The 57,671-nt window shown below is 33.1% G+C and carries 47 protein-coding genes and 2 tRNA genes (2 of these 49 cut by a window edge); 20 read left to right on the plus strand and 29 right to left on the minus strand.

Annotated features, from left to right (window positions below; all coding sequences use genetic code 11):
- The 3 genes from Q4Q35_RS20325 to Q4Q35_RS20335 form a co-directional block, all read right to left on the minus strand.
- Positions 1-146, minus strand: partial view of a DUF389 domain-containing protein gene (locus tag Q4Q35_RS20325; protein ID WP_303279882.1) — the 5' end (the start) only. 1,318 nt of this gene lie to the left of the window's left edge; only the first 146 of its 1,464 coding nucleotides appear in the window; its start codon is at positions 144-146; its stop codon lies beyond the left edge, outside the window.
- Positions 147-155: 9 nt separating this feature from the next.
- Positions 156-1,238 (minus strand): mannose-1-phosphate guanylyltransferase, encoded by a 1,083-nt coding sequence (locus tag Q4Q35_RS20330; protein ID WP_303279884.1) that lies wholly within the window; start codon positions 1,236-1,238, stop codon positions 156-158.
- Positions 1,239-1,520: 282 nt separating this feature from the next.
- Positions 1,521-2,117: a SprT-like domain-containing protein gene (locus Q4Q35_RS20335; protein WP_303280297.1), complete on the minus strand. Its 597-nt coding sequence runs from the start codon at positions 2,115-2,117 to the stop codon at positions 1,521-1,523.
- 725 nt (positions 2,118-2,842) lie between these two features.
- Between Q4Q35_RS20335 and Q4Q35_RS20340 the strand changes: the two genes are divergently transcribed.
- Entirely contained in the window at positions 2,843-3,691 is an 849-nt protein-coding gene (locus tag Q4Q35_RS20340; RefSeq protein ID WP_303279886.1) for an O-methyltransferase, read from the plus strand.
- 8 nt (positions 3,692-3,699) lie between these two features.
- On the opposite strand, the gene Q4Q35_RS20345 is transcribed toward Q4Q35_RS20340, so the two are convergent.
- The 12 genes from Q4Q35_RS20345 to porU all read right to left on the minus strand — a co-directional run bounded on the left by Q4Q35_RS20345 (position 3,700) and on the right by porU (position 23,587).
- Complete coding sequence (locus Q4Q35_RS20345) at positions 3,700-4,335, minus strand: HAD family hydrolase (RefSeq protein WP_303279887.1); 636 nt, start codon at positions 4,333-4,335, stop codon at positions 3,700-3,702.
- Positions 4,336-4,346: 11 nt separating this feature from the next.
- Complete coding sequence (locus Q4Q35_RS20350; RefSeq protein WP_303279888.1) at positions 4,347-6,374, minus strand: OmpA family protein; 2,028 nt, start codon at positions 6,372-6,374, stop codon at positions 4,347-4,349.
- Position 6,375: 1 nt separating this feature from the next.
- On the minus strand, positions 6,376-7,287 hold the full coding sequence (locus Q4Q35_RS20355) for a PorP/SprF family type IX secretion system membrane protein (protein ID WP_303279889.1): 912 nt from the start codon (positions 7,285-7,287) through the stop codon (positions 6,376-6,378).
- Between the two features lie 8 nt (positions 7,288-7,295).
- Positions 7,296-9,995 (minus strand): T9SS type B sorting domain-containing protein, encoded by a 2,700-nt coding sequence (locus Q4Q35_RS20360; RefSeq protein ID WP_303279891.1) that lies wholly within the window; start codon positions 9,993-9,995, stop codon positions 7,296-7,298.
- 284 nt (positions 9,996-10,279) lie between these two features.
- On the minus strand, positions 10,280-10,963 hold the full coding sequence (locus Q4Q35_RS20365; RefSeq protein WP_303279892.1) for an SDR family NAD(P)-dependent oxidoreductase: 684 nt from the start codon (positions 10,961-10,963) through the stop codon (positions 10,280-10,282).
- A complete protein-coding gene (locus tag Q4Q35_RS20370; protein ID WP_303279893.1) occupies positions 10,956-11,969 on the minus strand; it encodes a M20/M25/M40 family metallo-hydrolase in 1,014 nt (337 codons plus the stop codon). The genes Q4Q35_RS20365 and Q4Q35_RS20370 overlap by 8 nt, the downstream gene beginning before the upstream one ends.
- Before the next feature lie 149 nt (positions 11,970-12,118).
- The gene (locus tag Q4Q35_RS20375; RefSeq protein ID WP_303279894.1) at positions 12,119-14,668 is read right to left on the minus strand and encodes a BspA family leucine-rich repeat surface protein; all 2,550 of its coding nucleotides are present in this window, start codon (positions 14,666-14,668) and stop codon (positions 12,119-12,121) included.
- Between the two features lie 214 nt (positions 14,669-14,882).
- Positions 14,883-16,514, minus strand: a complete 1,632-nt coding sequence (locus Q4Q35_RS20380; protein ID WP_303279895.1) for a pyruvate dehydrogenase complex dihydrolipoamide acetyltransferase — start codon at positions 16,512-16,514, stop codon at positions 14,883-14,885.
- Between the two features lie 3 nt (positions 16,515-16,517).
- On the minus strand, positions 16,518-17,516 hold the full coding sequence (pdhA, locus tag Q4Q35_RS20385) for a pyruvate dehydrogenase (acetyl-transferring) E1 component subunit alpha (protein WP_303279897.1): 999 nt from the start codon (positions 17,514-17,516) through the stop codon (positions 16,518-16,520).
- A gap of 209 nt (positions 17,517-17,725) precedes the next feature.
- Positions 17,726-18,208, minus strand: coding sequence for a cytidine deaminase (gene cdd / locus Q4Q35_RS20390; RefSeq protein ID WP_303279898.1), 483 nt, complete (start codon positions 18,206-18,208; stop codon positions 17,726-17,728).
- Positions 18,209-18,358: 150 nt separating this feature from the next.
- On the minus strand, positions 18,359-19,597 hold the full coding sequence (gene porV, locus Q4Q35_RS20395) for a type IX secretion system outer membrane channel protein PorV (protein ID WP_303279899.1): 1,239 nt from the start codon (positions 19,595-19,597) through the stop codon (positions 18,359-18,361).
- A gap of 99 nt (positions 19,598-19,696) precedes the next feature.
- A complete protein-coding gene (gene porU / locus Q4Q35_RS20400) occupies positions 19,697-23,587 on the minus strand; it encodes a type IX secretion system sortase PorU (protein WP_303279900.1) in 3,891 nt (1,296 codons plus the stop codon).
- Positions 23,588-23,851: 264 nt separating this feature from the next.
- Here porU and gldJ point away from each other — a divergent pair, with 264 nt between their 5' ends.
- Both gldJ and Q4Q35_RS20410 read left to right on the plus strand, forming a co-directional pair.
- Positions 23,852-25,552, plus strand: a complete 1,701-nt coding sequence (gene gldJ / locus Q4Q35_RS20405) for a gliding motility lipoprotein GldJ (RefSeq protein ID WP_303279902.1) — start codon at positions 23,852-23,854, stop codon at positions 25,550-25,552.
- Between the two features lie 103 nt (positions 25,553-25,655).
- Positions 25,656-26,939 carry a UDP-N-acetylmuramoyl-tripeptide--D-alanyl-D-alanine ligase gene (locus tag Q4Q35_RS20410; protein WP_303279904.1) on the plus strand — a complete coding sequence of 428 codons (1,284 nt, stop codon included), beginning with the start codon at positions 25,656-25,658 and terminating at the stop codon, positions 26,937-26,939.
- A gap of 67 nt (positions 26,940-27,006) precedes the next feature.
- On the opposite strand, the gene Q4Q35_RS20415 is transcribed toward Q4Q35_RS20410, so the two are convergent.
- A complete protein-coding gene (locus Q4Q35_RS20415; RefSeq protein ID WP_303279905.1) occupies positions 27,007-27,318 on the minus strand; it encodes a helix-turn-helix domain-containing protein in 312 nt (103 codons plus the stop codon).
- 112 nt (positions 27,319-27,430) lie between these two features.
- Here Q4Q35_RS20415 and Q4Q35_RS20420 point away from each other — a divergent pair, with 112 nt between their 5' ends.
- From Q4Q35_RS20420 to Q4Q35_RS20430, 3 genes are all read left to right on the plus strand, one after another.
- Entirely contained in the window at positions 27,431-27,712 is a 282-nt protein-coding gene (locus tag Q4Q35_RS20420; protein WP_303279906.1) for a hypothetical protein, read from the plus strand.
- Positions 27,713-27,824: 112 nt separating this feature from the next.
- A complete protein-coding gene (locus Q4Q35_RS20425) occupies positions 27,825-28,043 on the plus strand; it encodes a hypothetical protein (protein WP_303279907.1) in 219 nt (72 codons plus the stop codon).
- 243 nt (positions 28,044-28,286) lie between these two features.
- Entirely contained in the window at positions 28,287-28,799 is a 513-nt protein-coding gene (locus Q4Q35_RS20430; protein WP_303279908.1) for a hypothetical protein, read from the plus strand.
- Positions 28,800-28,975: 176 nt separating this feature from the next.
- Here the strand turns inward: Q4Q35_RS20430 and Q4Q35_RS20435 are convergent.
- The 3 genes from Q4Q35_RS20435 to mutS form a co-directional block, all read right to left on the minus strand.
- Positions 28,976-29,059, minus strand: a tRNA-Leu gene (locus Q4Q35_RS20435).
- A 111-nt stretch (positions 29,060-29,170) separates the two neighbouring features.
- Positions 29,171-29,242 (minus strand) — tRNA-Gly (locus Q4Q35_RS20440).
- 116 nt (positions 29,243-29,358) lie between these two features.
- Positions 29,359-31,971 (minus strand): DNA mismatch repair protein MutS, encoded by a 2,613-nt coding sequence (mutS, locus tag Q4Q35_RS20445; protein WP_303279909.1) that lies wholly within the window; start codon positions 31,969-31,971, stop codon positions 29,359-29,361.
- Between the two features lie 325 nt (positions 31,972-32,296).
- On the opposite strand from mutS, the gene Q4Q35_RS20450 reads away from it, so the two are divergent.
- Positions 32,297-32,836: an RNA methyltransferase gene (locus tag Q4Q35_RS20450; protein WP_303279910.1), complete on the plus strand. Its 540-nt coding sequence runs from the start codon at positions 32,297-32,299 to the stop codon at positions 32,834-32,836.
- The gene (locus Q4Q35_RS20455) at positions 32,837-33,496 is read left to right on the plus strand and encodes a class I SAM-dependent methyltransferase (protein WP_303279911.1); all 660 of its coding nucleotides are present in this window, start codon (positions 32,837-32,839) and stop codon (positions 33,494-33,496) included.
- A 187-nt stretch (positions 33,497-33,683) separates the two neighbouring features.
- Here Q4Q35_RS20455 and leuS read toward each other — a convergent pair whose 3' ends face one another.
- Positions 33,684-36,986 carry a leucine--tRNA ligase gene (gene leuS, locus Q4Q35_RS20460; RefSeq protein ID WP_303279912.1) on the minus strand — a complete coding sequence of 1,101 codons (3,303 nt, stop codon included), beginning with the start codon at positions 36,984-36,986 and terminating at the stop codon, positions 33,684-33,686.
- Between the two features lie 364 nt (positions 36,987-37,350).
- Here leuS and Q4Q35_RS20465 point away from each other — a divergent pair, with 364 nt between their 5' ends.
- From Q4Q35_RS20465 to Q4Q35_RS20500, 8 genes are all read left to right on the plus strand, one after another.
- Entirely contained in the window at positions 37,351-38,226 is an 876-nt protein-coding gene (locus Q4Q35_RS20465; RefSeq protein ID WP_303279913.1) for a cell division protein FtsX, read from the plus strand.
- 130 nt (positions 38,227-38,356) lie between these two features.
- On the plus strand, positions 38,357-38,614 hold the full coding sequence (locus Q4Q35_RS20470; protein ID WP_303279914.1) for a DUF3098 domain-containing protein: 258 nt from the start codon (positions 38,357-38,359) through the stop codon (positions 38,612-38,614).
- Between the two features lie 287 nt (positions 38,615-38,901).
- Positions 38,902-40,032, plus strand: coding sequence for an efflux RND transporter periplasmic adaptor subunit (locus Q4Q35_RS20475; RefSeq protein WP_303279916.1), 1,131 nt, complete (start codon positions 38,902-38,904; stop codon positions 40,030-40,032).
- 1 nt (position 40,033) lies between these two features.
- Positions 40,034-43,231 carry an efflux RND transporter permease subunit gene (locus Q4Q35_RS20480; protein WP_303279918.1) on the plus strand — a complete coding sequence of 1,066 codons (3,198 nt, stop codon included), beginning with the start codon at positions 40,034-40,036 and terminating at the stop codon, positions 43,229-43,231.
- On the plus strand, positions 43,221-44,537 hold the full coding sequence (locus Q4Q35_RS20485) for a TolC family protein (protein WP_303279919.1): 1,317 nt from the start codon (positions 43,221-43,223) through the stop codon (positions 44,535-44,537). Before Q4Q35_RS20480 ends, Q4Q35_RS20485 begins: the two co-directional genes overlap by 11 nt.
- 229 nt (positions 44,538-44,766) lie before the next feature.
- Complete coding sequence (uppP, locus tag Q4Q35_RS20490; protein WP_303279920.1) at positions 44,767-45,564, plus strand: undecaprenyl-diphosphatase UppP; 798 nt, start codon at positions 44,767-44,769, stop codon at positions 45,562-45,564.
- 1 nt (position 45,565) lies between these two features.
- Complete coding sequence (gene truB / locus Q4Q35_RS20495; protein ID WP_303279921.1) at positions 45,566-46,285, plus strand: tRNA pseudouridine(55) synthase TruB; 720 nt, start codon at positions 45,566-45,568, stop codon at positions 46,283-46,285.
- Between the two features lie 50 nt (positions 46,286-46,335).
- A complete protein-coding gene (locus Q4Q35_RS20500; RefSeq protein WP_303279923.1) occupies positions 46,336-47,055 on the plus strand; it encodes a hypothetical protein in 720 nt (239 codons plus the stop codon).
- Here Q4Q35_RS20500 and Q4Q35_RS20505 read toward each other — a convergent pair.
- Positions 47,039-47,656, minus strand: coding sequence for a thioredoxin family protein (locus tag Q4Q35_RS20505; RefSeq protein ID WP_303279924.1), 618 nt, complete (start codon positions 47,654-47,656; stop codon positions 47,039-47,041). The two genes, Q4Q35_RS20500 and Q4Q35_RS20505, sit on opposite strands and share 17 nt — an antisense overlap.
- A gap of 97 nt (positions 47,657-47,753) precedes the next feature.
- Between Q4Q35_RS20505 and Q4Q35_RS20510 the strand changes: the two genes are divergently transcribed.
- Complete coding sequence (locus Q4Q35_RS20510; RefSeq protein ID WP_303279925.1) at positions 47,754-48,320, plus strand: DNA-3-methyladenine glycosylase I; 567 nt, start codon at positions 47,754-47,756, stop codon at positions 48,318-48,320.
- A gap of 271 nt (positions 48,321-48,591) precedes the next feature.
- On the opposite strand, the gene Q4Q35_RS20515 is transcribed toward Q4Q35_RS20510, so the two are convergent.
- The 5 genes from Q4Q35_RS20515 to Q4Q35_RS20535 form a co-directional block, all read right to left on the minus strand.
- Positions 48,592-49,506 (minus strand): C1 family peptidase, encoded by a 915-nt coding sequence (locus tag Q4Q35_RS20515; protein WP_303279926.1) that lies wholly within the window; start codon positions 49,504-49,506, stop codon positions 48,592-48,594.
- A 229-nt stretch (positions 49,507-49,735) separates the two neighbouring features.
- Positions 49,736-50,359, minus strand: a complete 624-nt coding sequence (gene aat, locus Q4Q35_RS20520; protein WP_303279927.1) for a leucyl/phenylalanyl-tRNA--protein transferase — start codon at positions 50,357-50,359, stop codon at positions 49,736-49,738.
- Positions 50,359-51,735 carry a short-chain fatty acid transporter gene (locus Q4Q35_RS20525; RefSeq protein ID WP_303279928.1) on the minus strand — a complete coding sequence of 459 codons (1,377 nt, stop codon included), beginning with the start codon at positions 51,733-51,735 and terminating at the stop codon, positions 50,359-50,361. The genes aat and Q4Q35_RS20525 overlap by 1 nt, the downstream gene beginning before the upstream one ends.
- 180 nt (positions 51,736-51,915) lie before the next feature.
- Positions 51,916-52,293 carry a DUF3127 domain-containing protein gene (locus Q4Q35_RS20530; RefSeq protein ID WP_303279929.1) on the minus strand — a complete coding sequence of 126 codons (378 nt, stop codon included), beginning with the start codon at positions 52,291-52,293 and terminating at the stop codon, positions 51,916-51,918.
- Positions 52,294-52,323: 30 nt separating this feature from the next.
- On the minus strand, positions 52,324-53,193 hold the full coding sequence (locus Q4Q35_RS20535; RefSeq protein WP_303279930.1) for a flavin reductase family protein: 870 nt from the start codon (positions 53,191-53,193) through the stop codon (positions 52,324-52,326).
- A 121-nt stretch (positions 53,194-53,314) separates the two neighbouring features.
- Here Q4Q35_RS20535 and Q4Q35_RS20540 point away from each other — a divergent pair, with 121 nt between their 5' ends.
- The gene (locus Q4Q35_RS20540) at positions 53,315-54,478 is read left to right on the plus strand and encodes a sensor histidine kinase (RefSeq protein ID WP_303279931.1); all 1,164 of its coding nucleotides are present in this window, start codon (positions 53,315-53,317) and stop codon (positions 54,476-54,478) included.
- Positions 54,471-54,818, plus strand: coding sequence for a hypothetical protein (locus tag Q4Q35_RS20545; RefSeq protein ID WP_303279932.1), 348 nt, complete (start codon positions 54,471-54,473; stop codon positions 54,816-54,818). The genes Q4Q35_RS20540 and Q4Q35_RS20545 overlap by 8 nt, the downstream gene beginning before the upstream one ends.
- Here the strand turns inward: Q4Q35_RS20545 and Q4Q35_RS20550 are convergent.
- Both Q4Q35_RS20550 and greA read right to left on the minus strand, forming a co-directional pair.
- Positions 54,813-55,202 carry an HIT family protein gene (locus Q4Q35_RS20550; RefSeq protein WP_303279933.1) on the minus strand — a complete coding sequence of 130 codons (390 nt, stop codon included), beginning with the start codon at positions 55,200-55,202 and terminating at the stop codon, positions 54,813-54,815. The two genes, Q4Q35_RS20545 and Q4Q35_RS20550, sit on opposite strands and share 6 nt — an antisense overlap.
- An 87-nt stretch (positions 55,203-55,289) precedes the next feature.
- Positions 55,290-55,763 (minus strand): transcription elongation factor GreA, encoded by a 474-nt coding sequence (gene greA, locus Q4Q35_RS20555; RefSeq protein WP_303279934.1) that lies wholly within the window; start codon positions 55,761-55,763, stop codon positions 55,290-55,292.
- Positions 55,764-55,932: 169 nt separating this feature from the next.
- On the opposite strand from greA, the gene Q4Q35_RS20560 reads away from it, so the two are divergent.
- Positions 55,933-56,361 carry a Rieske (2Fe-2S) protein gene (locus Q4Q35_RS20560; RefSeq protein WP_303279935.1) on the plus strand — a complete coding sequence of 143 codons (429 nt, stop codon included), beginning with the start codon at positions 55,933-55,935 and terminating at the stop codon, positions 56,359-56,361.
- A gap of 122 nt (positions 56,362-56,483) precedes the next feature.
- On the opposite strand, the gene Q4Q35_RS20565 is transcribed toward Q4Q35_RS20560, so the two are convergent.
- Positions 56,484-57,671, minus strand: the 3' portion of a protein-coding gene (locus Q4Q35_RS20565; RefSeq protein ID WP_303279937.1) for a TonB-dependent receptor. It continues 1,068 nt past the right edge of the window; 1,188 of the gene's 2,256 nt are visible here — the last part of the coding sequence; its start codon lies beyond the right edge, outside the window; it ends in the stop codon at positions 56,484-56,486.

The following is a 57,671-nucleotide window of genomic DNA, read 5'->3' on the forward strand; positions in this document are numbered from 1 at the left end:
CTAAAATCAAGTAATTCACTAAAAAAGGTTTTTATACTTTGAAACAACCCTTTAGCGTCTTTTTTTACTGCTTCTTTTGATTGTTCAACGGCACTTTCCTGATTGGTTTCTTCTTCCGAAAAATTGAATTTACTTTCTTCACTCATAATTATATTTTACCCATAATGTGCTCCAAACTTGTCTTTCACTTTTTGGAGTACTTTTTTAATATCCTGTTCTTTTTTCTTAGGAAAGATAAGCAAAACTTCGTCTTTATCTACAATGATGTAATCTTGTAAGCCATCAACAACTACTATTTTGTCATTTTTAGTACGAATCATATTACCAGAAGCATCCTCTGTTAAGGTTCTGGCATTTACTATAGCGTTCTTGGTGTCGTCTTTATCTAACTTATCGTATAAACTTCCCCAGGTACCAAGATCGTTCCAATCGAAATCGGCAGCAATTACATAAACGTTGTTCGATTTTTCCATAATAGCATAGTCTACCGAGATATTTTCTGCTTTTGGATAATTTTCTCGAATAAAACTATCTTCTAAATCGGTATTATAAACTTCCATTCCTTTTTCAAACAGATTAAACAGTTCTGGTTGATTATTTAGAAACGCTTTTACTACAGAAGTCACACTCCACATAAAAATACCTGCATTCCATAAAAAGTTACCTTGTTCTATGTACTGCTTGGCCACCTCGTAAACAGGTTTTTCTTTAAATTGATTGACTGATTTTATTGCTTCTGCAGAAGATTTATCAAACTCAATATAACCATATCCTGTATTTGGGAATGTAGGCTGAATACCTAAGGTCATTAAAGCATCATTCTTAGAACAAAAGTCGAAAGCCTGTTGCACATTTCCGGAGAAAGCGTCTTCGTCTTCAATCCAGTGATCGCTAGGTGCTACAATCATAACGGCATCCGGATTTTCTTTTTGAATTTTTAATGACGCATACAATATACAGGGCGCTGTATTTCGCATAGCAGGTTCTAAAACAACTTGTCGTTTTGTAACGCTTGGTAATTGTTCAAAAACCAAATCGTTATAACGTTCGTTGGTTAAAATAAAAATATTCTCTTCTGGTATTAATTTTGCTAAACGGTAAAAGGTTTTTTGAATTAATGTATCACCTGTTCCCAACATATCGTGAAATTGCTTAGGAAAGTCTTGAGTACTTACTGGCCAAAATCTGGAACCAACACCGCCAGCCATTAAAATGGCATAATAGTTTTTATTTTTCATATTTTTTATTCCCACAAAAAGTAGGTCTTTGTTAGTTTATAATTTAAAAAAGCTCTTTTGTAAACTCTGTGTAACATTTGGTTTCAATTTATGAGATTCCCTAGCTTAAGTTCACTTCACTTCGACTTCGCTCGGTGACTATGACCATGTTCCAAAGACCCAAATTCGACTCCCTATCATTCTGTTAGACAATTGTTTAAAGAAAAACAAGAATAGCCATTGTTAATACGTTTCAAAATATACGACTTTTCCTTCATGTACTCAATAACGTCTATACTTAATTTAATCTATTACTTTAACTTCTGCATTGGGATTAAACAAATAAATTTTTCCTGTTTTAACTTCTATACATTCAAAACGTTTTACACGTTTTTGTCCCATTTTAAACACTTTATCATTGTATAATTTAAAAGTGCTCCCTAAAGGTACTTCAAAAATATAAGTTTTATTACTTGGCGGGTCAAACTGTTTTAACGCCAAGGCTAAATTAGCATCGGTATCGCTACTTGCTTTAGGGTTTTTAAAATGTTTTGCTAAAAGTGGTAACAAATGTTCTGGGAATATATTTGGATTTATAAAAGGTAACATTAAATGCTGAAAACTACGCTTCCATTCTATACCATGCGGTTTTATAAATCTACCATAGGTTTTATAGGCTTCAAAATGGGCTATTTCATGAATAAGGGTGATCAAGAACCGAAACTTATTGAGGTTTGAATTTATTGTTATCTCATGTTGGTCATTTGGCAATCGTTTATAATCACCATGGCGGGTTTTACGTTCATTTTTAATTCTAATTAACAAATTATCATGTTCTAAAAGTTTTAGAACCTGAATCAACGCTTTTTCTGGGATGTAGCTTTGAAGTAAATTTTGCATCACAACAAAAATACGAGAATTCTTTAAAGTTTCAACTATTACACTTGTATGAAAAATCTTCAAATTTTGTTTTTGGAATTAGTTTAGGTGGGATTACGTTCTCAGTCAAGGCAAAATAAATGCGAATAGCATCGCTATTTAAAGAAAATTTGCAGCAGAATGAGGGCTTAAAGCAATAAACTAAAGGATAAAATTTAAACAGTTTCTAAGAAAGCACCAAACTCAATAAATTAGACTCCTAAAGAACGCTATAATTGGAAACCTTGCCTTTGCTGGCAGGCAGATCCCCCCCAAAGGTAGGAGAATTTTTAGATGAAGCATGAGTCTCACTAAAAACCGAAAAGGTTTCCTGTTTTATATTTTTTGTCTAATCAATAAAAAGGAGAATCTATGACTTCTTATCAAGCAACCTATACCCATTTACAAAACTGACCACCAAGTACTAATAGGTAGGCTTTTTAGGACGAAATAGCGAGAACTTAATCTTTGTTGTTTGTATTTTATTTTCTAACTTTTTTCTATGTGTTTTAAATCTGTTTTTACTACTTTTAAACCTTCACTTACGGGTAATTCAGGTTTTGTTTTCATTGTTATTGTTTTATGTTTTAATAACAACGTAACTGGTTATTTTACAACAAACTGTATAGACAACACTAAGCTAGACTCTAGATATTTAGTGTAACTAAGTGATTAACTCAATAAACAAAATTAGGATGATAAAGAAAGTGACTAACAAATTAAAATATTTAATTAAAACAAAATTTACATTAAAGGAACTTAAAAAAAATAGTGATAATGATATTCGAATTATGGGATCAGTGATTGATTTTATAATTTCTGATAATAGTTGGACTGAGGAGGAAAAAGCGGCACTTAATGAAGTTGATAAATTAGAAAAAAAATATTTAAAATCATCTGAGACAATTGAAAATGTAGATTATGGGGCTGGAAGTTCAAACTCAAAAAAAAGCCAACAAAATATAAAAGAAGGAAACATTACGATTCAGAAGGTCTCAGACATCCACAAAATTGCTTCAAGTAATAAGAAATGGGGGAAATTAATTTTTAAAATTATTAGAGCACATAAACCAACTAATTGCTTAGAATTAGGAACAAGTCTTGGAGTATCGGCAGCATACCAAATCTTAGCATTAAAACTAAACCATAATGGAAACCTCACAACTATTGAAGGCTCAAAAGAGCGAGCCAAAATTGCAAATGAGAGTTTAAAAAATCTTCAGTATAAGGATTACAAAGTTGTTAATGGAAAGTTTTATGATATATTGCCAGAGGTTCTTGATAAAAATGAATTAATCGATTTGGTCTTTATTGATGGACATCATGATGAGACTGCCACTCAAAAGTATTTCGAATTATTGTATCCCTTTTTATCCGATAAATCAATTTTGATATTTGATGATATAAATTGGTCAAATGGAATGAAAAGTGTGTGGAAAAACATATACAAGGATAATAGAATTAACGTTTCATTTGATTTATATCAATGGGGAATTTGCCTCGTGAATAAGGATAAAAAAAAGATGGAAGAAAATCATTTTAATCTTAGAATATAGCTAAAGCATCACAACATTTTTAAAAGCTCAGACATACTACTAAACACTTTAGTAGCCTCACTTTGTAACTCATCATTATAATCATGCGCAGTAAATCCAAACACGTCAAAGCCACCACGTTTTGCTGCAAGAACTCCGGACAGGCTATCTTCTACAATCACACATTCACTTGGTTTAAATCCCATAGTTTCTGCTGCCCATAAAAATACGGCTGGATCTGGTTTCCATTTGTTAATAGCGTAACAACTAAAAATTTTATTTTCAAAAAGTGGCAATAAGCCTGTGAGTCCTAAATTAAGACGTATTTTTTCTTCTGGGCCACTGGAAGCTACACAAAAAGGCAAACTTAAATTTTCAAGTACTTGTTTAACGCCTTCAATTGGCTTCATATCTTTTTTAAAGGCTTCAAAACTTTTCTCTCTATACTCTGCTACAAATGTTTCCGGGATCGGTTTTCCTGATAATTCTGAAATAGTATCTATACAAGATTGAAGTGATTTTCCTTTAAAATATGCAAAAGCTTCATTTAAAGACATATAAACTCCTTGATCTTTAGCCATATCTGCTATAACTGAATTTCCAATTGTTTCGCTATCTACCAATACCCCGTCACAATCGAAGATAACACACTTATATTTACTCATAAGTAACATATTTAATACTCAATAATCTCAAATTCACTACGCCTGTTTAACTGGTGTTCTTCATCGGTACAGTCTAACATCGGACAAGGTACTATTGGTTGTAACTCACCAAAGCCTTGAAACTTCATTCTACGAGCATTTACATAGCCTTCTAATGCCAAATAATTCCTGGTCGATTCTGCACGTCGTTCAGATAATATTTGATTATATCGTACTGTCCCTCTACTATCGGTATGTGAACTTATTTTTAAATGAATCTTTGGATAACGTTCTAATTTAGCTGCTAACTCATCTAATATTACTTTAGAATCGCTCCTAATATTCCACATGTCAAAATTAAAATATATAGGTTCTAATTCAAAGAATAGTTTTCCATTTTTTTCAACCACAGGTGGTCCTTCGGTATCTGTGAGTAGGGCAAACCGCTCTGGATCATCTTCTTTTAGTTTTTTGTCAATTTTCTTTTCTGCTATAATAACTTCTACTGGATCTGGTGGGTCTGGCGGTGGTATTTTACTTAAATACAAAACATGTTTTTGGTCCTGTTCTTCAATCGCTCTAACATTCATTTCATTCGAACGGTATGCTTCATGTGTCGCTTTAAACCGATAATTGCCTGCTAATAAATTCATATTAAATGCAGCCAAAGAATCCAATGTATTATTATACAACTCTTTTTCTTTCTTATTTATTAAGGCAACTTTCACATTTGGTATATATGCTTTGGTTTCGGCATCTCGTACTTCAAATGTATTGATGTATTCTCTAATAAAAATTTCACCTGTTTGGGTAAACATAAAAATGTCGTCATTCTTTTTATTTCTATTAGATGCAAAGAAACCTTCTTTTTCGTTATGATAATTTAAATTAAAGTCATCATATCTCGAATTTATAGGTACTCCTAAATTAATAGGGGTTGTAAAATTGCCATTGTCCCATTCGGACACAAAATTATCCAACATCCCTAATCCCAAATGTCCATTGGAGGCAAAAAACAAATCGCCCTTTTGAGATATAAAAGGGAAGTGCTCTCTGTTTTCAGTATTAATAGTTTTTCCTAAATTAATCGGCTCACCAAATAGCCCATCCACTTCAATAGTCACATAATACAAATCATAACTTCCAAAACCACCTTCCATATTTGATGAGAAATAGAGCTTTTTTCCATCGGGACTTAGTGCTGGGTGCTGATATGAAAAACCGTTTTTATTAAATGACAGCTTTTCTAACTTAGCCCACTTTCCGTCTACCCGGGTTGCTTTATAGAGGTGAATATCATTACTAGACTGGTCGTTAAACTCTTTTTTACCATCGGTGTAATTGCTTCTGGATACGTATATGGTATTTCCATCATTACTAAAACAGAAATTACCTTCGTGCAACTTAGAGTTTATAGTTTTTGGCAAAGGTATTGTATTACCTAAAGTGTCATTTTTATCATTTACTTTGGTAACATAAATATCTAAAAAAGGCTGATGTGTCCACTTATAGGTTTTCTTAAATAACTTTTTAGTATCTCTATCTGATGTAAAGTAAACACTGTCTTTATATTTCACAGCTCCAAAATCTGAAGCTTCTGAATTAAAGCGTGTTTTTTTTATTTTATAATCTGGATTTTTAAGTTTAAATTCTTCTATAATTTCAACAGATTCTGATTTATTTAATGATGCTGATACATTTTCTTTATATATTTTAAAATAGTCTAAACCTGTTTCGTAATCGCCTAAAGCAGATAGTACCTGATATAGTTTAAAATTATATTCATTGTTATAGGTTTTATCTTTTTCTCCGAACCTTCCTTTTACTAATTGTTTTAAATAACGTGATGCTAATCTATATTGAAATGTATTGTAATAACAAGTAGCTATGTTTTCTAAAGCTTTTTTGTGTCGTTCTTTTGCTAATTCTTCCTCGTAATATATAGCGGCATTAATATAATCTCCTTTTTCGAAAAAACGGTCGGCTCTTGTTTTCTTTTGCCCAAATGATGACTGTATTAAAAACAGGGATATTATAATAAAAGTAATTTTCTTAATCATATTAATAAAATCTTGGAGACGCATATTTTTTACTCAATCCTAACACATCAAATTTATAAAGTAATACGAATTCGTGACTCCCACTGTTATAATTATTTAACTGGCTGGTATTAAAATCGTATGCATATCCTAGTTTAAGGTTGGGGGTTACATTAACACCAACCAAACCTGATATGGCGTCCTCATATCTATATGAAACACCTAATTCGAATCTATCCAGATATAAGGCATTCGCAGAAACATCAAAGGACAAAGGAGCCCCACCCACATACTTTACTACTGTAGATGGTTTTAATTTAAAATCATCATTAAGATCAAATACATAACCTCCTATTAAAAACGCGTGTGGGTTGTTATTGTACACAACGTCATTATTTACATTTAAGTCGCTGGGAACTAAATTGGGTGATGATAAACCAACGTAATAATGATGTTTGAAAAGGAATATTCCTACACCAATATTTAATACTGTTTTTTTAGCATTTTGAAATAAAGGATCTGTGCTTACATTACTTCCTAAGGCGCTAAAGTTTAAATGATCGACTCCCATTTTTACTCCAAATGAAAGATTTAAATCATTGCTAAGCGTTAATTTATATGCGGCATCTACATTAAATACATTTTCACTTATATTTATTTTACCTCCAATATTATCATTTAAATAATTTACACTTAATTCAATACGATCATTTAATGGTATATGTGCAAATACATTGGCTGTTTTTGGTGCTCCTTCTATACCAACCCATTGCGTACGGTACAAACTTCCTACTTGAATAATACTTGGCTCATTAATCATATACCCAGGGTTCACCATACTCATATTATACATGTATTGTGTATAATGTGGTTCTTGTTGTGAGAATGCAGACAGGCTACATATTATGAATAGTAATACTAATTTTATATTCATTCTATTTATTATCTACTTAAATAAAAATTCCCTTGTATTGGACCTGTTACGCCATCTTTAGGATCGAACTCATAAAAATAAACGCCAGATGGCAGCTTATCTCCTATAGTTAAAGACACGTTTGAAACGCCTTTAAAAAGTGGTGTGTTTCTGTTTCCTTTATAAACGGTTGTTCCAAACCTGTTGTAAATATTTAATTCAAAATTTGGAAATGTATTGGGTAAACCACACAAATCGAATTCATCATTTTCTCCATCTCCGTTGACAGAAATACCATCTTTAAAACACCTTTCACAGTCTATATGATTAAGAGGTAAAAGTGTTACTGTTATTCCAATTCTAGGAGACTCACATCCATCTGCATCAACGGCTGCAACGAAATAATCTTCACCATTAATTAAAAGGGTTCCTATTGATAATGGACTCGTATCATCAACGGTATCATACCAATTAAAACTCGAAGCATTACTGGCTACGAGATCTAAAACGGTTGCTCCAATACTAGCACAAAACACCTGATCTGTCGCTGTTGGACTTGCCACTTCTACGACCACAATAGAAATTTGTGATGTCTCCAAATAACACGAAGCATGTCCTTGAATCTCATACTGAAAATCATACGTTCCTTCGGTTAATTGTGATACATCTAGCAGGCTATCTGGTAATAAGTTTCCAGTATCTAAATCTCTAAAATCGCCACCTGTATCTGCAGAAGTATCTAAATAATCCACTAAATCTATTTGTAAATCTGAACGACATACAAAATAACTACCTCCAGTTCCTGCACTTGGGCTTTGGTAATTTACAACAGTCATGGTTTCCGAATTCCCAAAGCATTGAACAACTCCAAGAGCATCAACATTATCTGGAACGGTATAAATATAGTCTCCAGCATCTGAAACTCCTGGTGTTATTATAGCATTATGTGTTGCTGAAATATACCCATTAGGCCCTGACCAAGTACCATTTGCATTCGGGTTTCCTGTTAAATTATCAAACAAATCGAATGGGGTATTATTATCACATACATCTATTGATGATCCTATTCCAGACTGGTATTCTTCAAATACGAGAAAAGACAAATCTGCGGTGTCTAAACAATCATTTGATGTTCTTGTTCTATATTGATAATTGAATGTTTGTTGATCATTCACATTTGGTAAGGTAACTGGGTTTGTAACAGTAGCTCCTGTTGAAAGATCAATCCAAGTCCCTAAAGGGCCCTGATAAATAGGGTCATCTATACCATTTGTAGTTAATAAAGTGAATAAATCTAAGGGGCTGGCTATGGTTGGATCTGTTTCACAAAACTGTAGTCCTGATGTGTCCTCACCTGCATAAAGTTTAGGATGAATAACGAGAGTTACTTGAGCTCGTTCTGCTTGGCAAGGAAGTCTAGGGTCTATTGATGAAGTACAGTAACCTGGACTGTAATCTAAAACTTGGAAACTATCCGTCCCACAATTATATTGAGGGTAAACTACATATTCAAAAACATAAGTTCCACTTGGAGCATTTGTCAGATTAATAGTCCCTAAAGATGTATAGCCTGGAGAAGGAGACCCTGGATCTGTATTAGATATGAGACCTAAATCTGAAGGTCCGGAAATAAGATTCCAATTTGTCCAAGGATTCCTTTTATAATCAAATAAAATGCTATTTTCTGTTGTAAACTCTATTTGGTCATATAAATTTACAGTAGTTGGAAGCGAAATATCATCTTCACAATATTCATAAGGAGCACTACTCTGTTGGAACGGTCTTATGTATTCATAAATTTTAAAACCAACTACAGAAGCTGCATCTAAACATACTCCCGAACGTTGGTCTACTGAATATATATAATCTACTTCTGCACATCCAAACTTAACACCATCTCTAGCTATTATTTGGTCGTAAATAGCTTTAATATTAATTTCAGAATCTACTGGAGATGTTATTTGACCGTAACTGTCTGTTAACCAAACTCCTTCGGTATCTTCTAATACCAAAAACTGATCATTTGTTAGGTCAATGTCTGCATCATAATTTCCATCTATAATCCCCTTTTCACATATACGCGTATTTTTCGCATAACCAGGAAACACTTGTCTTACTATAGAAACGTTAACCGTTGTTTGAACAGTTAAATTACATGTTCCTATACCGCTTACTTCATAAGTTAATTCAAAGGTTTCTTCATCAACCAACGGAGGCCCCGATTGATATGGAATGGTAACTCTTAAGCTAGACCCCATTAAACTAATAAAATTAGGACTAGCTCCATTATAAGTCCACTTCCCATTAAGGTGAGGACTTGGAATAGATTCTAAAGCTTGAAAAAGATCTATATCCATAATTGCATTACAAATATCGGTGGGTTCGGATCCTTCATCACAAATTTGTATGTTAGCATCATCTGCATTTATTACTGGCAACGCATTACCAGAAAATGGCCCTAAAATTAAATTAAGTGTTACAGCTCTACCGCTTCCACAACTCGTACTATTTATTACAAACTCATAATCGGTAGGTGTTGTTGAAGCATTTATTAAATCCCACAAATATAAATCTCCTGTTGTATCATCTAGTGCAAAACTAAAATTTGGATCAAACCAAGTACCGGTTGCAGTAGTAATTGGAGTCACTCCGGGCAGGGCATTATATTCGTCATATAAATTAATGACACCATCTGGTGTTCCGTCGCTATCGCCGTCTATAGTAGTCATATCACAAACAGTAATGATTTCAACTATGTCGCATTGGGCTTGAGTTTTCGTTAATGAAGATATAATGATAACGAAAATTAGAAATTTAATACTTTTCAATATATAGTAGATTTAATTCATAGTGAGTCAATTATTATTAACATCCTGTTAGATTATAGGCAAAAAAGCTATTAACATTTTGTTTATTAATAACTAATCAAATATATGTATTAACTCACTAAAAAGCGATAGAAATACTGATAAAAATTGTATAAAATTTAAGTGAGGTTATTTTAATCTATGTCTCAAGGGGTTGAACTAGAAACCTGTAGTAGTTTCCCATTATAATATTTATTCCCATTTAGAGAAAAATCAAAAATATATTGTGCTACTTCTAAAGCTGTTGTAGGTGCTTGATATCCAGGAAAAGCTTCTTCCAACATTTCGGTTTGTACTGCTCCCAAAGCTAATACATTAAACGATGGCCCAGTTTCTTTATATTCTTCTGCTAGTAACTCGGTTAAAGTAATTACTGCAGCTTTACTGGAACTATAAGCAGCCAAACCTGGGAATTTCATACTGCCTTGCACGCCACCCATCGAACTAATAGTTACAACATGGCTGGCATTCTTCATAAATGGAATAGTTATTCTGGTCATTTCCGACACTCCAAAAACATTGGTTTTATAGACCTGTTCGAAATCTTCCATCGATGTTTCTAAAAAAGGTTTATTAAGCAATGTTCCTGCATTATTAATCAATACATCTACCTGGTTCCAATTAGAATTAATAAAAGTTTCTACTTTTTTATAATCATCTTTTTCGCTTAAATCGAACGACAATGATGTTACATTTTTTAACTGAAGATCTTCTATTGGTTTACTATTTCTGGATAAGGCTAATATATTATAATCTGCTTTAGCGAATAGCCGAACCAACTCGAAACCAATACCTCTACTTGTTCCTGTTATAATTATATTTTTACTCATCGTTTAACTTTATTTCTTTTGTTTCGGCATTAATCATACCTTCTAAAGCTGGAATCATTTTATTTATAAAAGATGTCATATGCTCAAAATCCATTTTATCAGCCTCATCATCTACATGATGGTAATAGTCAAAATTAGTAAAATCGAATGTGGATATAGCTTGAGCTGGTACTTTAAACGCATTATAAAAGGGGTAATTATCCGATCGCATAAACAAATTATACGCCTTGGCCTGAGGCAAAAAACCAACAATGTCTTCTTCTGCATAGCTATTTAGTTTTTCTGCCATGTTAGATTTTTTATAACCTGTTAAATAAGCTATTGTTTCATTTTCTGCTCTAGGAACACCTATCATCTCAAAATTAATCATGGTATATAAATTAAGTCCCTCTTTTTTTAATCGCTTAGCCAAATGTTCGGAGCCTTTCAGCCCCATTTCTTCGGCAGCATACAACGTAAATAAAATGCTTCGTTTGTTACTTTTCGATTTAGAAAAATACGTTGCCCATTCTAAAACAGCCACTGTACCAGAAGCATCATCATTGGCTCCATTGGCTATGGCATCTCCATTTACAGGTTCTGCCGTTCCTATATGATCATAGTGAGCACCTAGGACAACAAACTCATCTTTCAATTTTGGATCTTGACCTTCAATATACCCTACTATATTATACCCAACTATATTCTTTAAATTAAAGCTGTCTCTGTAAGTTTTAAAATAAGGTTGAACGTTATTTTCTTTAAAAAAATTTTCTATAAAAACAGCTGCTTTTTCAATACCCGCACTTCCTGTATTTCTTCCTTCTAAAGTATCTGAAGCTAAATACTCTAAACTCGATATCACGTTTTCTTTTAAAGCAAGAATGGGTTTGTTTTTAGAAAGAGATTCTTTTTTTTCTGTATCTGTTACATTGCTTGTTTTGCTCGTCTTTACTTCTGTGACACTTTTTTGAGAACCACAACTTAAAAACGTTATCGTTATTATTATACTTAATAGTTTTTTCATTCTGAATTAATTTAATGTTTAAAGATAAAAAACTACTATTATAATAATGGTATATTGAAATTGTTTATTCTACAGTATTTATTTTTCAGCTTATTACTGCTCTTAATATCAATATTAAGAGCAATTTTATAAATGTTAAAGTCGCATAATTACTTTTTAACGATCTTACGGACTACTGTACCCTTATCGGTTTGTACTTTTAATACATAAGTTCCACTTGATAAGGCTGATAAATCAATCTTTTTACTATCCTCCTTTTTTTTTGACCATATTTCAGCTCCTTGGAGGTTATAAATTGCCAACTGTTCTATGATGCCCTCCATATCTATTGTTATACTTTCTGCAGATGGAATAGGATATAACCTGAATGTCTCTTTTACTATATCTGGTGTGCTTAAACTACAATCTTTACCTCCATCTGTTATAGTCCAACCTGCATCAATTAGCTTTTGCCTTTCCGTTTCAGTATTACAATACACACTATTGCCTCCGTTAAAGTATACACCACTTTGCAATAACCCCCTACTACTCCATCCTTTTAAAAGAGCTTCATAATGTTCAGTAGAAAGCGTAACCCCTCGAAACATGTTCTTCATGGTTGTAACATTCGAAATATTCCAGCCTCCTATATCTTGGCTAAAACTTGTTGCACCATCAAACATCCCTTCCATATTTTCAACATTCCTAACGGAACTGTACCAGTTATCCAAACTTCCATTAAATTTTGATGCGCCACGAAACATATGCTTCATATTAGTAACCTTAATAACATTCCAACCTTCCAAATCTTGATTAAAATCTTCCGCACCATCAAACATCCCCTCCATATTTTCAACACTCCAAACTACTATGTACCAACTCTCTAAACTCCCATTAAATTTTGATGCGCCACGAAACATATGCTTCATATTAGTAACACTACTAACATTCCAACTTATCAAATCTCGATTAAAATCTTCCGCACCATCAAACATCCCCTCCATATTTTCAACATTCCTAACGAAACTGTACCAGTTTTCTAAACTCCCATTAAATTTTGATGCGCCACGAAACATATGCTTCATATTAGTAACACCACTAACATTCCAATCTTTCATACTCTGATTGTAAGCTGTAGCGCCATCAAACATCCCTTCCATATACTTAACGTTACGAACATCATTAGACCAATTCAACAAATTTCTGTTAAAGCTTGATGCTCCTCGAAACATATGTGTCATATTAGTAACCATTGATACGTCCCAGTCCTTTATATCTTGATTAAAACGGGTTGCACCATCAAACATCCCTTCCATATCTTTAACATTACCAACCTGAGAATTCCAATTCCCTATATTTCCATCAAAACTTGATGCGCCGCGAAACATATTCTTCATACTGGTAACACTTGATACGTCCCAATTTCCGATATCCTGATTAAAATTAGATACCCCTCGAAACATGTTACTTAGGCTAATATTATAATATGATAAATCTGGAGGATCTGTGGCATTTATTTGTAAATTCTCGCAACCATAAAAGGCATTTTCCATAGACTCCCAAGTTTGAGTACCCCAATTCTCGATAGTTTGTATTTTTAATTTATCACCAGAATTATTAAAATGAATTCTAGGAAAATCTTCAGAAATAGTTACAGTATATGTGCCAGCTAATGCATAAGTATGTGTAGCATTACCTTTTAAATCTACATCTGTTGTTTCGTCTCCCCAATTTACAGTATAATTATAACCCGTTCCCTCAGTTGGTATAGTAATGGACTCATTTGCTGTGGTAGTTTCCCAGGTTGTTATAAACGGACAATATTTACCTCGATCATATATCCTCCAATTAAAATTATCTATAAGTTTTTGTCTGGCGTTTTCCGCCTCCTCACTACAATAGGTACTGTATCCTCCTCCAAATCTTAAATTAGATTGTAAAGAGAGGCTACTCCAACCTTTTAATAAAGCTTCATAGTTCTCTGTAGAAAGTTTAGACAAATAAAACATATCATACATGGTAGTGACATTGCTTACATCCCAGCTCCCAAGATTTTGATTAAATAAAATAGAGTAATAAAACATGTCGGACATGTCTGTAACTCCAGAAACATTCCATTCTCCAATATCTTGATTAAATGTAACAGCATTTTGAAACATACTTGACATACTTTCAACATTTGACACATCCCAGTCTCCAATATCTTGATTAAATGCAACTGCCCTATGAAACATTTCAATCATATATTTAATATTTGATACATCCCAGTCTCCAATATTTTGGTTAAAACTTGATGCACCATCAAACATTCTACTCATATTTTCAACGTTAGATAAATCCGGAGTATCTGTTGCTTCTCCTTCTAAATATGCGCAACCACGAAAAGCTGCCAGCATAGAGTCCCACTTCTGATTTCCCCATTGCTTTATACTTTTAATTTTTAATCTATCGCCAGTGTTATTGAAATAAATTCTAGGAAAATCGCCCGTAATTGTTACTGCATAAGTACCTGCTGTAGCATAAGCATGTGTTGCATTACCCGTTTGGTTAATACTTGTATCACCGTCTCCCCAATCTACGGTGTAATTATAACCAGCACCTATAGTAGGTATGGTGATAGACTCATTTGCTGTTGTCGTTTCCCATGTTGTGATAAATTGTGCTTGTAATGTTGTGCATAAACTTAAGAGAAGTACCAAAAGCGGTATTTTTTTAATCATTGTGATAGATTTTTAGGATTAATGACTCCAAAATTACCCTAACAATATAACCTGACCATTGATGTAGATCAATAAATTCCTACCAATTAAAGTTGATTGAAACAAAAAACCTATTTCAATCCCGATAACTATCGGAAGAAACAGGTTTTTTTATTTTATGAAAAGATTCCTGCTATTGTTTATCTCGAACGAAGATGAAAAGCAGAAGAATTTATTATGCAAGCATGGTCACAGGGTTTTCAATATACCCTTTTAATGTTTGTAGAAATTGCGCTCCAGTAGCACCGTCAACCGTTCTGTGGTCACAGGCTAAAGATAGCTTCATTGTATTTCCAACAACTATTTTACCTTCTTTAACTACAGGCTTCTCAATAATATTACCTACAGAAAGAATAGCCGAGTTTGGTTGATTAATAATCGATGTAAAGCTTTCTATACCAAACATTCCTAAATTAGAAACCGTAAAGGTACTGCCTTCCATTTCTGCCGGTGTTAATTTTTTGTTTCTGGCTTTTCCAGCTAATTCTTTAACAGCGGCTCCTATTTGTGGTAGTGATTGTTCGTTTGTAAACTTAACTACAGGAACTACCAATCCGTCAGGTACTGCTACAGCTACACCAACATGTACATGGTTGTTTAATCGCATTTTATCTGCGAACCACTGTGAATTTACTTGTGGGTGTTGCTTTAATGCTAAAGCACAGGCTTTAACGATCATATCGTTATATGATATTTTTGTATCTGGGATAGAGTTGAATTGTTTACGGAACGCTATCGCATTTTCCATATCAAACTCTACATTTAAATAATAATGTGGTGCTGTAAACTTCGAATTTGTTAATGCTTTAGCAATCGCTTTTCGCATTTGTGAGTTTGTAACCTCATCAAAATCTTCTTGTCCTGTTGGAACAAATTTTCCAACGGATGCTCCTGAAGAAGCTGGAACAAAATTCTCAACATCTTGTTTAATGATACGTCCGTTTTCTCCAGAGCCTTGTACTTGAGATAAGTTAATCCCTTTTTCTTCTGCTATCTTTTTAGCTAATGGTGATGCGAACAATCGTCCATTTGAAGAAATTACTTGAGTATTCTTATGTGACTTCTCGGCTGTGCTTGAAGTGACACTAGCTTCCTTTTTAGGTGCTTCTACTTTTGGAGCCTCTTTTTTAGGCGCTTCTTCAGATTTTACCGAACTAGTATCTACTTTAAAATTACTTGCTATGTCTTTAACATCTGTCCCTGCAGGACCTATTATAGCTAATAAGGCATCTACTTTTGCCGATTCTCCTTCTTGCAATCCTACATGAAGTAATGTTCCTGCTTGAAACGATTCAAACTCCATTGTTGCTTTATCGGTTTCTATTTCTGCAAGAATATCACCTTCTTCAACAGTATCTCCTATTTTTTTAAGCCATGTTGCAACAGTTCCTTCTTCCATCGTATCGCTTAAACGTGGCATAGTTACAACGATAACACCTTCTGGCAGTTCGACTTCGCTCACTGACCCATTATCGACTTCGCTCGCAGGCTCATCGTTCTGAATAACATCTTCTTTTACTTCTGCAGGAGCGTCACCGCCACCACTTAATAAACTTGTTATATCTTCTCCTTCATCTCCTATAATGGCTAATAAGGCATCCACTTTAGTTGTTTCTCCTTCTTGAACACCTATATGAAGTAAAGTCCCTTCGTTAAAAGATTCGAACTCCATAGTTGCTTTATCAGTTTCTATCTCTGCAAGGATATCGCCTTCTTCTACTTTATCGCCCACTTTCTTTAACCAAGCCGCAACGGTTCCTTCTTCCATCGTGTCGCTTAAACGCGGCATATTTACTACTATCGCCATAGCTTATAATTTATGTTGAATAAATGGATAATCTTCTTGCTCGTAAACCACATCGTAAAGTTGTTGTACTTCTGGAAATGGAGATTCTTCAGCAAATTTTTCACATTCTGCTACTAGATCTTTTACGCGTTTATCAATCACTTTTAAATCATCTGCAGATGCGTATTTCTTTTCTAGAATAATATCTTTAACTTGAGTTATTGGATCTATTTTCTTATACTCTTCTACCTCATCTTTTGTTCTATAATGCTGCGCATCACTCATAGAATGCCCTCTGTATCGGTATGTTTTTAACTCTAAAAATGTTGGGCCACCGCCTTTACGTGCACGTTGTATAGCTTCATCAAATGCTTCTGCAACTTTTACAGGGTTCATTCCATCAACTGGGCCACATGGCATTTCATAACCTAAACCTAATTTCCATACATCTTCGTGGTTTGCTGTACGTTCTACAGAAGTTCCCATAGCATAACCATTATTCTCACAAACAAATACTACTGGAAGATTCCAAAGCATTGCTAAATTAAATGTTTCGTGTAACGACCCTTGGCGGGCAGCTCCATCTCCAAAACAACAAAGCGTTACAGCATCGCTATTATGATATTTATCACCAAACGCTATACCAGCTCCTAAAGGAATTTGTCCTCCAACGATACCGTGACCTCCATAAAAACGATGTTCTTTAGAAAATATATGCATCGATCCTCCCATACCTTTAGATGTTCCGGTAACCTTTCCATATAATTCTGCCATAACACGTTTAGGGTCTACTCCCATACCTATAGGTTGTACGTGATTTCTATAAGCTGTGATCATTTTGTCTTTAGTCAAATCCATAGCATGCAAAGCACCTGCTAAAACAGCTTCTTGACCATTATACAAATGAAGAAATCCTCTTACTTTTTGTTGTATATATACGGCTGCCAGTTTATCTTCAAACTTTCTCCAAAACAACATATCTTCATACCATTTCAGGTATGTCCCTTTAGTGATTTTTTGCATCGACTAATTTTAGATTTTAATTAAGCAAATACAAAAGTAATACATTGACAGTTATTGCAAAAACGGAAACTCATTAAAGTAAAAAAAATGTCAAAAAAAAAGCTCTTTATGGGCAAGATTATTTTTTTGATAATTTTTTATATTGAATACTATGGTATTTAAAATTTCTAATGTATTTATACCACATATATTTAATACCTTTTAAACTTTCAAAGCACCGATCTATCAAAAACAAGAGGCAATAGGTTTGCAAGTGAATTAGATTTAGCAACTTTTCCTGTGCTTCCCATAAAATAAATCTCTATAGGGGTATCTTGTTTTATTTCATATTCAGCAATAGCTTGTCTACAAGCACCACAAGGCGGAATGGGTTCTGTGGTTTGCTTGTTTTTTGACCCTGCCGAAATAGCCATTCTAATTATTTTTGCTTTTGGATATTGTGAACCCGCATAGTAAATTGCTGTTCGTTCTGCACATAATCCTGATGGATACGATGCGTTTTCCTGATTACTACCAGTAATTATTTTACCGTTATCCAATAATAATGCTGCCCCAACACTAAAGTTTGAATAAGGAGCATAAGCTTTATCTCTAGCTTCGATAGCTTTTTGCATAAGCAAAATCACTTCTTTTGGAAGCGCATCTAAATCGTCATAGAGATATAATGTAGTCGCTATTTTTATTTCCTTCATACTCAAATGTATTAAATAAATTCACGAAATACGAAACTCATATTAAACTATTTATAATTGACTATAAATCAAAGATAAGTTTAGTGTAAACAAAAAAACTATTGTTCAATGAACAATAGTTTTTTATATATTTCTTTGTTTCGGTTTGGGTTAATACTCGTTATATGTACCTTCTCCTATATTAAATGTTAACGAAAAGCGCAATGTGTTTTCTAAAGGACTCTGTACTTTTGATGCTGAAAACAGGTATGACAAATCAATATTTACAACTTTGGCTTTAAAACCGGCTCCTAATGCTAAAAATTTTCTAGCACCTTTATCTTCACTTTCGTTAAAATAACCTGCTCTAAAAGCAAAAGAATCTTGATATACATATTCTGCTCCTAATGACCATGTAAACTCCTTTATCTCTTCACTAAAACCACCTGGAGCATCTCCAAACGATTGAAACATTCCTGATAAAAAACTAACATCCCGATCTTTACCTTCTATAATGACATCTTCTTGTTCCAAGCTTCCTAATGTATCATCTTCTTCTGTATAAACACCATCATTATTATCGTCTGAATAATTAAATTGGTCTCCTAATATTGGAGGCGTAGGCACCAATAGTTTTGCTACCTCTAGGGTTACAGCGACTTTGTTATAATTATCAAATATAAAGTCGAATCCACCTCCTAAACGTAGGGTTGTAGGTTGGAAGTTCTCATCACCACCTTCGTCATATTTAAATCTTGGTCCAATATTTTGAATGGCAAATCCTAAACGCCAACGTCCGTTAAAATCGGCATAAGCCTCTTCTTCACTTTGATAATATCCGGAAAGGTCTACACCAAAGGTACTAGCAGATGTTGCATCTCCATCTACACCACTTAGTCTTAAATCTGATAGCAAATAACGCATAGCTACCGACATTCCAAACTGATCTGTTAGTCTTAAAGCATAAGAAGCATCTATAGTAAGCTCATTAGGTCTTTGTATTAATGGGGTTGCAAATTCATCTTCTACAAACTCAATATCCCCTAAAGAAAAATATTTAAAACTTGCAGCAAATGCACTACGTTCGTCTAATCGATTAAAATAAGTAACGTTTCCTAAAAAAATATCGTTAACCAATTTACTTAAGTAAGGTGTATAACTTACTCCTATACCCATTTTATTTTCTGAAAACAGATATTTAGATGAATTCCATTGTTGTGAAAAAGCATCAACAGAAGTTGCCACTCCCATATCTCCCATAGCAGCAGCTCGGGCATCTGGGGCAATTAAAATAAACGGTAATCCAGTAGTAATAACTCTACTATCGTTAGGTTTTGGAATTATTGTTGTTTGAGCACCTAATTTTAGTACTGAAACAAAGGTTAATACTATTAATATTCTATTCTTCATGTATTAAATTTAGTTAGCAAATATAATTTTTATTTTTAAAAACTTTTCTAGCTCTATCTTTAACTTGTACAAATATTCGATCAACAACATTAAATATTCTTACAATATAACCAGTTTTTCAATTTTTTCTACTTTTTTGTTCAATAAATTTGAACGCACTGTGAGCTTATAGATATAAACACCTTTTCCTATTTTATCTCCAAAATCATCTCTGCCATCCCAAACAATGTCCCTAGACAGCGAACTTGTTGTTTTTATACCACCCGATGTTACTCCATTAATTGTTCTAATCAATTTTCCTGAAACGGTGAATATCTGTATAGAAACGTCTAAAGGTTCCGAACTATTGTGATTGAACCAAAATTCTGTATAATTCACAAAAGGGTTTGGATAATTAAGCACGTTATTTATAACTAATTCTTGGTCTTCATCAAATACTATAAACTGAATTTCAGAAATTGAAGAGTTATTATATACATCCCAGGCTTTTAAAGTTAAGGTATGCAACCCCGGCTCTAAATCCCTAAATGGAAAACTCACAACTCCTTTTTTATAATCGTCTACTTCTGTTTGATAATAATCATTTAGAACTACCGGATTTGTTTCATCGCCATCTATTATAGCTACAATATCATGTCCTATACCACTTGCTGTATTAATCCCGTTAGCATCTTCCATTTTAGCTAATAGTGTTGGCGACTCATTTGTTATACCACCCGACACAAAGTTCTCATCATTCATATAAAGCGTAATAACAGGACCTATATTATCTTCTTCTGCATTTTCATTTAACCCTCCTATCTTAACTGTATTAATGCTTGCGCCAGCCTGATCTTGGGATAAGGCTTCATTTTTTGAATAAAAACTTACTTTTCCAAACCCTACAGGAATACCAATATCTTTTGGAACCACAAAATCAAACTCAAATTTACCGTCTTTAACTGATGCCTGACCTCTAAATATAATTTCTCCAAGTGTTTCAAAGTCTAATCTTATCGTTTGTCCATTTAGCTGTGTTCCATCATTTGCAAGCGTTTGCCTATCAATAAACTTATCATAAATTGTTGTTGATAGTGTTCCGTTATAATTCGTTATTAAATTTCCGGAAACATCAACTACCTCGCCTGCCAATTTCACATAACTTAACGCTTTTAATGTATCTGTGGCCTGCGTAATAGGCACATCATTAATTTCGGTTAATCTTATGTTTGGTTCAGGAAAAGCTAATTTCATAGCTGGATCCCCTATAAAGAACACTAAATACTTTTGAGGATTTCCGGAAACGGCAGGATCATTTTTCGCCAGCCTTAATGCTTCTGCCATTGAGGGGTATTCGTAATCCTCATAAGTATCATTATTACTATAAGAGAACAAATATTGACCTAAATTATTATTAAAAGTAATTCCGAAATTAACAGATATCTGCCTAGTAGTTGTAATTAAACCAATAGCTCCTGCTTCTTTATTCCAATATGTAAATTCCCCTGCTGTTTCTCTAAACGGATTATCAAACTTGGTATACTCGCATGTTACGGTTACAAAGCAATTTAATTTACAAAAATTACGAAATCCCTCAACATCTGTTTTTAAAAGAATACGCTCTTGTGCTAAACCTTCTTCCCCTCCATGTCCAAAATAATTTACAACCAAAGCACCATTATCAACAGCATTTACAATTTCATTTGTTACTTCTGGATATCTATCACCTCCTGCCGATGTTTCTTGCTGAAATGCATCGGAATGTATTTTTACAACATTGATAAATGGTTTTTCTTGAGCCACTAAGTTCCCTATATTATCGGTTGTTTCTTGTAATAAACCTTCCCAACTTAGGTCAACATCATCCGAAATAACCACAAAATTATTACGCCAACTCCCAAATGCTTCCTTAGCGTAATATGATGCTACTTTATCTACCATTTCTTTAGCTCGTAACGGTGTATCTGCTAAAATTCTGCCTACAGCAATGTCTAATCTATCACTTGTGGACATGGTTCCCTCATCGGTATCCATCATACCATAAAAATCATCAGAAATAAAGGAACTTGTTAGATTAAAACTATCATAAGAATGCCATGAAGGAACTATATTAGTATTGTTTGCAATTCTATCCTTATAATCGAAAGACCCATCTCCAAATAAACACACATATTTTATTCTGTTTTCTGGTGTACTAGCATTGTCATACACATACTTAATCAAATTCCTTATAGCTCCAATATCTTGGTTCCCCGAACTAAATTCGTTGTAAATCTCATCTAGCCCAAACACTTTAACATTCAGATCATATTGGGTTCTGTTTATCTCTGCTAAACGTTCGGCTTCACTAATCATATTATTTGGAGTTACTATGATGTAATCTACATCTTGAAACTCTCCTTGACTATTTTGAAAAACGGTTCCTTTTATATTTTGGTTATTAATGGTTGTTTCCGAATCTATTTTTGGCTCAAAATAATCCGATGGCGTTACAGCGACAAAAGTTTTTAAACTTCCTAAAGTAGAGGTAAAGCTAAGACTTGAAGCTGCTTCTGTATTTATATAATTAGAAACATTATATATATCGGTAACTTCCCAAATTTCTGAAACTTGCGATGTATTAGTCATATTATATTGCCCTATTCCAGAGGTTGAAGCAACGACACTATTTTTAAATTGAAATTGTTCTCCAGTAAAATTTAGGGAGCGTGTCGCTTCTATTGATATATAATCTAAATATGCTTTTGTACTTGGGTTTCCCTGATTATCAAAATTAAGTCCTACTTCTACTTTTTCACTGCTTACGTTAACATTAGTATTAACAGAGTCATGACTTGCTAAATTAGGAGATGTTGTGCCACCCATATTTAATGTTGAAACTGGCGTCCCGTTAACCGTTACTCCTATAGTACTTGATGTTGTAGATGCAGCTGCGGTATAAACTCTTAGGTTTATGGGCTCTGATGTCACCAAATCTGGAAAATCAAATTCAAAAGTTTTATTATTATCTATATCAAATTCGTCACCAAACCAGCGCCTTCCTAAAGAAGCAATATTAGTCTCATCGACTTCATGAAACTTATACTCTTCAAACGTATCAATAATTAAATTAACTGCGCCACTGGGTTCTGTAAATGGCTGAATTCGTTTACCTAAACCAGCACTCACATTTATATAATAATATGTTATATCTGTATAACAGTTTATATTCGTTATACTCTCTTCGTTATACTCTTTTGGACCTTGAGCATAAAACAGAATATGGTCTTCATCGTTAAAAACACCATCTTCTTCTCCCACAAATTTTATGGCATTCTCCGGAACATCGAAAGGATATGCTACATCATTAGAATATGGAATCATACGCCCCCCATGTCCATATAATTTTATATTTCTGGGATCAACGCTATTTACATTCACTCCTAATCGCTGTAAAAAGCTTTTAGATAATCTAAAAACACCTGTTGTATCGACATAAAATCGGTACCATTCTCCCGAACTCAATACCGAATTACTAATAATTTTAGATGTTTGAAAACCTTTATTTAATAAAGAGCTTCTAGTAGTGATTGCTCCGTTTTTATAATTTAGCTGAAATGAAATAATCTTTTTATAATTACCATTTGCATCCTTAATAATAGGTGAAAGCCTTAAAAAAGCATAATGCTTACCTCTTGCATTAGAGTTTTTTAAGCTAAATATTGGTTTATCCGGAATCTTATTTAAATCTAAATCTTTTAAATTGGTTTTAGAAATAGAAGTATATACTATATTATTTATAGTTGCAGAAGATTCATTTACTAATTCATTTGTCTCCCATTGGTCTGTAAACAATAAACCTTCTTCAAAACCGTAATTAAAATTTTCATTATTAAAAGCAGGTATTTCAATGGAATAATTTCCTCCAGAAATTGTTTTAGAATTTTCCCAAGTAATCGCATACTTTTTTTGCTGACCAAATGCAGCTACAGTACAAATAATGAACAATAAAAATATAATTTTCTCTTTCATTGTTTAAACAACGTAGTTAAAGTCTTGTTATTATTAAAAAAAATAGCAATTTTAAAAACTGCATCAAAAATACAATAATAAATTAGTAAAACATACGTTAATACAACACAAAACAATGATAAAAAACGTCAAAATCATCGTTGTAATGTCAAAAAAATAGGGTGAAATACACTTTTTTTTGATTAAAATGTGTAAAATTGCTTGTGAACTTAGGTTTAATTCTTATATTGCAGCACCAAAAATAATATTAGCTTACTTAAAAGTATGGATATGAAAAAAGTAGTAGCATTCAAGGTTTTATTAGTTTTAGCTCTAACAATGGCTTCAACTAGTTGTAAAAAATCTTCGAGTTCAAAAAACAGTTCTAGAGCTACAGGGTGGCAGATTAATTCTAGAGAAGGAGGTTTCCAATACAATACAGACTATAAAGAACAGGAAACATCTCCTGGATTGGTATTTATTGAAGGTGGAACTTTTACCAAAGGACGTGTTCAAGATGATGTGATGCATGATTGGAATAATAGTCCAACTCAGCAACACGTACAATCTTTTTATATGGATGAAACTGAGGTTACTAATGCCATGTATATGGAGTACCTCGATTGGATTAAAAGAGTTTATCCCCCATCTGAAGAAAATTTTAGAGCCATTTACGATGGTGCTTTGCCAGATACCTTAGTTTGGAGAAACCGTTTAGGTTTTAACGAGGTTATGACGGAAAACTATTTACGTCATCCAGGTTATGGAGAATACCCTGTTGTTGGTGTAAACTGGATTCAAGCGGTTGAGTTTGCCAATTGGAGATCAGATCGTGTTAATGAGTACAACTTAGAAAGAGCTGGTTACTTAAAACGTGATGCTAAAATTTTAGATGTTAATGCAGAATCGACATTTAGTACAGACACTTATATTAATGCTCCTACCCTAACATATGGTGGTAATGAAGAAGTTATTAATGGTGATGGTCGTAACAGAAGAAATGTTAGAGTCGATGCAGATGGTAACGAATCTAACATTTATGCTACTCGTGAAACTGGAATAATTTCACCTAAATACAGGCTACCAACTGAAACCGAGTGGGAATATGCTGCTTTAGGATTAAGCGAAATTAGAGATTATAACTTATATCGTGGACGTAAAAAATATCCTTGGGATGGCCAATATACGCGTTCTGGAAAACGTAAAATACGTGGTGACCAATTAGCTAACTTCAAACAAGGAAAAGGTGATTATGGTGGTATAGCAGGTTGGTCTGATGATGGAGCTGATATTACAAATGCTGTTAAATCTTACGATCCTAATGATTTCGGATTATATGATATGGCTGGTAATGTTGCCGAATGGGTTGCTGATGTTTACAGACCTATTATAGATGATGACTTTAACGACTTTAACTATTACCGTGGTAATGTTTATACTAAAAACGCTTTAAACGAAGATGGTACTGTAAAAGTAGTTACTGCTGATGATATTGTATATGATACTTTACCAAACGGAAAAGTAATAGCCAGAAATTTACCTGGAGAAATAGCTCAAGTACCTATTGATGAAAACGAAACATATTTACGTACTAACTTTGACAAAAGTGATGAAATAAACTTTAGAGATGGTGACAGACGTTCTTCTCGTTATTTCGAAAACTTTAATGTTGATGATGAAGAAGTTGGTGAAGAGAAGAAAAATTCTTATACCAGTAAAATGTACAATTCCCCAAAACATAAAGTTACTAGAGATTCTTTAGGGAACATCATAAGAGAATATGATAGAGGTAATAATAGAACATCTTTAATTAACGATGAAGTTAGAGTTTACAAAGGTGGTTCTTGGAAAGACAGAGAGTACTGGTTAGATCCAGCTCAAAGACGTTACTTCCCACAAGATATGGCAACGGATTATATCGGATTTAGATGTGCGATGTCTCGTGTAGGTTCTAAATCTAAAACGAAAACCAAAACGAAAAATTAATTTCGGTATTAAATAATATTATTAAAAGTCCTAACAAATGTTAGGACTTTTTTTATACATTTAACCAGCTTTATATTTTCTAAACTTAAAAGATGTCTACCCATTGAAAATAGAACAATTACACAAGCTTTTTATACAATGTAACTCGGTATGTACCGATACAAGAAAGATTAAAAAAAACGACCTTTTCTTTGCGCTTAAAGGTGAAAATTTTAACGGGAATACTTATGCAGAACAAGCTTTAAAAAAGGGTGCTAAATACGCCGTAGTAGACGAAGCTTCATTTAATACATCTTCTAAAACCATTTTGGTTGAAAATGTGCTCGAAACATTGCAAAACTTAGCATCCTACCATAGAACTTATTTAAATGTTCCTATTATAGCTCTTACAGGCAGTAATGGTAAAACTACGACCAAAGAACTAATCAATGCTACATTATCTCAAAAATATAAAACAGTAGCAACCATTGGCAATTTAAATAACCATATTGGTGTACCCTTAACATTGCTTTCTATGTCGAAGGATACCGAAATTGGTATTGTAGAAATGGGAGCCAATCATTTAAAAGAAATTGAATTCTTATGCCATATAGCCAAACCCGATTATGGCTATATAACCAATTTTGGAAAAGCACATTTAGAAGGCTTCGGGGGTATTGAAGGGGTTATTAAAGGAAAAAGTGAAATGTTCGACTTCCTAATTAATAACGATAAAACCATTTTTGTTAATGGAAATGACAGCATTCAAATTGAAAAAACAAAGCATGCAAATCGGTTTGTTTTTGGTGAAAACCACCTAGGTTTAGATATAATTATTAATTTCATTGAAGCGGAACCTTTTGTTAAATCTGAGTATAATAAATTAGAAATAGAAAGCCAACTTATTGGTGATTATAACTTTAACAATATTGCCGCAGCTATAGCTATTGGTCATTATTTTAAAGTTGAAGATCGTGATATAAAAACTGCTATTGAAAACTACACACCTACAAACAACCGTTCGCAAATTATTCAAAGAAGCAGTAATACTATTATTTTAGACGCTTATAATGCAAATCCAACAAGTATGCGTGCTGCATTATTAAATTTCGAAAAACAACCAAATACTAAAAAAATAGCGTTTCTTGGAGATATGTTCGAACTTGGAAAAGACGCTGAAAAAGAACATCAAAATATAACAGATTTAGCAACATCGTTAAATATAGAAGATGTTGTTTTAATTGGCGAAAACTTTTTCAAAACAGAAACTGCATTAAGTAGCACAAAGCGATTTAAATATTTTGACGATCTAAAAGATTGGCTTAATGGTTGTAATTTAGAAAATACGTCAGTACTTATTAAAGCCTCTAGAGGTATGGCCTTGGAAAGAATTTTGGAGTTTATTTAATAATTTTTGGCTTAACTTTTCGTTGACTTGCTGTAACAAAATCAGCATTTCTAGAAGTCGGTAGTTATCAAATCTTACCTTTCAAATCGGCAAACAATCTTTCCATTTTATCGACAATCTGCTTTTTAGTCAATGTTGATTTGTAAGGCTCATCACCTTCTTTCAAACTATTATCACTTATGTAGTCATCTCTTAATAACCAATTAAGATCTGCTTCTGGAAATTCTTCAATTATCTTATATAAGAAATCCATTGATATTTTCCTACCATTTACATATTGTGACAATTGAGTATAATTCATACCAAATTTATTAGCCAAATCACCTAATTTGCTATACTTAGTCTTTATTAAACGCTTTAACTTATCCTTAAATTCCATATTTAGAATAACTATAAATTATACTTATGGGTAAAATATTTTTCATTTGTTTAATTATTTGTATATTTTTGTATGTAAATTCATTCAAAATAATTACAAACATAAACAAGTTATGACAAATTTAAACAAATTATACACATTATATGGTATACGCGCACCTAAAGAGCAAGAAACACTCAAAGATTTACTAAAAAACCATCTGCCTAAAGAGTATACCAATAAAGTCATAGACGAGTTAAAAGCCAATAATATTGTAGTTGATTCACAAACCGTTAGAAATACAAAAGCTGGCATTTCTAAAAACATATTAATCTTTAATGCTATTATAGAGATAGCCAAAGAATACAAAAAAATGTCTAATCGTCTAAAAGACAATCTAAAGAACAATAAATAGATTAAAAAAACTTACCAAGCGGTATTGGTGATTGATTATGTTATTTACTTATTCGTACAATATTTTAAAATTATACTTACTTGAATAAAATTCTGAAACCTTACTTATTAAAATGGCTATAAAGAAAAAGTATCATAAAAGAATTGAAGAAGGTTTTAAAGACATTTTTAAAACTGAAACTCAAAAAGGAAGCTTTGACGGTTTAACAACTTTTGTTGAAGAACCTCTGGTTAAACATCAAATTATACAGTTAGCAAAACTTTGTGAAGAAATACCAGTTAGTGTAACACTTAAAAACACATCCAATGGTGTATTTATTGAATTTTGGTAAATTATAAGACTTCATTTGATTGTGAGCAATCAAAATAGACTATTAATTTTATTTGGGGGAAATAGTCGAAATAGGTCTTCTTAACGGAAGACTTATTATTTTGCAATAACCTTTTATCTAAAAAGGTAAATCATTATAAAAAACTTATTTTAATTTATATATATTCACAAATTATTAGCCCTAATATTAAAATTATAATTGGTACAGTTAACTGCACCAATTGTTTCAAAAAATCTAACCACCATGAAGAAATCCCTACTTATTCTTTTACTACTACCTCTTTTAAGTTTTTGTCAAAAAACACAAAACCCTTTCACCTTTCAAGGTTTAAATTGGGGTGATACAGAAACTGAAGTAAAATTGGCTATACCTGACTTACATGAGACTGAAACGGGGCTTTCTAAAACAACCACTATTAATCATTTAAGTGCCTCATTACTTTTTGAAATGAATAATAATTTATTAGAACGTATATCTTATATGTTTTCTAAACAACACAGTAATGAAAATAGTTATATAGAAGATTTAAAAAAAATAAAGAATTTGCTTATCAAAAAATACGGAACTCCTAATATTGATACTCAAAAATGGAATAACGATCTTTTAAAAAATGACGAAAGCCGTTACGGTTTAGCAGTTTCTTCTGGGCATTTAGAATATGTAATCGCTTGGACACTTCACGATACTAATATACTTTTAAATCTAGCAAGCCACAATAACAAAGTAATTCATAGGCTTGTGTATAAATCTATTTAAAACACAGATTAAATTTAATAGGAAAACCTCCGTTAGTACGGAGTTTTTTTTGGATCTGTCACCATCTGTTTAGTAGTCAACATGAGGTTTCATTTTTGATTCTGTCTTCCGCCAAAAACTATTATTTGTTGTACCTAAATAAAAAAAGCCTTATCAAAAAATTTGATAAGGCTTTGTACTGAAGGCGGGACTTGAACCCGCACGGCCCAAGGGCCATTGGATTTTAAGTCCAACGTGTCTACCAATTCCACCACTTCAGCATAACTGAGTGTCTACCTCCCGATAGCTATCGGGACTACCACTTCAGCTTACTTTGGTTTGCTTCGATTACTCTCAGCAACCAAAATTGGTATATTTTAAGAAAGCTTCAGAGCGAAAGACGGGATTTGAACCCGCGACCCTCACCTTGGCAAGGTGATGCTCTACCCCTGAGCTACTTTCGCAGTCTTTTAATGAACTTACCTGCTTATCGCTGGTGTGCAATATTGCTATTGCGGATGCAAATTTAAAATTTTTCTACTAAAACCAAAGCCTTTTATCGAAATAAATAAAATTTATTTTAAGCTCGTTTTTTCTTAACCAACATTCTCTTAATTTCATTAAGTTTCATGAGCGCTTCAACAGGTGTAAGTACATCTATATCAGTATGTAATATTTCATCTTTAATATTTTCCAATAAAGGGTCGTCTAAATTAAAAAAACTTAGTTGCATTTCATCTTGTATTGATTTAACCTTATCTGTTAACTCCTCACTGGAATGTGATTGCTCTAATTTCTTTAAAATTTTATTAGCGCGATGCAATACTTGTTGCGGCATACCTGCCATTTTAGCTACATGAATACCGAAACTATGAGCACTACCACCTTCAACCAGCTTTCTTAAAAAAAGCACATTATCTTTTAGCTCTTTAACAGACACATTAAAGTTTTTAATACGGTCGAATGTTTCGGTCATTTCGTTTAACTCATGATAATGTGTTGCGAACAGTGTCTTAGGTTTTGCAGGATGCTCATGTAAATACTCACTAATGGCCCAAGCTATTGAAATTCCATCGTAAGTACTCGTACCACGACCTATTTCATCAAGTAATACCAAACTTCTGTCTGATATATTATTTAAAATAGAAGCCGTTTCATTCATTTCTACCATAAAGGTCGACTCGCCCATCGAAATATTATCGCTAGCCCCTACTCTAGTAAAAATCTTATCGACCATACCAATACGCGCCTCTTTTGCTGGAACAAAACTTCCTATTTGAGCCAGTAATACAATCAATGCTGTTTGACGTAAAATAGCTGACTTACCAGACATATTAGGTCCCGTAATCATAATAATCTGCTGAGTTTTCCTATCTAAAAACGCATCGTTGGCTATATATGATTCTCCAATAGGCAATTGCTTTTCTATAACTGGATGACGGCCACCTTTAATTTCTAAATCGAAAGAATCATCAATTATAGGATACACATAGTTATTATCTTTTGCTAACTGAGCAAACCCACATAAACAATCTAGCTGCCCCACTAAATACGCATTTTGCTGCACCGGTTTTATATACTGGTTCATCCAACCTACTAATTCTGAAAACAACTGCTGCTCTATAGCTAAAATACGCTCTTCGGCTCCTAAAATTTTAGCTTCATATTCTTTAAGCTCTTCTGTAATATAGCGTTCTGCACTAACTAAAGTTTGTTTTCTAATCCAATCTTCCGGCACTTTATCTTTATGCGTATTACGCACTTCAATATAATATCCAAAGACATTATTTGACGCTATTTTAAGAGATGGAATCCCCGTACGTTCACTCTCTCGTGCCAGCATATTATCCAGATAATCTTTTCCAGATTTTGACAAACCTCTCAACTCGTCCAATTCTGAAGAAAAACCGGAAGCAATACTATTCCCTTTTAATACATTTACAGGTGCATCTTCATTTAATGTTTCTTTAATTTTTTCACAAAGCACATCACAACTTTGTAACGCATCTCCAATAGTTTTAAGCGATTCATTATCACAATTTGATGCTAATGACTTTATAGGCACAATAGCTCCTAAGGAATTTTTAAGTTGAATAACCTCGCGTGGATTCACTTTTCCTGTCGCTATTTTAGAAATGAGTCGTTCTAAATCACCAATATGTTTAATATGACTCTGGATTTTTTGAAGTTCGGTATCGCTCTTTGTTAAAAAACTCACTACTTCATGCCGTTGTTTTATCTTTTCAACATTTTTTAAAGGCAAAGCCAACCAACGTTTTAATAAACGTCCGCCCATGGGCGAAATGGTTTTGTCAATAACATTTAAAAGCGTCACTGCATTATTATTAGTAGAACTGTAAAGCTCTAAATTTCTAATGGTGAATTTATCCATCCATACATAATCATCTTCCGCAATTCTGGAAATAGACGTAATATGCTGTAGTTTATCATGTTGTGTTTCCGATAAATAATGAAGAATAGAACCCGATGCAATAATACCTTCATACAAATCTTCTATACCAAAACCCTTTAAAGTTTTTGTATCGAAATGTTTTATTAAAGTCTCATAGGCATAATCGGTTTGATAGACCCAATCTTCCATATAAAAAGTATGGAAATCGTTTCCAAACGTATCATTAAACGTGGTGCGTTTTTGTTTAGAAACCAATACTTCACTAGGGCTGAAATTCTGCAATAACTTATCTATATACTCGGCATTGCCCTGAGAAGTAAGAAACTCACCCGTAGAAATATCCAAGAAAGAAATCCCAATATATTTTTTATCGAAATATACCGAACATAAAAAATTATTAGATTTTGATACTAAAACCTCATCGTTTAATGCCACACCAGGAGTTACCAGTTCAGTAACACCACGCTTCACAATTTTTTTAGTAAGCTTAGGGTCTTCTAATTGGTCACAAATAGCCACACGCTCTCCCGCCTTGACCAACTTAGGCAAATAGGTATTTAACGAATGGTGTGGAAAACCTGCTAACTCGGTTTCGCTCTCACTGCCAGCACCTCGTTTAGTTAAAATAATACCTAAAATACCTGCCGTTTTAACAGCATCTTCTCCAAACGTTTCGTAAAAATCGCCCACACGAAACAATAATAAAGCATCGGGATACTTTGCCTTAATAGCATTGTATTGTTTCATTAACGGCGTTTCCTTTTTTGATTTTTTAGTCAATGGTAAAGTAGTTTTTAAATCTTATTTTTGCGAATATTATTCTACAAGCTCCGATTTAAATCGGGATGCATCGAAAACAAGTAAAATAAGGAATGCTAATGTAGTACTATTTTGATTTTATTTAAAATGAAGGCTACAGAAGTTATTTACAATTGTTGGTAGATTTTAACAATATGAATAATTCATTGCGAGGATAAAGGACGTGGCAATCTAATTAACATAGATAATCACCTCTCATGCTTATTTCATAATGATATTTACAGTTGATAAGATTCCCTCCCGATAGTTATCGGGATTCAAGGGAATGACAAATTAAAAATTAGTGATGAGAAAACTAAAAAATAGCGAATTAGACCGATTAAGTATTGATGCTTTTAAACAGGCAAAAAAAACACCAATAATTATTATACTTGATAACATAAGGAGTTTAAATAATATTGGTTCGGTATTTAGAACCAGTGATGCTTTTTTAATTGAAAAAATTTACCTCTGTGGCATCACAGCAACACCGCCACATAAAGACATTCATAAAACAGCTTTGGGAAGTACCGATACGGTAGACTGGGAATATATTGAAAACACTATGGATTTAGTTGAAAAACTAAAAACTGAAAACATAAAGATCTGCTCTATTGAACAAGCTGAAAATGCCACAATGCTTAACAATTTTAAAATTGAACCCAACACCAAATATGCTTTGGTTTTTGGAAACGAAGTAAAAGGCGTCTCTCAAGAAGTTGTTAGTACTAGCGATACAGTTATTGAAATACCGCAATTTGGCACCAAACATTCTTTAAATATTTCGGTAAGTTGTGGGGTTGTGGTTTGGGATTTATATACTAAGCTATTAGTAAATCTAGGATAAGTGTCAAAAAAAATAAAAAAGCCTTGGCCAACTAAGGATGTTATGAATCAGATTTATGACATGAAACTTTGGGGCGGCTCTACATTCGATTTTTATTCCGGAACCGGTTCTCACGATCCAAAAATTATAAACCCATATCTAAATGCTTTAATTACTTTTTTAGATGCTTTTACGACACCTCCAGTTGTTTGTGATTTGGGTTGTGGCGACTTTAATATTGGCAAACATGTAACCAAATACACTAAAAAATATGTTGCTATAGATATTGTTGAAAAACTTATTGATAGAAACAAAAATTTATATAAAGAGGAGCACTTAGGATTTCATTGTTTAGATATTACTAAAGATGAGCTTCCTTCTGGAGATTGTATTATCTTAAGGCAGGTGTTACAACATTTATCTAACGCTGAAATACAAGAAATTATAAAAAAAATAGACGCTTATAAATACATCATTTTAACCGAGCATATACCTTTGGGCAACTTTATTCCAAACAAAGACATTATTTCCGGACAAGGGATTAGAATAAAACAAAACAGCGGTGTTAATATATTAGAAGCACCTTTCAATTTTAAAATCAAATACAAAAAAACCTTAGATGAGCATATTCTCGAACATAATAATGGGCGTATCGTGACGACATTATATCAAGTGTTTTAAATCGTTAAGTGGATATAGTCTAATTCTGTATAAGTTGAAAACACCATTATTTCCTAATTATTCTAATGTAACTTGATAAACATTTAATACCCTATATGTCACCTCGAGCGCAGTCGAGAGGTTATTGAAATTCGGTATTTTTGATTAGGTCTCGACTGCGCTCGACCTGACATTATACCAAACAATATCACCCTACAATATTGACTATTTTTCCGGGAACGACAATTACTTTTTTAGGTTCTCTGCCCTGTAATTGTTCTTTGGTTTTTTCGTGTGCCATAACAGCCTCCTGAATATCATCCTTACTCATATCTAACGGTAATTCCATTGTAAAACGCATTTTTCCATTAAATGAAATAGGATAATTTTTGCTGCTTTCTACTAAATGACTTGCATCAAATTTTGGAAACGGTGCCGTTGAAATTGACTCATTATGTCCTAATTGATGCCATAATTCCTCAGCAATATGTGGCGCATAAGGTGATATTAAAACTAATAATGGTTCTAGAATATCTTTAGATGTACATTTTTGAGCTGTTAACTCATTAACTGCTATCATAAAAGTAGACACCGACGTATTAAACGAAAAATTCTCGATATCTTCTTCTACTTTCTTTATAGTTTTATGGAGGGTTTTAAGAGCCTCCCCTAACCCCTCCAAAGGAGGGGAACTCGTTACGTGAAAAGTTCCATTTTCACCTTGATGATATAGTTTCCATAGTTTTTTAAGAAAGGAATGCACACCTGTAATGCCTGCTGTATTCCATGGTTTGTATTGCTCTAAAGGCCCAAGAAACATTTCGTATAAGCGTAGGCTGTCTGCGCCATAATCTTTAACTATATCGTCTGGATTTACGACGTTGTATTTGGACTTTGACATTTTTTCAACATCTCGACCTACTTTATAAACGCCATTTTCTTCACAAATAAATTCTGCATCTTTAAATTCTGACCTCCAGTTTTTAAATGCTTCTATATCTAGTTCATCAGAACTATTTACAAAAGATACATCTGCATGAATTGCTTGTACTTTCGTTTCACCAATTAAACCTTTTGAAAGAAACTTATTCTCACCCTCAACACGATACACAAATGCACTAGTCCCCAAAATCATACCCTGATTAATCAGTTTTTTGGCATATTCATCAACAGGCACAACACCTTTGTCAAACAAGAATTTTTGCCAAAAACGGGAGTATAATAAATGTCCGGTGGCATGCTCGCTTCCGCCTATGTATAAATCGACATCTTGCCAATAATCCAATGCTTCTTTAGATGCTATGTCGTTATCATTTTCAGGATCCATATACCTATTAAAATAATAGGAGCTTCCTGCCCATCCCGGCATGGTATTTAATTCTAATGGAAATACTGTTTTGTTATCGACCAACTGATTACTGACCACTGCAGACTGTTTCGTATCCCAAGCCCAAACGGTGGCATTTCCTAATGGCGGTTCGCCTGTTTCGGTTGGTAAATATTTTTCAACTTCTGGTAACTTGATTGGTAAATGCTCTTTTGCAATCATTTGTGGCATCCCATTTACATAGTACACAGGGAATGGTTCGCCCCAATACCGTTGCCTGCTAAATACAGCATCTCGTAAACGGTAATTGGTTTTCCCTTCGCCCTGACCGATTTGCTCCAATTCATGAATAACACGTTTGGTCGCTTTTTTATAGTTCATCCCATTAATAAAATCACTATTGGCGATAACTGTTTTGTCTTTATCTGCAAAGGCTTCTTTTGAAATATCTATACCTTCAAAAATATTCGGAATTGGGATATTAAAATGCTTTGCAAAATCGTAATCACGTTGGTCACCACATGGCACAGCCATTACAGCACCTGTTCCATAACCGGCTAATACGTAATCGCCAATCCAAATAGGAATAGGCTCTTTTGTAAATGGGTGTTCTGCATAAGCTCCTGTAAATACTCCTGAAATAGTTTTTACATCCGCCATTCTATCACGTTCACTACGTTTTGCTGTAGCTTCTATGTAAGCTTCAACAGCACCCTTTTGTTCTGGTGTTGTTATTTGTGACACCAATTCGTGTTCTGGTGCAAGTGTCATAAAACTAACTCCGAAAATAGTGTCGGGTCTTGTTGTGAAGACTTCAATCCCCCTAACCCCCGAAGGGGGAACTTGCTCACTCTGTTGTGATTTACTCTGAACTGATTTTCTTTGTGCTAGTTCTTTTTTTATGTTTTCTAAAACACTTTCAATATTCCCTAAAACTTCTTCATTTGTAAAACGGATAACTTTATAGTAGTCATTTTCAAGAATTTCTGTGCGTTTTGCATCTTCTTCTATTTGAGATTCATGGATTTTCCCGTCAACTTCAATGATTAATCGCTTTTTTAAACATACAAAATCAACAATATAGTCCCCTATTAAGTGTTGTTGTCTAAATTTTGCTTCTAAATTTTTATTTCTAAGCTGTTCCCACAATGCGGCTTCAGCTTGAGTTGGATTAGCACGCATCTCTTTGGCTCGTTCTAATAATAAATGCGAATTATTTCCACCTGTCATATAACCAGCACGTGTATCCGAACCAGCTTTCTCTTCCCCTCCGGGGAAGGATAGGATGGGGAACGAGACGGATGCTCCAACCGATTTTCCAACCCAATTACGCTGACTTTCTTTAAGAGAGTCTGTCCAATCAATGGTATCTAATCCTTGAAGTAAACGTTCTGCATAAGCAGTAATACGCATACTCCACTGGGTCATTTTTTTACGAATTACAGGATGTCCACCACGTTCTGAAACACCATTCACTATTTCATCATTTGCCAAAACAGTTCCCAAAGCAGGACACCAGTTTACTTCGGTTTCTGCTAAATACGTAAGTCTGTACTGTAATAATATTTGTTGCTGTTTTTCAGAAGAAAACGCTTTCCATGCATCTGCAGAAAACACTTCAATAGTATCATCGCAAACCGCATTTACATTTGCATTTCCTTCCGTTTCGAAAATAGCAACCAAGTCCGATATATCTTCTGCTTTATTAGTTTCATTATTATACCAGGATTCGAATAATTGAATAAAAATCCATTGCGTCCACTTATAATAACTTGGATCTGATGTTCTAACTTCTCGAGACCAATCGAACGAAAAACCTATTTGATCCAACTGTCGGCGATATGTTTTTATATTTTCTGCAGTTGTTATTGCCGGATGTTGACCTGTTTGAATAGCATATTGTTCTGCTGGCAAACCAAAGCTATCATAGCCTTGTGGATGTAATACATTAAAGCCTTTATGGCGCTTGTAACGTGCATAAATATCAGACGCTATATACCCTAACGGATGTCCAACATGCAAACCTGCTCCACTTGGATAAGGGAACATATCCAAAACATAATATTTTGGTTTTATGCTCTTTCCTTCTATGCCACTCTGGGCAGGGTTTTCGGCTTTAAACGTTTGGTTCTCTGCCCAAAATTTTTGCCATTTGGCTTCTATCTCGTTGAAATTGTATTTCATTATAGTCCTAAATATATTCTTGTCATTGCGATGGAATCCTATTAATTATTGGGATCGGGGCGACTGTGCAATCTTTTAAATCGAATCTTAAAATAAAACAGATTCCCACGCTTCGCTCTTAATGACGATTTTAAAACCGCAAATTTAAACTTATTATAACAATGTTAAAAGTTTAAACGTTGTAATTATAAATACTAGAAGCTTACTTTTTTTAGATCTACTTTAGATTTCTACTTAATAAGATTTCCTCCCGATAGTTATCGGATTCACGGAAAAGACATTTATTTGAAATCAAAAGACTTAAATCTTTTGAAGATTCTTTGCGTATACTTTATTATTTTTACGCTATCAATCCTGACACTTTATGAGTTTATCATTTGAAAAACACCAAAAACGCAGACTTATCTCTTCTTATTTTTCAGTCGTATTAAGTATTGCTTTGGTATTGTTTTTATTGGGTTTATTAGGGATGCTCATTCTAAATGCTAAAAAAGTATCCGATCATTTTAAGGAGCAAGTAGTTGTAACCATCTACCTTAAAGATTCTGCCAAAGAAGTTGAAACAAAACAACTAGAAAAAAGTTTGGCTATGGCAAATTATGTAAAATCTATAGAGTATGTCTCTAAAGAACAAGCTGCCGAATTTATGAAAGCTGAAAATGGTGAGGATTTCATGGATTTTGTTGGTTATAATCCATTACAAAATTCCATCGATGTACATTTAAAAGCTGATTTTGTAACTTCTCAACATTTAGATAAAATTTCAGCAGATGCGGTAAATAAAAATTTCGTCGATGAAGTTAGCTACGATAATGACTTAGTTAATTTGATGAACGACAATGTAAAGAAGATTAGTTTCTGGGTGCTTATTATAAGTGCTATTTTTACGTTAATTGCCGTTTTACTTATTAATAGTTCCATAAGGTTAGCCGTCTTTTCCAAGCGTTTTACCATAAAAACTATGCAAATGGTTGGTGCCACTAAGCAGTTTATTAGACTTCCTTTTATATGGAAAAGTGTTCGTTTGGGCATGATTGGAGCAGTTTTAGCACTTATAGGTATGGCCATTGTTTTGTATTATCTTAATAAAACATTTTCAGAATTAGAGTTACTAAGCAATCCCGTTTTAATGGCTTTCCTTTTTATTTTTGTTTTTGCTTTGGGTATTGTCATTACATGGATAAGCACGCATTTTGCGACGCAGCGCTTCTTAAATTTAAAGACTGATCAACTGTACTAATAAGAGCAACGAAAACCATAAATTATATTAGCCTCGAATTAAAACGTTGAACTCATTAATTAATTTTAGAAAGTCTTAACGCTCAGGTTTTAAATAAATCCGTTAATTTGCATATCAATTACACAATACCATGGGAGAAAAAAAACGAAAAGAAGCCGCTAAAAGTATATTTGTTTTTGGGAAGAAAAACTATAAATTCATGTTTATTGGTTTAGCCTGTATCGCCTTAGGTTTTATTTTAATGTCTGGAGGTGGTAGTGATGATCCCAATGTTTTTAATCCTGAAATTTTTCATTGGAGACGTATAAGATTAGCCCCTGCTATTATTCTAATTGGTTTTGGCATTGAAATTTATGCTATTTTATTAAATCCTGATAAAAGTAATTAACGAGGAAAGTAAACGAAGTACTCTAGTACAGGCATATTTATTGGCTAATTAACAGAAAATCAGCACAAAATTTACGCCTGTTATTTTGATCTGTTTCCTCTTAACTTCATTAAGATTTTTAACTTGTTTCTTTTAGAAGTGATATGCGTCTTGTATAACACCTCCACCGAAGTATTCTTTAGCCTATTTTTTTTAACGTTAGAATAATTTGTTTAAGTTTTTTTTAACGTTAAACCAATCTCAAATGCAATAATTTTGCGAGCATATACACCATCAATATTATTTTAATGAGAAAACTCATCCTTACCATCCTAGGTGGCCTACTTATTTTAGCATCCTTTTTTATTGCGTACATAATAATTCAAAATAAAAACAAAGCAAAACCTGTGCCTCAAAAAGTGATTAAAACTGTTTTTGCAGATACAGTAAAAAATGCTACAATCCCTATTGTTATTCCTGCAAACGGAAACCTTACTGCAAAACGAAGAGTTGAATTATACGCCGAAGTTCAAGGTATTTTCAGATCTGGATCAACTTTATTTAAACCTGGACAAGTCTATAAAAAAGGGCATTCCTTAATACGTATTGATGCCTCAGAATATTATGCAAGTGTACAATCTGCAAAAAGTAATTTATATAACTCCATAGTAGCTATTATGGCAGATTTACGTTTAGATTTTCCTGAAATATTTCCAAAATGGCAAACCTATATAAATGATTTTGATTTGACCAAAACAACACCAAAATTACCGGAAATGACATCCGAAAAGGAAACATATTTTATTACGGGAAGAAACGTCATTTCTAATTACTATAATGTTAAAAATTTAGAACAACGGTTATCTAAATATACCATTGTTGCTCCTTTTAATGGTATTCTTACAGAAGCATTAGTAACAGAAGGAACTTTAATTAGAAGTGGTCAAAAGCTAGGAGAATTTATAGACCCATCGGTGTATGAAATGGAAGTTGCAATTAGTAAATCGTTTGCAAATCTTTTACAGACAGGAGAAGAAGTAACCCTTAATAATTTAGATGCTACCGAGGCTTTTAAAGGAATCGTTTCTAGAGTTAATGGAAGCATTGACGCCACTACACAAACCATCACTGCTTTTATAGAGGTTAAAGATGACAAACTTAAAGAAGGCATGTATTTGGAAGCAAGATTAAATGCTAAACAAGAAGAAAATGCCATTGAAATTGACAGGAATTTATTGTTAGACACACAGCAAATTTATGTTGTAAGAGATAGTATTTTAGACGTTATACCTGTAAAGCCAGTATATTTTAGTGACGCTAAAGTAGTTTTAAAAGATGTTCCTGACGGAAGTGTTATTTTATCACAACCTGTTACCGGTGCTTACGCCGGTATGTTAGTCAAAATATTTAAAGATAAATCTATAAAAACCAGCAATTAGGATGAGAAAAATAATTGCATATTTTATAAGACATCATGTCGCAGTACAGGTTTTTATTTTAGCTTTTTTAGCTTTTGGTATTATTGGCGTTTTAGCTTTAAAGTCATCGTTTTTCCCTTTAGTGGATTCAAAGACTATTTCAATTCAAATTACATATCCAGGTGCTTCACCCCAAGAAATTGAAGAAGGTATTGTTCTTCAAATAGAAGATAATTTAAAAGGACTAAAAGGCATAGATAGAGTTACATCGACATCAAAAGAAAATAGTGGAAGTATTACTGTCGAAATTGAAAAGGGGGAGAATATTGACTTTATGCTTTTAGAAGTTAAAAATGCCGTCGATAGAGTACCAACTTTTCCAACGGGTATGGAACCTCTAATCGTTGCAAAAAATGAGAATGTTAGAGAAACCATTTCGTTTGCTGTAAGTGGGAAAAACATCCCATTAGTTACTTTAAAACAAATTGGAAGACAAATTGAAAACGATTTAAGAGCTATTGATGGAATTTCGCAAGTAGAAGTTTCTGGTTATCCTGATGAAGAAATTGAGATTGCCGTGAATGAAACGAGCCTTCTGGCTTACAACATTACATTTAATGAAGTAGCAGAGGCCGTTAGTTCATCTAATATTTTAGTTACGGGGGGTAACATTAAAACCAATGCGGAAGAATACTTAATTAGAGCCAATAACCGTTCTTATTATAGCAATGAGCTTTCAAATATAGTAGTAAAAGCCAATGCTGATGGTAAAACAGTACGACTAAAAGATGTCGCCATATTAAGAGATCGTTTTTCCGAAACGCCTAATGCCACTTATTTTAACGATGATTTATCGGTTAACATTAGCGTAACCAGTACCAATAATGAAGATCTAATATCTTCTGCAGAAAATGTTAAGGAATACATTGAAATATATAATAAAACTCATAACAATGTACGCTTAAACATTGTTAGGGACTTATCAATAACATTAAACCAGCGCACACAACTTTTAGGAGAAAATGCTATTTCAGGAATGTTATTGGTACTCTTGTTTTTGTCTATATTCTTAAATACAAGATTAGCTTTTTGGGTAGCGTTCGGTCTTCCTATTTCATTTCTGGGCATGTTTATTTTTGCAAGCCAATTTGATGTAACTATTAATGTATTATCTCTTTTCGGGATGATTATAGTTATTGGTATTTTGGTTGACGATGGTATTGTAATTGCCGAAAACATATTCCAACATTATGAAGACGGAAAAGACCCCGTAGAAGCAGCCATTGATGGTGTTATGGAAGTAATTCCACCTGTAGTTTCTGCTATTGTTACAACGCTATTGGCATTTTCGACCTTCTTGTTTTTAGAAAGTAGGATTGGTGAGTTTTTTAGCGAAGTATCTGTGATAGTTATGCTAACGTTAGCAATATCTTTAATAGAAGCTCTTATTATTTTACCGGCTCATTTAGCACACTCAAAAGCACTTCTTAGAGATAAGGAAGCTCGACCAAAATCAAAAATTAAACGATTTTTTGCTAAAATGAGAGGCATTAATGCCTACGGTGATCGTATTATGTCATTTTTGAGAGACCGAATTTATACACCAATTTTAGATTTTGTAATTAATTTTAAAATGCTTGCTCTAGGCATATTCGTTGCTGCATTAATTTTAACATTTGGGGCCATTGGAGGTGGTATTATAGGGGTTACTATATTTCCGCGTATAGCAAGCGATAGAATAAGTGTCGAGTTAGACATGCCAAATGGAACTAACGTAATAGTTACAGATTCTATCATATCTATGATCGAAGAGAAAGCACACTTGGTTAATGAAGAGTTCACAAAAAAATATTTAGAAGGCACAGACAAAGTACTGTTTGAGAATACCATAAAAAGAATTAATAGCGCTTCAAGTGCTCAATTAGATATTAATATGTTGCCTGGTGAAGAACGGCCAGATCAAATTAATGCTTCATTAGTTGCCAATAGATTGAGAGAACTCGTTGGGCCTGTTATAGGAATTGAACGACTAATTTTTGGTTCTGGTGGTAATTTTGGAGGAAGTCCGGTTTCTGTTTCTTTATTAAGTAATAATATTGAAGAGTTAAAGGCAGCTAAAGTAGAATTGAAATCTATTTTGGAATCTAATTCTTTATTAAAAGATGTCGAAGATAACGACCCCGCCGGTATTAAGGAGATTCGATTAGAACTTAAAGAAAGTGCTTACCTGCTTGGTTTGAATTTGCAATCTGTGATGGCCCAAATTAGAGGTGGTTTTTTTGGTGTGCAAGCACAACGCTTTCAGCGAGGGCAAGATGAAATTAAAGTTTGGGTACGTTACGATAAAACTGATAGAGCGTCTATTAACGATTTAGACGATATGCGAATTGTTACACCATCTGGAGAACGCATCACTTTAAAAGACATTGCCAATTATTCCATTGAGCGTGGCGATGTTGCCATTAATCACTTAGAGGGTCGTAGAGAGATACAGGTGTCTGCCGATTTAAAAGACCCAAGCACCAGTGCTACCGATATCTTAGATGATATAAAGGCAAACATTATACCCGAATTAAAATCAAAATATCCCACCATTGCCGCTTCTTATGAAGGACAAAATAGAGAAGCTGCCAAATTAAATAGATCTTTAATAAGCGCAGGATTAGTTATTATCATCTTAATTTATTTCACTATTGCGTTTACCTTTAGGAGCTTAAGTCAGCCTTTATTATTAATACTATTAATCCCATTTAGTTTAACTGCTGTAGCTTGGGGACATTGGGTATTAGGTTTTCAGGTAAATGTGTTATCCCTACTTGGAATCATCGCATTAATTGGCATCATGGTTAATGATGGCTTGGTACTTATTGGTAAGTTTAATACTAATTTAAAGGCAGGGTTGAAATTTGATGACGCTTTAAAAGAAGCCGGAAAATCTCGTTTTAGAGCGATTTTTTTAACCTCTCTAACAACCATTGCAGGTTTAGCTCCTTTATTATTAGAAAAAAGTCGTCAAGCGCAGTTTTTAAAACCCATGGCAATTTCTATTTCTTTTGGTATTGCCTATGCAACTGTTTTAACACTTTTGGTATTGCCTTTATTTTTATCTATTAGCAATAACATTAAAAAGAACACAAAATGGTTGGTAACAGGAAATGAAGTCACTAAAGAAGAAGTTGAAGGTGCTATTAAAGAACAAAATGAAAGTCATGAGTATTAAAAGTTTATTGTCGATTTCTATGATGTCATTTATGGTATCCGTTTCGGCACAAGAGATATTATCCGTTTCAAAAGCTATAGAATTGGCTTTAGAAAACAATTATGGTATTAAAATAGCATCCAATAATAATAGAATAGCCGAAAATAACAAGAGTATTTTGAATACTGGTTATTTGCCAACATTAACAGGAAATGCTGGGGCTACTTATAATTTAGACAATACTGATGCCGAGTTTTCTGATGGGTCTTCTACCACTTTAAGTGGCGCAGAAAGTTCACGTTATAACGCTTCGTTAGATTTAAACTATACACTTTTTGATGGTTTAGGCAGACATTATGATTATAAACAATTAAAAGAAACCTATCAATTATCAAAACTAGAGGCTAGAGAAACCATTGAAAATACGATGGCTCAACTTTTTACGGTGTATTACAATGTCGCTCGAATTTCTGAAAACGTTAATACACTGCAACAAACCTTAGCCATTTCAAAAGATAGAATTGTAAGAGCACAATATCAATTTGATTATGGTCAAAGCACTAAACTTGATGTATTAAATGCTCAAGTAGACATTAATAATGACAGTATTAATTTAATTAATGCCAAACAAGAACTCAAGAATGCTAAACGAGATTTGAATGTGGTTTTAGGCAATTCGTTTACTCCTGAATTTAAAGTGGACACTTTAATTAATTTCATGATGGATATTGACAAAAACGACTTGTTCAATAAAATGAAAACCAATAATGTGACACTTTTACAACTTGATAAAAATATCATGATTAATGAATTCACTATTAAGGCTAATAAATCGGGTTATTTGCCAACAGTTGGATTAACTGGATCTTATGGATGGAATAAAAATAATAATAATGCAGCTTCTTTTCTTGCCGTGTCAACCAATACAGGGTTTTCTGGAGGCATCACGTTTAGTTGGGATTTATTTGATGGAGGTAGTACTATAACTACTGTAAAAAATGCCAAAATTAATTTAGAAAATCAGCAGCTTGAAAAGGAATCTATTTTTATTAGCATAGAACGTGATTTCGATAATGCATGGGATGATTATCAAAATAAGCTGGCCATTTATAGGGTTCAAGAAGATAATATTATTACATCACAAAATAACTTTGACCGTACACAAGAAAATTTCAAATTGGGACAAGTTACTTCTATTGAGTTTAGGCAAGCACAATTAAACCTTTTAAATTCAGAATTAAGTAGAGATCAGGCAAAATACGAAGCTAAACTTTCCGAACTTAATCTGTTACAATTGAGTGGAGAATTGTTAAATGTATCTTTTTAATTAAAGTGATTTGGATTTAAAATATTAAATCAATGTATATCTCTAAATCAAACAAATGACTTTTAAACCTATATAGAACTCGTTAAATGTTGAATCTCAATTAACAACTATTATTAAAGATTCAACATTTAAAGTTAAAAATATCTCCTATAAATAAAGTATTGCTATTTCTATTTTAATATTTTTGCTCGTGGAAATTATTATTATCCTTTTTTAACACTTGTTCCCCATGGAAATTATAGACGCCATTATTCTTGGTATTATTCAAGGTCTTACCGAGTTTTTACCCGTGTCATCAAGCGGTCATTTAGAACTTGGAAAAGCTATTCTTGGTGATGATTCAATTCCTGAAGAAAGCTTGCTATTTACGGTAGTTCTACACTTTGCCACTGCTTTAAGTACTATAGTTGTTTTTAGAAAAGATATTTTAGATCTTATTAAAGGTATGCTGAAATTTAAATGGAATGAGGATTTACAATTCGTATCAAAAATTATAGTATCCATGATTCCTGCTGTTCTGGTAGGTGTTTTTTTTGAAAAAGAATTAGAACAACTTTTTGGAGGCAACATTTTACTGGTAGGGTGTATGTTAATTATAACAGCTATTTTACTTTTTTTAGCAGATAAAGCTAAAGACACTAATAAAAAAGTATCGTTTAAAAATGCTTTTATTATTGGAATTTCTCAAGCTATTGCTATGCTTCCGGGTATTTCGCGCTCGGGTGCTACTATTTCGACTTCTGTTTTATTAGGTAATGATAAAACAAAAGCGGCTCGCTTTTCATTTTTAATGGTGGTTCCTTTAATTTTTGGTAAAATAGCAAAGGATGTTATGAGCGGCGACTTAACTTATGAGAGTCAAAATTTCACGTCATTATCCATTGGATTTATAGCTGCTTTTATTGCCGGATTATTTGCTTGTACTTGGATGATTGCCTTGGTTAAAAAAAGCAAACTAAGTTATTTCGCTATTTACTGTATTGTTGTTGGTGCTATCGCCATAGTGTTTTCTTTATTAAATTCGTAACATGATTACGAAAGAAGATTATCTTTCCGGACAGGTACTTTTAGTTGATAAACCTCTAAATTGGACTTCTTTTCAAGTAGTAAATAAACTGCGTTGGGAAATCCGACAGGCTTTCGATATTAAAAAAATAAAAGTAGGGCATGCCGGTACACTCGACCCTCTGGCAACAGGGTTATTAGTTATTTGTACGGGCAAAATGACTAAACAAATTGATACGTTTCAAGGGCAAGTTAAAGAATATACAGGCACTTTTGTTTTGGGCAGTACAACTCCATCTTATGATTTAGAAACTGAAATTGACAAAAAATTCTCTACTACCCATATTACTGACACATTAATTCAAGATACTACAAAGCAATTTATTGGAAACATTCAACAATATCCACCTGTTTTTTCTGCACTAAAAAAAGACGGAAAACGATTATATGAATTTGCAAGAGCAGGTGAATCGGTTGAAATAAAACCTAGAACCGTCAACATTTCAGAATTCGAGATTACAAAAATTAATACTTCGGATGCTCCTAGTACAGATTCAATAAATATCGATTTTAGAGTGGTTTGTAGTAAAGGCACCTACATTCGTTCTTTAGCCAACGACTTTGGAAAGGCACTTCATTCCGGAGCGCACCTATCTACACTAAGACGCACTAAGATTGGTGATTTTTATATTGACGATTCAATCACTATTGAAACTTTTATTTCTAACTTAAAAACTAATTAATATAATTTTTACGTATATTACGTAAATAATTCTCTCTAACAACTCTCGATTTGCACCTAACAAATCAACATAAGGCTCTATTACTCACCTTCCTGATTTCGGGAACGGTAATATTATCTATATTCAATTTAAGCCTTAAAAAACAAGGTAAATTTGCATCGGAAAGCTACTATGAAATAGAGCCTGAGGAAGAATTAACCGAAGAAGAAATTAAAGTATTAGAGGCTTTAGAAAAACTAAATGCAAGTAAGGCAGAAACGAATAGCGCCTTTAACGAAACACAGAATAATAAGCATTTTGCTGAAGCTTTTAAACCTATTGCACCGCCCGAAGATTATGTACCAAAATCCAGCAATAGTGAGTCAGAAAATGCAGAGAATTACACTAAAATATATGAAGCTTCTAATGATTCTAAAGTAAATAAAGATGAATTATCATCATTTAGTAAAGTAAATGATTTATTGAAGAAACAACAAGGTGAAGGTGCAAATACAAAAAGTACGATTAGTTTTTCATTGGTTAACAGACAAAAAAAGTATATCCCAATTCCTGTTTATCTATGTGAGGTTGACGGTAAAATAGTTGTAAATATTACGGTTAATGACAAAGGAAATGTTGTGGATGCCTATGTAAATACCGCCTCTACTTCAAATAACGAATGCCTTATAGAACATGCATTAGAATATGCTAAAGATTCCCGCTTTAGTGAAGATTCTACAAAGAAAACACAATTAGGGTCTATTACATTTTACTTTATAGGCAAACATTAGGTTCTAACTCGCAAAGTATATCGGTTAGATCGTTTATAATATTTTGACCTTTGTCGGTATTATACCAATGCTGTAAATCTTCTTTAAATTCTGGAGTCAGTTTCCCATGCTTTGCTTTAAATCTACTAACATAATTACTTGCTTCGCTAGGCCTAGGTCCGTACGTATTTAATACATCACCCGTTTTACTATCTAATATGATTACTTTGGGAATGGCTTTATTGCCATCGGTCAAAAAAGCATCCATTAACTCAGGGTTTTCATCACGAAGCACAATTTTAAAATCAATATTACTATTTAATTCGGCCACTTTATTTAATACAGGCAATATATGCGCAGCATCTCCACACCAGCTTTCTGTAATAGTCAACCAGGTAATTGGATCTTTAAATGTTTTTATTTTATAAAAAGCCTCATCGTTTACCTTTATAGTTTTATCCCAACGTTTCATACGTCGGTCGTTAAGTTTAGTATAATTTACTAAAGCTTCTGTTTTTTCATTCCCAGTAGTAGAGCTATTTTCTGCTAATTGCTTTATTAAATCTCTATAAGCCTGATACGATATGCTTTTATCTAAGCTATTTTTTATTAAGGTATCCATACAATCTTTCTTTTATTCAATACAACAAAATTAGTATCTTGATTTTTTATTTAAGATGATATTTGTCATACTTTTGCTTTAATCCTTACTGAATTTTATGGAAATAAAAAATAAATGCCATTGGTGCCTTGGTGATGATTTATATGAAGCTTATCATGATGAAGAATGGGGTACTCCTGTTTATGACGATGATACGCTTTTTGAGTTTTTAATTTTAGAAACATTTCAGGCAGGGTTAAGCTGGATTACCGTTTTACGAAAACGTGAAAATTTCAGGAAAGCATTCGATAATTTTGATTATAAAAAGATTGCTAATTACAAACAAAATAAGATCGACTCATTGTTACAAGACTCTGGTATTATTAGAAATAAACTAAAAGTAAATGCCACCGTCACCAATGCACAAGCTTTTATAAAAGTTCAAGAAGAATTTGGAAGTTTTAGCAAATACATTTGGGGATTTGTAGATGGTAAACCTATAAAGAATATTTTTAAAACGCTAAAAGATATTCCGGCCAATACGCCTTTAAGTGATACTATTAGTAAAGACCTTAAAAAACGAGGGTTTAAATTTGTTGGCACAACCGTTATTTATGCTCATATGCAAGCAACTGGTATGGTAAATGACCATGTAGTTGATTGTTTTAGGTATGGAGAAGTTTAAACTATTAAGTCTTACTATACATTCCCTTTTGCTTTTTACAAAGCTTCTCCCTAACTAAAGATGAAAAAAAAGAGCGCATATCCGATAGGTAATCACACTCTTTTTAAAATTATTGCTGAAATAAAAAAATGTCAAACACTTTTCAAACGATCCATTACTTTTAAAAGTAATGAATCGTTTTCTGTTAATCATAAAATTTAAAAAACTACAATATTAACTTTGAATAACTTGGCCAGTCCTTTTCATAGAATACACGTGTATGCCGTTGAATTTAGAAGGTAAATTTCCCTGTATCCATCCATTCTGCTGATATGAGGCACCAAAAATCACTAGCTAATTGTTGCTTCACATATTCATATGGAATATAACCATAGCCATCATCACCCCAATTTTCCCCCCAAGAATTTCTGATTATTAAAGCTCCTTTTCTTCTTTTTTTATCAATTGGATTTGAAATTACTAAATCATCATCATATCCTACAACCATAACTGCATGTCCACCTATTACTGACTCATTTTCTTCAGGATAAGGAATTTTACCTGTTTTATATGTTTCTTCATAGTTAAGAGAATTATAACAAGTAAATCCCATAATGGAGGGGATTCCTGCACTTAACTGTTTTTTAACATTAATTAGAGTTTGATGACCAGTAGTACCTAATGGATCTAATCTATAATACAAAAGAGCTTGAAAGTTTTGGGCATATGAGTAAATAAATGCTGGAGGTTCATTATTAAACTTTTCAATTTCATAAGGATAGTTGTTAGTTGGTGGAACACCGAAAAGAGCTAGTGATCCCATTGCTGTTCTTGTATACGCACCACTATCATAATCTAAGTCCAGCATGTTTCGAGTAGTTTTGTATACAAATAATTCGGAACCATCTATATATTTATTGAAAGCTCTTTTTTGAAAATACTCATATATACCTACAGCTGCAAATGCGGTACAAGATCCGATATTACCCTGATCTTTGACTGGAGAACACCATTTTCTATTATCAACTTTTTTTTCTAAAGTTTTTTTTGACTCACCAGAGATTCCTACTCTTTTCAATAAACCCTTCAAAGATTCTTTGGATTCAGGTTTAAGTGGGTTTCTGAGAGTTATTGAAGTATCCTTGTTATAATCTCTAATATCAGGATAATCTTTTATCCAACCCAAGTTCTTTTTAATTCGTTTCATTTCTAAAGTATTTTTAATTAAATATTTAAAATCAATATTAATAACTGAAGAATTTTAATTCAATACCCAATAGAGGGGAGATTCTGAAAACAAAATAACTAGATTCTTAGAGTTGCATACAGTACAAAGACAAAGTTCCATTTCAAAAAACTTTATCGGTTGTTACCTACATAGCTACAAGCGGAAATAAAATTAGTTGAAAATTTTCACAAAATTAAATCACTATTCTTTATAAATATTTCAAAAAAGAAGTTCTCGAAATTTCTTCAGCCCCCAAACTTTCCAGATGGTTCGTGTACACCTGACAATCTATAAGCCTGTAATTCGTATTCTGAATAAACTTTATAAAACCTACCTTACTGGCGTTACTTTCTTTAGTAAACATACTTTCACCACAAAATACCCCATTGTTTAAATCGATACCATAAAGTCCACCAACTAAAACATTATTATTCCAAACCTCAACAGATTTTGCACAACCCAACTTATGAAGTTTTGTATAAGCTTCAATCATATTATCCGTAATCCAGGTACTTACTTGACCATCGCGTTTTATTTTAGAACATTCCATAATAACCTCTCGAAAAGCTTTATTAACAGTCACCACATAATTTTTATTACGTAATACTTGTTCCATACTTTTTGAGACTTTTAATTTATTTGGAAACAAGACAAAACGTGGGTCTGGAGACCACCATAAAATGGGTTCTTCTGCTTCAAACCAAGGAAAAATACCCGATTTATATGCTAACAATAAACGATCTATAGATAAATCACCACCAACAGCTAAAATCCCTTCTTTTGTAGCTTGATTTACATCAGGAAACCATATGTTATCATTCAACAAAACCATTATAAAAGTATTAAGCCTAAAATATAAACACTAATACCAACAAGCATGAGGATTAAGGTGTACGGTAAAATCTCTTTTGCTTTCAACTTGGTAATACCCAAAAGCGGTAGCGCCCAGAAAGGTTGTAACATATTAGTGATTTGGTCGCCATAAGCCAACGCCATAATCGCTTTTGGTAGAGGCACACCTAATTTTAAAGCCGACTCTACTATAACTGGGCCTTGCACAGCCCATTGTCCGCCTCCACTTGGTACAAATATATTTACCAAACCAGCACTCATAAACGTATAAATTGGCAACGTAGTTTCTGTAGCTATGGACACAAAAAAATCAGAAATTTGAACTACCATTCCTGAAGATTTCATGATTCCCATAATCCCAAAATATAGCGGAAATTGAATGAGAATTCCCGAAGTCCCTTTAATGGCTTCTTCTACTGCTTTTAAAAAATTATGGAAGTTTTTATGTAAAAGAATGGCTAATCCCAGCATGAAAAAATTAAGCATGTTAGGTGTAATTTGTAGATTCAGAATATTGCTCCAATATTGATATAAAAACGTTATGAGCAGAATTGTTCCGAAGGCCACACCTAAAATATTCGAAAAATCTAACTTTTCTGCACCTTCTTTTTGATCTTTTTCTTCAGAATCAAATTGATAATTTTCCAGTTTAAAATTTGTGGATTGGGTTATTTTCGATAGTCTTTTTAATACCAATGGAATCAATATAAGTAAGATTCCAAATAGTAGTAAATTCCACCAACTAAAAATAGTTGCATTAAAGTTTATGCTTTCCGGAACTTGATTAAGAATTTCAGAAGAAGAAATACCTTGCATTAAAGTTTTTATATGTCCATTCTCTGAAACCTTTATTGGAGCCGAACCACTAATACCTCCATGCCATATCATCAATCCAACATACCCTGCTGCTCCTACCAGCGGGTAATTTAATGGTATGTTATTTCGTTGCGCATGTTCACCAACTTTTCTTGCTAAAATAGCTCCAAATATAAGTCCAAGCCCCCAATTTAAAAAAGCCATCAGCATAGTCGTAACACTCACTAAAACCACCGCAGAAGATGTACTGGTTATATTTTTAGATAAGGCTACTATTAACCTATTAACAGGCTTACTTAATACTAAAACATGGCCTAAAACCAATATAAGCATCATTTGATAGGCGAATACCAACAAAGCATTATTCCAGATACCCGATTCCCAATACGATAAAACTTCTAAAACATGATTGCTTCCCTCTTTAAATTCTGTGAAACAGATCGCCATAATCATTGTAAATAATGTTAATAATATGGCTATGGTGAATGGTGAAGGTAAGTAACGTTTAAAAAGTGTTTCTATGATTTTAGTAACATTCATATTGGAAAATTAAACCATTTTCGTTTAATCATAAAAAAACCTCAACATTAATTTTAATATTGAGGTTTTAATTTATTTCTGACCCTTTCGTCTTTTTAAACCCTTCCGTCTTTTGATTTAATAAAATCAAAATCCACCTTCCCTTTTTAAGGGAAGGAACACGTGTAGTTTATTATTTTATTAGAAAGGCAGGTCGTCGTGATCTTCTTCTTTTAAATCTCCAGCAGGTTCAAAAGCATCCGCTGGTGGTACTGGTGGCAAGTTCTCACCCGAAGCCTCTGCTTGTAAAGCTTCTATTCTCCATCCTTGAATCGAGTTAAAATATTTTGTTTCTCCTTGTGGGTTTACCCACTCTCTACCTCTTAAATTTATACTAATCTTAACTTGTTGCCCTACCTGATAACTGTTTAACAAATCTGTTTTATCTTGAACAAACTCTACCATGATGTGTTGTGGGTACTGCTCTTCTGTAGTTACTACAATCTCTCTTTTTCTAAACCCATTACTTCCAAAAGTTTGAGTTTCTCCTACCATTTTTATTTTTCCTTGAACTTCCATTAATTATTATTTATATCGATTAATTACTATTTAACTTAATAATATTTTCCAAGCACTCTCAACATCACCAAAACTTAGGTAATTACGTGCTAATTTATGTTTTTGTCTGTGCGTAGCCGTTTTAATATTCGAATATCTACCTCCTAAATCTTCAATAAAAGCCTTGACACTTTCTTCAGTTGGTAGCGTTTCTATATTGGCCAACATCCCTAAATCGTTTCCGGTTAAAACCATGCTATTTTTAACATGGTCGGGAAAATTATCAACACCAATTCCTAACGTTGATAGCGGTTTGGGTATTTCAAAAAAGCCCTTTTTAGCACGGGTATAGTAACTTCCCCCAGCTCTGGCAACCAAATCTAATTTTTGCTGGTTTATGATACCATTCTCATCAAGTACATCTTCATCTATATGAAGTTTAACGACCTCACAAACAATTAAATTGCCTGCGCCTCCTTCTGTTCCCAACTTAACAATATCATTTACTTTACATTCAAACTGTACAGGTGCTTCTGCAACACGAAATGGTTTAACAATATCAGATTCTAACATCGTTAATCCCGACTTATCAAACTCATTTATGCCTTCAGGGTACTCTGTACTTGTTAATGACATTTGATGCACCATATCATAATTCACCACATTAATAACCACTTCTCTCGTTGCTTCAACATTTTGCAGTGTGTGCTTTGTCGTGTTATCTCTAACACGTCGCGCTGGTGAAAATATCATGATAGGCGGATTTGCACTAAACACATTAAAAAAACTAAATGGCGACAAATTCGGATTCCCATTTTCATCTATAGTACTAGCAAAAGCAATTGGTCTTGGTGCAACGGCACTTAACAAATAACCATGCAATTTGCTGGTAGGCAAGCTTTTTGGTTCAAATGATGTCATTAATTCTTTAGTTTTAACAAATGTAACTATTATGTTGTTTAACTAAAAACCAATTTACTAACATCTTAAACAATAATATTAACAGATTTGCATTATATTACAAGTTAAATTTAATTAACCAATGATTTTTACAAAACACGGCAATGCATTTCGTTGGATTATCATTATTGCGTCTTTCTTTATTGTGTCCCTTATTTTATGGAAAACCTATGAGTTTTTTCAGCACTTTAAAGACGAAGAACGCACCAAAATGGAAAATTGGTCGTTTGCTCAATCTGATTTATTAAAAACTGATGACCTTAATGGGAATATGGGTGATTTGCCATTAAAGGTTATTACAAGTAACAAGACTACACCTATGATCAAAGTCAATGTTGATGGTAGTTATGATTTTAATAATATCGATGAAGATAAAGCAAAGGATTCTGTATATATTAAAAAATTAATTTTAAAATTCGAAAAGGAAAATACTCCTATTGATGTGAAATTTGATGGTAAACTTTATAGCAAAATTTATTACGGAAACTCTCCCTTATTAAACAAATTAAAATATTATCCGTTAGCACTATTACTTATTGTTGTCTTATTCGGTGCGGTTATTTTCTTCTTTTATAGTAGTAATAAAAATGCCACTCAAAACAAATTATGGTCAGGTATGGCTAAAGAAACGGCGCATCAAATAGGCACGCCTTTATCTTCTTTAATAGGGTGGACAGAAATTTTAAAAAGTGAACATGTAAACCCGGATTATATTGCTGAAATTGAAAAAGATGTAGACCGCTTAAAAACCATTACTGAGCGCTTTAGTAAAATTGGATCTTTACCAACTCTTGAAATAACTGATATTATTAAAGAGACTATGGATTCTTACGATTATTTAAAGACACGGTCTTCAAACCTTATCGACTTTGAGATTATAACGCCTGAAGGTGATATTCCTGTAAATCTTAATAAACAATTATACAGTTGGACTATTGAAAATCTGGTAAAAAATGCCATTGATGCTATGAAAGGCAGAGGCAAACTTATCGTTGAAATTTCCCAATTGGAAAACAATGTAAAAGTTAGCATTACAGACACCGGTATAGGTATTGCTAAAAAAGACTTTAATAAAATTTTCACCCCTGGATATACTACAAAGAAACGCGGTTGGGGATTAGGTTTATCGCTCACCCGACGTATTATTGAAGATTTTCATGATGGAAAAATAAAGGTTTTACAATCACAAAAAGAAAAAGGAACCACTATACAAATTAGTTTAAAACGTGCCCCAAATTATGTCTAAAAAACTAGTTACCATAAAAGAAGTTGTGTTAAAAAACAACTGCCCTGAATGTTATAACAATGAAGGCTTACGCTTAATTTTTATGCAAAAAATGATTGATACGAAGTTTTATCAATCTATGACTTCTCAAATTAGTCATGAAATTAATTGTAAAACATGTGATACCGTTATTTATCCGGTTAAATGGACAGATGATATTGAGCGTGTTTTTGAATATCAGAAAAAAGCATTTGTTCCCCAAAAGGCATCGACCTATTTAAAGAAAATGTCATGGGTTTTTATTATTTCGACTATTATAGTAGTTTTTGCTTTATTATTAGCTGTATACTCTAATTTATAATTGAGCATTAATAGCTTTTGCTATATTTTGAAACTCTTCTGTTGAAAGTTTTGCCTTTTTAATAAAACGGGCATCTTCCATGGTATGTAATGGAATTAAATGTACGTGTGCATGAGGTACTTCCAAACCTATAACAGATATCCCTACGCGTTCGCAGGGTATGGTTTTTTCTATGGCTAAAGCAACCTGTCTCGAAAAGCTCATCAATCCATTATAAGTGGCTTCATCTAAATCAAAAATTTTATCAACCTCTTGTTTAGGAATACAGAGTGTATGCCCTTCGCTATTTGGATTTACATCTAAAAACGCCAAAAAATCATCTGTTTCAGCAACTTTATAACAAGGGATTTCTCCGTTAACTATTTTTGTGAAAATTGAAGCCATATTAATTGAGAGAATATATTATTCAGAAATATTTTTGTTAGAGTTTATCTGAAGTATTGGTCGAAACATTGATATAAAAATATCAACTTACCTAGAAATTTCTATAATATCAAACTTCATAACACCATTAGGTACTTGAATTTCGGCAACATCACCTACAGCTTTTCCAAGCAAACCTTTTCCTATGGGTGAATTCACCGAGATTTTACCTGAAGCTAAATCTGCTTCTCCATCGGCCACCAAGGTATAATTCATTTCCATACCATTGGTTTGATTTTTTATTTTAACTTTAGATAATACTAATATCTTAGAATTATCTAACTGAGATTCGTCAATAACACGAGCCCCTGCTAATGCATCTTCTAATTTAGAAATACGCATTTCTAACATTCCTTGTGCTTCTTTTGCTGCATCATATTCGGCATTTTCACTTAAATCGCCTTTATCTCTAGCTTCGGCAATTGCTTTTGAAGCCTTTACACGTTCTACATCTTTTAATTGTTGTAGCTCGTCTCTTAGTTTTTTTAAACCCTCGGGTGTATAGTAAGATACTTTACTCATAACTTCATCGTTTTATTTAATAAAAGATGCTGAATACCCTCCGACATAGTTCATTTTAAGAGTTCAGCATAAAAAAAATCTCGCTTACACGAGATTGTATAACAAATATACAAAATATTTAACTCAATTTGCTTTTTGTCGTAAATTGCACTTTAATTCTAGATTTGCTATGAAGTTTGTTTTTACCCTTATTGGTCTCATTATTTTATCATCTTGCAGTAAAAATTCTGTTGATAATGAAAATTGTAAATTTTTATTAGACTTAAATGTTAATGTTACTGTTAACCTTAGTTTGCCACAATATAGCCAATTACCTTTTGCTGGAAACTCCGTATATATTGCAAATGCAGGAAACGCGGGGATTATAGTTGCCAGCACTGGTGCCGATTTTTTTGCATGGGATGCAGCCGACCCAAATCATATCCCTAGTGCTTGCTCTGTACTTATTCCTTCGGGATTAAATGCGACTTGCGGCTGTGATGATGAAAATGAGTACAACTTGGTTACCGGACGGGCATTAGGTAGTAATAACTTACCTTGTAGTTTAAAAAATTACAGAGTAGAGCAAAACGGGAATAGCCTTTTAATATTTAATTAAGAAGGTTATCTAAAAACCTGTTGTGAAATTCTTTGTTGGGTTGAGCCTGTCGAAACCAATATTCATTCCCTAAAGATTAAATATTTTGACAGACTCAATATTATGGACTCCCCTTTTACTTTTTAGAATTTTAGTGTAACACCTAACAAAAAGTTAGTAGTTGCTTGCGGGTAGTAAAAATTCTCCGTTATGGCGGCATCTGATGACCCTACAGGTCTATAAAAATAGCTATAGGTATAACCATTGGAAACATATTCTGAATCGAATAGATTATTCACCAATAAATTAATGCCTATTTCTTTAATCCATTCTGGTTGAATCTTATAGGATACGTTTAAATTATTCACAAAATAAGCATCAATACTTTTATCTTCACTGGATGTATTATCCAAATATTGCTTCCCCACATATTTAGACAATAGTGCTATATTTCCATTTTTAATTGGGGAATAGGTTAAGGTACTTCCAAAAATAACATTTGGAGAAAAGGATATATCTGTGTCTTCAAATTGTGTCACTACTGGTGTATATGAAACGCTTTCAAATGTACTGGGGTTGTATTGCGTATCGTAAACCACATAATCAAATTCTTTTATTTTATTTTGGCTAAATGTTGCATTGGCATCAATTCTAAACTGATCGCATATTTTATACCCTGTTTGCAATTCTATTCCTGCTCTATAACTCTTAGCAACATTTTCTCTTATAGGGCCTCCTACATCATCTAAATCTCCTGTTAGGATCAACTGATCTTTATAATCCATATAATACAGATTAGCTATGGCATAAAAATTTTCTTTTCTTAATTTATAACCAAGCTCAAAATCATGGAGTTGTTCTGATTTTGGACGCACTGGGTTTTTAGTTAAATCATCCCTGTTCGGTTCTCTATTAGCTATGGCATAGGAGCCGTAAATGCTATTATAATTATCTATTGTATATGTTAATCCTAATTTAGGATTGAAAAAATCATACGATTCCTTTACATCAATATTTAATAAGTCTGAGCTTGTTCCGACAGATTCATAATCTACTTTTCTATATTGTAAATCTAATAAGGCAAATAAATTATTATTTATGTTATACTCTGCTTTAACATAGGTACTATAATCTTTTTTATCTCCATAACTAAAATAGTAATTACTCCTAATAGGAATGGAAGAAGCAAACGAATCCCAAATTACTTCTCCAAAATGATCCCCTTTATATGTAGTATAACCTCCTCCTAAATATAAGTTTAGATGTTCCTTTTTATAGTTAAGGGAATAAACAAACGCATAAAAATTGTTATCTAACCAACGTCTCCTTAT

This window comes from Flavivirga aquimarina (assembly GCF_030540835.1).
GTDB lineage: Bacteria > Bacteroidota > Bacteroidia > Flavobacteriales > Flavobacteriaceae > Flavivirga > Flavivirga aquimarina.

Excerpts from the sequence above, each read along its gene's own strand:
- Q4Q35_RS20330 (WP_303279884.1), bottom strand. The coding sequence starts at position 1,238 with ATGAAAAATAAAAACTATTATGCCATTTTAATGGCTGGCGGTGTTGGT.
- Q4Q35_RS20335 (WP_303280297.1), bottom strand. The coding sequence starts at position 2,117 with ATGCAAAATTTACTTCAAAGCTACATCCCAGAAAAAGCGTTGATTCAG.
- Q4Q35_RS20345 (WP_303279887.1), bottom strand. The coding sequence starts at position 4,335 with ATGAGTAAATATAAGTGTGTTATCTTCGATTGTGACGGGGTATTGGTA.
- Q4Q35_RS20350 (WP_303279888.1), bottom strand. The coding sequence starts at position 6,374 with ATGATTAAGAAAATTACTTTTATTATAATATCCCTGTTTTTAATACAG.
- Q4Q35_RS20355 (WP_303279889.1), bottom strand. The coding sequence starts at position 7,287 with ATGAATATAAAATTAGTATTACTATTCATAATATGTAGCCTGTCTGCA.
- Q4Q35_RS20360 (WP_303279891.1), bottom strand. The coding sequence starts at position 9,995 with ATGACTACTATAGACGGCGATAGCGACGGAACACCAGATGGTGTCATT.
- Q4Q35_RS20365 (WP_303279892.1), bottom strand. The coding sequence starts at position 10,963 with ATGAGTAAAAATATAATTATAACAGGAACAAGTAGAGGTATTGGTTTC.
- Q4Q35_RS20370 (WP_303279893.1), bottom strand. The coding sequence starts at position 11,969 with ATGAAAAAACTATTAAGTATAATAATAACGATAACGTTTTTAAGTTGT.
- Q4Q35_RS20375 (WP_303279894.1), bottom strand. The coding sequence starts at position 14,668 with ATGATTAAAAAAATACCGCTTTTGGTACTTCTCTTAAGTTTATGCACA.
- Q4Q35_RS20380 (WP_303279895.1), bottom strand. The coding sequence starts at position 16,514 with ATGGCGATAGTAGTAAATATGCCGCGTTTAAGCGACACGATGGAAGAA.
- pdhA (WP_303279897.1), bottom strand. The coding sequence starts at position 17,516 with ATGCAAAAAATCACTAAAGGGACATACCTGAAATGGTATGAAGATATG.
- cdd (WP_303279898.1), bottom strand. The coding sequence starts at position 18,208 with ATGAAGGAAATAAAAATAGCGACTACATTATATCTCTATGACGATTTA.
- porV (WP_303279899.1), bottom strand. The coding sequence starts at position 19,597 with ATGAAGAATAGAATATTAATAGTATTAACCTTTGTTTCAGTACTAAAA.
- porU (WP_303279900.1), bottom strand. The coding sequence starts at position 23,587 with ATGAAAGAGAAAATTATATTTTTATTGTTCATTATTTGTACTGTAGCT.
- gldJ (WP_303279902.1), top strand. The coding sequence starts at position 23,852 with ATGGATATGAAAAAAGTAGTAGCATTCAAGGTTTTATTAGTTTTAGCT.
- Q4Q35_RS20415 (WP_303279905.1), bottom strand. The coding sequence starts at position 27,318 with ATGGAATTTAAGGATAAGTTAAAGCGTTTAATAAAGACTAAGTATAGC.
- Q4Q35_RS20420 (WP_303279906.1), top strand. The coding sequence starts at position 27,431 with ATGACAAATTTAAACAAATTATACACATTATATGGTATACGCGCACCT.
- Q4Q35_RS20425 (WP_303279907.1), top strand. The coding sequence starts at position 27,825 with ATGGCTATAAAGAAAAAGTATCATAAAAGAATTGAAGAAGGTTTTAAA.
- Q4Q35_RS20430 (WP_303279908.1), top strand. The coding sequence starts at position 28,287 with ATGAAGAAATCCCTACTTATTCTTTTACTACTACCTCTTTTAAGTTTT.
- Q4Q35_RS20450 (WP_303279910.1), top strand. The coding sequence starts at position 32,297 with ATGAGAAAACTAAAAAATAGCGAATTAGACCGATTAAGTATTGATGCT.
- leuS (WP_303279912.1), bottom strand. The coding sequence starts at position 36,986 with ATGAAATACAATTTCAACGAGATAGAAGCCAAATGGCAAAAATTTTGG.
- Q4Q35_RS20465 (WP_303279913.1), top strand. The coding sequence starts at position 37,351 with ATGAGTTTATCATTTGAAAAACACCAAAAACGCAGACTTATCTCTTCT.
- Q4Q35_RS20470 (WP_303279914.1), top strand. The coding sequence starts at position 38,357 with ATGGGAGAAAAAAAACGAAAAGAAGCCGCTAAAAGTATATTTGTTTTT.
- Q4Q35_RS20475 (WP_303279916.1), top strand. The coding sequence starts at position 38,902 with ATGAGAAAACTCATCCTTACCATCCTAGGTGGCCTACTTATTTTAGCA.
- Q4Q35_RS20480 (WP_303279918.1), top strand. The coding sequence starts at position 40,034 with ATGAGAAAAATAATTGCATATTTTATAAGACATCATGTCGCAGTACAG.
- Q4Q35_RS20485 (WP_303279919.1), top strand. The coding sequence starts at position 43,221 with ATGAGTATTAAAAGTTTATTGTCGATTTCTATGATGTCATTTATGGTA.
- uppP (WP_303279920.1), top strand. The coding sequence starts at position 44,767 with ATGGAAATTATAGACGCCATTATTCTTGGTATTATTCAAGGTCTTACC.
- truB (WP_303279921.1), top strand. The coding sequence starts at position 45,566 with ATGATTACGAAAGAAGATTATCTTTCCGGACAGGTACTTTTAGTTGAT.
- Q4Q35_RS20505 (WP_303279924.1), bottom strand. The coding sequence starts at position 47,656 with ATGGATACCTTAATAAAAAATAGCTTAGATAAAAGCATATCGTATCAG.
- Q4Q35_RS20510 (WP_303279925.1), top strand. The coding sequence starts at position 47,754 with ATGGAAATAAAAAATAAATGCCATTGGTGCCTTGGTGATGATTTATAT.
- Q4Q35_RS20515 (WP_303279926.1), bottom strand. The coding sequence starts at position 49,506 with ATGAAACGAATTAAAAAGAACTTGGGTTGGATAAAAGATTATCCTGAT.
- aat (WP_303279927.1), bottom strand. The coding sequence starts at position 50,359 with ATGGTTTTGTTGAATGATAACATATGGTTTCCTGATGTAAATCAAGCT.
- Q4Q35_RS20525 (WP_303279928.1), bottom strand. The coding sequence starts at position 51,735 with ATGAATGTTACTAAAATCATAGAAACACTTTTTAAACGTTACTTACCT.
- Q4Q35_RS20530 (WP_303279929.1), bottom strand. The coding sequence starts at position 52,293 with ATGGAAGTTCAAGGAAAAATAAAAATGGTAGGAGAAACTCAAACTTTT.
- Q4Q35_RS20535 (WP_303279930.1), bottom strand. The coding sequence starts at position 53,193 with ATGACATCATTTGAACCAAAAAGCTTGCCTACCAGCAAATTGCATGGT.
- Q4Q35_RS20540 (WP_303279931.1), top strand. The coding sequence starts at position 53,315 with ATGATTTTTACAAAACACGGCAATGCATTTCGTTGGATTATCATTATT.
- Q4Q35_RS20545 (WP_303279932.1), top strand. The coding sequence starts at position 54,471 with ATGTCTAAAAAACTAGTTACCATAAAAGAAGTTGTGTTAAAAAACAAC.
- Q4Q35_RS20550 (WP_303279933.1), bottom strand. The coding sequence starts at position 55,202 with ATGGCTTCAATTTTCACAAAAATAGTTAACGGAGAAATCCCTTGTTAT.
- greA (WP_303279934.1), bottom strand. The coding sequence starts at position 55,763 with ATGAGTAAAGTATCTTACTATACACCCGAGGGTTTAAAAAAACTAAGA.
- Q4Q35_RS20560 (WP_303279935.1), top strand. The coding sequence starts at position 55,933 with ATGAAGTTTGTTTTTACCCTTATTGGTCTCATTATTTTATCATCTTGC.